The 57,362-nt window shown below is 61.8% G+C and carries 46 protein-coding genes (1 of these 46 running past the window's edge); 16 read left to right on the forward strand and 30 right to left on the reverse strand.

Annotated elements, in window-relative coordinates; translation table 11 throughout:
- Window positions 1-378: 378 nt before the first annotated feature.
- Window positions 379-1,920 (reverse strand): glucose-6-phosphate dehydrogenase, encoded by a 1,542-nt coding sequence (zwf, locus tag ACILSR_RS15700; RefSeq protein ID WP_395750735.1) that lies wholly within the window; start codon window positions 1,918-1,920, stop codon window positions 379-381.
- Window positions 1,921-2,175: 255 nt separating this feature from the next.
- Here zwf and ACILSR_RS15705 point away from each other — a divergent pair, with 255 nt between their 5' ends.
- The 3 genes from ACILSR_RS15705 to msrB all read left to right on the forward strand — a co-directional run bounded on the left by ACILSR_RS15705 (window position 2,176) and on the right by msrB (window position 6,080).
- A complete protein-coding gene (locus ACILSR_RS15705; protein WP_395750736.1) occupies window positions 2,176-2,856 on the forward strand; it encodes an RNA polymerase sigma factor in 681 nt (226 codons plus the stop codon).
- Window positions 2,857-2,930: 74 nt separating this feature from the next.
- Window positions 2,931-5,420, forward strand: coding sequence for a protein kinase domain-containing protein (locus ACILSR_RS15710; protein ID WP_395750737.1), 2,490 nt, complete (start codon window positions 2,931-2,933; stop codon window positions 5,418-5,420).
- Window positions 5,421-5,489: 69 nt separating this feature from the next.
- On the forward strand, window positions 5,490-6,080 hold the full coding sequence (gene msrB, locus ACILSR_RS15715) for a peptide-methionine (R)-S-oxide reductase MsrB (RefSeq protein WP_395750738.1): 591 nt from the start codon (window positions 5,490-5,492) through the stop codon (window positions 6,078-6,080).
- A gap of 123 nt (window positions 6,081-6,203) precedes the next feature.
- On the opposite strand, the gene ACILSR_RS15720 is transcribed toward msrB, so the two are convergent.
- Window positions 6,204-6,755 (reverse strand): hypothetical protein, encoded by a 552-nt coding sequence (locus tag ACILSR_RS15720; RefSeq protein WP_395750739.1) that lies wholly within the window; start codon window positions 6,753-6,755, stop codon window positions 6,204-6,206.
- A 26-nt stretch (window positions 6,756-6,781) separates the two neighbouring features.
- A complete protein-coding gene (locus ACILSR_RS15725; protein WP_395750740.1) occupies window positions 6,782-7,309 on the reverse strand; it encodes a DUF5069 domain-containing protein in 528 nt (175 codons plus the stop codon).
- A 101-nt stretch (window positions 7,310-7,410) separates the two neighbouring features.
- Here ACILSR_RS15725 and ACILSR_RS15730 point away from each other — a divergent pair, with 101 nt between their 5' ends.
- Window positions 7,411-8,085, forward strand: coding sequence for an RNA polymerase sigma factor (locus tag ACILSR_RS15730; protein WP_395750741.1), 675 nt, complete (start codon window positions 7,411-7,413; stop codon window positions 8,083-8,085).
- 216 nt (window positions 8,086-8,301) lie between these two features.
- Here the strand turns inward: ACILSR_RS15730 and ACILSR_RS15735 are convergent, their stop codons facing one another.
- The 4 genes from ACILSR_RS15735 to ACILSR_RS15750 all read right to left on the reverse strand — a co-directional run bounded on the left by ACILSR_RS15735 (window position 8,302) and on the right by ACILSR_RS15750 (window position 14,944).
- Entirely contained in the window at window positions 8,302-11,820 is a 3,519-nt protein-coding gene (locus ACILSR_RS15735) for a PVC-type heme-binding CxxCH protein (protein ID WP_395750742.1), read from the reverse strand.
- Window positions 11,821-11,940: 120 nt separating this feature from the next.
- Window positions 11,941-12,351: a hypothetical protein gene (locus ACILSR_RS15740; RefSeq protein ID WP_395750743.1), complete on the reverse strand. Its 411-nt coding sequence runs from the start codon at window positions 12,349-12,351 to the stop codon at window positions 11,941-11,943.
- A gap of 272 nt (window positions 12,352-12,623) precedes the next feature.
- Complete coding sequence (recA, locus tag ACILSR_RS15745; protein WP_395750744.1) at window positions 12,624-13,739, reverse strand: recombinase RecA; 1,116 nt, start codon at window positions 13,737-13,739, stop codon at window positions 12,624-12,626.
- A 209-nt stretch (window positions 13,740-13,948) separates the two neighbouring features.
- The gene (locus tag ACILSR_RS15750; RefSeq protein ID WP_395750745.1) at window positions 13,949-14,944 is read right to left on the reverse strand and encodes a type II secretion system F family protein; all 996 of its coding nucleotides are present in this window, start codon (window positions 14,942-14,944) and stop codon (window positions 13,949-13,951) included.
- A gap of 166 nt (window positions 14,945-15,110) precedes the next feature.
- Here ACILSR_RS15750 and ribD point away from each other — a divergent pair, with 166 nt between their 5' ends.
- Window positions 15,111-16,160 carry a bifunctional diaminohydroxyphosphoribosylaminopyrimidine deaminase/5-amino-6-(5-phosphoribosylamino)uracil reductase RibD gene (ribD, locus tag ACILSR_RS15755; RefSeq protein ID WP_395750746.1) on the forward strand — a complete coding sequence of 350 codons (1,050 nt, stop codon included), beginning with the start codon at window positions 15,111-15,113 and terminating at the stop codon, window positions 16,158-16,160.
- A gap of 39 nt (window positions 16,161-16,199) precedes the next feature.
- Here the strand turns inward: ribD and ACILSR_RS15760 are convergent, their stop codons facing one another.
- Window positions 16,200-16,727, reverse strand: coding sequence for a hypothetical protein (locus ACILSR_RS15760; RefSeq protein ID WP_395750747.1), 528 nt, complete (start codon window positions 16,725-16,727; stop codon window positions 16,200-16,202).
- A 196-nt stretch (window positions 16,728-16,923) separates the two neighbouring features.
- Here ACILSR_RS15760 and ACILSR_RS15765 point away from each other — a divergent pair, with 196 nt between their 5' ends.
- Window positions 16,924-17,475, forward strand: a complete 552-nt coding sequence (locus tag ACILSR_RS15765) for a D-glycero-alpha-D-manno-heptose-1,7-bisphosphate 7-phosphatase (RefSeq protein ID WP_395750748.1) — start codon at window positions 16,924-16,926, stop codon at window positions 17,473-17,475.
- A gap of 63 nt (window positions 17,476-17,538) precedes the next feature.
- Here the strand turns inward: ACILSR_RS15765 and ACILSR_RS15770 are convergent, their stop codons facing one another.
- Window positions 17,539-18,984: an N-acetylmuramoyl-L-alanine amidase gene (locus tag ACILSR_RS15770; protein WP_395750749.1), complete on the reverse strand. Its 1,446-nt coding sequence runs from the start codon at window positions 18,982-18,984 to the stop codon at window positions 17,539-17,541.
- A gap of 216 nt (window positions 18,985-19,200) precedes the next feature.
- On the opposite strand from ACILSR_RS15770, the gene gpmI reads away from it, so the two are divergent.
- A complete protein-coding gene (gene gpmI / locus ACILSR_RS15775; RefSeq protein ID WP_395750750.1) occupies window positions 19,201-20,751 on the forward strand; it encodes a 2,3-bisphosphoglycerate-independent phosphoglycerate mutase in 1,551 nt (516 codons plus the stop codon).
- 169 nt (window positions 20,752-20,920) lie between these two features.
- Here the strand turns inward: gpmI and ACILSR_RS15780 are convergent, their stop codons facing one another.
- On the reverse strand, window positions 20,921-21,562 hold the full coding sequence (locus ACILSR_RS15780; protein ID WP_395750751.1) for a transposase: 642 nt from the start codon (window positions 21,560-21,562) through the stop codon (window positions 20,921-20,923).
- A gap of 96 nt (window positions 21,563-21,658) precedes the next feature.
- Between ACILSR_RS15780 and ACILSR_RS15785 the strand changes: the two genes are divergently transcribed.
- Window positions 21,659-21,979, forward strand: coding sequence for a low molecular weight protein tyrosine phosphatase family protein (locus tag ACILSR_RS15785; RefSeq protein ID WP_395750752.1), 321 nt, complete (start codon window positions 21,659-21,661; stop codon window positions 21,977-21,979).
- A 63-nt stretch (window positions 21,980-22,042) separates the two neighbouring features.
- Here the strand turns inward: ACILSR_RS15785 and ACILSR_RS15790 are convergent, their stop codons facing one another.
- From ACILSR_RS15790 to ACILSR_RS15825, 8 genes are all read right to left on the reverse strand, one after another.
- Window positions 22,043-24,634, reverse strand: a complete 2,592-nt coding sequence (locus ACILSR_RS15790; protein ID WP_395750753.1) for a VWA domain-containing protein — start codon at window positions 24,632-24,634, stop codon at window positions 22,043-22,045.
- A gap of 229 nt (window positions 24,635-24,863) precedes the next feature.
- Entirely contained in the window at window positions 24,864-26,000 is a 1,137-nt protein-coding gene (locus tag ACILSR_RS15795) for an aminotransferase class V-fold PLP-dependent enzyme (RefSeq protein WP_395750754.1), read from the reverse strand.
- A gap of 147 nt (window positions 26,001-26,147) precedes the next feature.
- Window positions 26,148-27,080, reverse strand: a complete 933-nt coding sequence (locus ACILSR_RS15800) for an alpha/beta hydrolase (RefSeq protein WP_395750755.1) — start codon at window positions 27,078-27,080, stop codon at window positions 26,148-26,150.
- A gap of 91 nt (window positions 27,081-27,171) precedes the next feature.
- Window positions 27,172-27,921 (reverse strand): tetratricopeptide repeat protein, encoded by a 750-nt coding sequence (locus ACILSR_RS15805; RefSeq protein WP_395750756.1) that lies wholly within the window; start codon window positions 27,919-27,921, stop codon window positions 27,172-27,174.
- A gap of 14 nt (window positions 27,922-27,935) precedes the next feature.
- Entirely contained in the window at window positions 27,936-29,951 is a 2,016-nt protein-coding gene (locus ACILSR_RS15810) for an ABC transporter ATP-binding protein (protein ID WP_395750757.1), read from the reverse strand.
- Window positions 29,952-30,024: 73 nt separating this feature from the next.
- A complete protein-coding gene (locus tag ACILSR_RS15815) occupies window positions 30,025-30,528 on the reverse strand; it encodes a hypothetical protein (RefSeq protein ID WP_395750758.1) in 504 nt (167 codons plus the stop codon).
- Window positions 30,529-31,070: 542 nt separating this feature from the next.
- Window positions 31,071-31,757, reverse strand: a complete 687-nt coding sequence (locus ACILSR_RS15820; RefSeq protein WP_395750759.1) for a response regulator — start codon at window positions 31,755-31,757, stop codon at window positions 31,071-31,073.
- Window positions 31,754-33,175, reverse strand: coding sequence for a histidine kinase (locus ACILSR_RS15825; RefSeq protein WP_395750760.1), 1,422 nt, complete (start codon window positions 33,173-33,175; stop codon window positions 31,754-31,756). Before ACILSR_RS15825 ends, ACILSR_RS15820 begins: the two co-directional genes overlap by 4 nt.
- A gap of 275 nt (window positions 33,176-33,450) precedes the next feature.
- On the opposite strand from ACILSR_RS15825, the gene ACILSR_RS15830 reads away from it, so the two are divergent.
- The gene (locus ACILSR_RS15830) at window positions 33,451-34,608 is read left to right on the forward strand and encodes a 3-dehydroquinate synthase (protein WP_395750761.1); all 1,158 of its coding nucleotides are present in this window, start codon (window positions 33,451-33,453) and stop codon (window positions 34,606-34,608) included.
- Window positions 34,609-34,766: 158 nt separating this feature from the next.
- Here ACILSR_RS15830 and ACILSR_RS15835 read toward each other — a convergent pair whose 3' ends face one another.
- Window positions 34,767-36,680, reverse strand: coding sequence for an SMP-30/gluconolactonase/LRE family protein (locus tag ACILSR_RS15835; RefSeq protein ID WP_395750762.1), 1,914 nt, complete (start codon window positions 36,678-36,680; stop codon window positions 34,767-34,769).
- 12 nt (window positions 36,681-36,692) lie between these two features.
- On the opposite strand from ACILSR_RS15835, the gene ACILSR_RS15840 reads away from it, so the two are divergent.
- On the forward strand, window positions 36,693-37,403 hold the full coding sequence (locus tag ACILSR_RS15840) for a biotin/lipoate A/B protein ligase family protein (RefSeq protein WP_395750763.1): 711 nt from the start codon (window positions 36,693-36,695) through the stop codon (window positions 37,401-37,403).
- A gap of 14 nt (window positions 37,404-37,417) precedes the next feature.
- Entirely contained in the window at window positions 37,418-37,756 is a 339-nt protein-coding gene (locus tag ACILSR_RS15845; RefSeq protein WP_395750972.1) for a gamma-glutamylcyclotransferase, read from the forward strand.
- 64 nt (window positions 37,757-37,820) lie between these two features.
- On the opposite strand, the gene rpoD is transcribed toward ACILSR_RS15845, so the two are convergent.
- The 5 genes from rpoD to ACILSR_RS15870 form a co-directional block, all read right to left on the reverse strand.
- Window positions 37,821-39,611: an RNA polymerase sigma factor RpoD gene (gene rpoD / locus ACILSR_RS15850; protein WP_395750764.1), complete on the reverse strand. Its 1,791-nt coding sequence runs from the start codon at window positions 39,609-39,611 to the stop codon at window positions 37,821-37,823.
- 118 nt (window positions 39,612-39,729) lie between these two features.
- The gene (gene dnaG / locus ACILSR_RS15855) at window positions 39,730-41,562 is read right to left on the reverse strand and encodes a DNA primase (protein ID WP_395750765.1); all 1,833 of its coding nucleotides are present in this window, start codon (window positions 41,560-41,562) and stop codon (window positions 39,730-39,732) included.
- Between the two features lie 189 nt (window positions 41,563-41,751).
- Window positions 41,752-42,426 (reverse strand): response regulator, encoded by a 675-nt coding sequence (locus ACILSR_RS15860; RefSeq protein WP_395750766.1) that lies wholly within the window; start codon window positions 42,424-42,426, stop codon window positions 41,752-41,754.
- A gap of 124 nt (window positions 42,427-42,550) precedes the next feature.
- A complete protein-coding gene (locus tag ACILSR_RS15865) occupies window positions 42,551-43,933 on the reverse strand; it encodes a sensor histidine kinase (protein ID WP_395750767.1) in 1,383 nt (460 codons plus the stop codon).
- Window positions 43,930-44,901 carry an ABC transporter substrate-binding protein gene (locus tag ACILSR_RS15870; protein WP_395750768.1) on the reverse strand — a complete coding sequence of 324 codons (972 nt, stop codon included), beginning with the start codon at window positions 44,899-44,901 and terminating at the stop codon, window positions 43,930-43,932. Before ACILSR_RS15870 ends, ACILSR_RS15865 begins: the two co-directional genes overlap by 4 nt.
- 115 nt (window positions 44,902-45,016) lie before the next feature.
- Between ACILSR_RS15870 and ACILSR_RS15875 the strand changes: the two genes are divergently transcribed.
- Both ACILSR_RS15875 and ACILSR_RS15880 read left to right on the forward strand, forming a co-directional pair.
- Entirely contained in the window at window positions 45,017-46,471 is a 1,455-nt protein-coding gene (locus ACILSR_RS15875) for a Gfo/Idh/MocA family protein (RefSeq protein ID WP_395750769.1), read from the forward strand.
- 41 nt (window positions 46,472-46,512) lie between these two features.
- Complete coding sequence (locus ACILSR_RS15880) at window positions 46,513-48,276, forward strand: hypothetical protein (RefSeq protein ID WP_395750770.1); 1,764 nt, start codon at window positions 46,513-46,515, stop codon at window positions 48,274-48,276.
- Window positions 48,277-48,456: 180 nt separating this feature from the next.
- On the opposite strand, the gene ACILSR_RS15885 is transcribed toward ACILSR_RS15880, so the two are convergent.
- Entirely contained in the window at window positions 48,457-48,981 is a 525-nt protein-coding gene (locus ACILSR_RS15885; RefSeq protein ID WP_395750771.1) for a hypothetical protein, read from the reverse strand.
- Window positions 48,982-49,068: 87 nt separating this feature from the next.
- Here ACILSR_RS15885 and ACILSR_RS15890 point away from each other — a divergent pair, with 87 nt between their 5' ends.
- Together ACILSR_RS15890 and ACILSR_RS15895 are read left to right on the forward strand one after the other, a co-directional pair.
- Complete coding sequence (locus ACILSR_RS15890) at window positions 49,069-51,276, forward strand: PVC-type heme-binding CxxCH protein (RefSeq protein ID WP_395750772.1); 2,208 nt, start codon at window positions 49,069-49,071, stop codon at window positions 51,274-51,276.
- Entirely contained in the window at window positions 51,233-51,895 is a 663-nt protein-coding gene (locus ACILSR_RS15895; RefSeq protein ID WP_395750773.1) for a c-type cytochrome, read from the forward strand. The genes ACILSR_RS15890 and ACILSR_RS15895 overlap by 44 nt, the downstream gene beginning before the upstream one ends.
- A 358-nt stretch (window positions 51,896-52,253) precedes the next feature.
- Here the strand turns inward: ACILSR_RS15895 and ACILSR_RS15900 are convergent, their stop codons facing one another.
- From ACILSR_RS15900 to ACILSR_RS15910, 3 genes are all read right to left on the reverse strand, one after another.
- The gene (locus ACILSR_RS15900; RefSeq protein ID WP_395750774.1) at window positions 52,254-53,168 is read right to left on the reverse strand and encodes a bifunctional riboflavin kinase/FAD synthetase; all 915 of its coding nucleotides are present in this window, start codon (window positions 53,166-53,168) and stop codon (window positions 52,254-52,256) included.
- A 112-nt stretch (window positions 53,169-53,280) separates the two neighbouring features.
- On the reverse strand, window positions 53,281-53,475 hold the full coding sequence (locus ACILSR_RS15905) for a hypothetical protein (protein ID WP_395750775.1): 195 nt from the start codon (window positions 53,473-53,475) through the stop codon (window positions 53,281-53,283).
- Between the two features lie 103 nt (window positions 53,476-53,578).
- A complete protein-coding gene (locus tag ACILSR_RS15910; RefSeq protein ID WP_395750776.1) occupies window positions 53,579-54,286 on the reverse strand; it encodes a hypothetical protein in 708 nt (235 codons plus the stop codon).
- Window positions 54,287-54,621: 335 nt separating this feature from the next.
- Here ACILSR_RS15910 and ACILSR_RS15915 point away from each other — a divergent pair, with 335 nt between their 5' ends.
- Window positions 54,622-55,695, forward strand: a complete 1,074-nt coding sequence (locus ACILSR_RS15915) for a hypothetical protein (RefSeq protein WP_395750777.1) — start codon at window positions 54,622-54,624, stop codon at window positions 55,693-55,695.
- A gap of 380 nt (window positions 55,696-56,075) precedes the next feature.
- On the opposite strand, the gene lspA is transcribed toward ACILSR_RS15915, so the two are convergent.
- Together lspA and ACILSR_RS15925 are read right to left on the reverse strand one after the other, a co-directional pair.
- A complete protein-coding gene (gene lspA / locus ACILSR_RS15920) occupies window positions 56,076-56,627 on the reverse strand; it encodes a signal peptidase II (RefSeq protein ID WP_395750778.1) in 552 nt (183 codons plus the stop codon).
- A 170-nt stretch (window positions 56,628-56,797) separates the two neighbouring features.
- A protein-coding gene (locus ACILSR_RS15925) for a galactitol-1-phosphate 5-dehydrogenase (protein WP_395750779.1) crosses the window boundary here: on the reverse strand, window positions 56,798-57,362 show its final stretch. 572 nt of this gene lie beyond the right edge of the window; the window shows 565 of its 1,137 coding nt (coding positions 573-1,137); its start codon lies beyond the right edge, outside the window; its stop codon occupies window positions 56,798-56,800.

A 57,362-nucleotide genomic window follows, 5' to 3' on the forward strand; every position in this document is an offset into this window, starting at 1 on the left:
GGAGAGTGTGGGCAAAGACGCCAGGGGGAAGATCAGGTGTGGATGATGCAGGCATCCGCCTTTAGTTAACCATGCAGTTCATTTGTACAGCGCTCTTTTTCCGGCACCAACCAGCTTTTGCTTAGCGGCATTAGGTCTAGACCACGACCCACTAAAAACGGGTCTGCACTGCAGCCGCAGCAGACCAGTTCTCGAGCACGCGCACTCAGGCCGTAGGGCGGCCGTGTGTGGCGTCGAAATATTCCATGCTCCCTCGCAGCTACGCCAAACCGCCCGACTTCGAGGACGTTCGTACGCCCCAGTGTTTGCAGCGCGCTCGCAGACGGGCGGGCTGTCGCCACGACTGTCTACGTCCACGCCTGCACCGCACACCTGCGCCTACAGCAGCCGCCATTCACGCCCGTCTGCACGCAGCAGGTCATCCGCTTCCTTTGGCCCCCAGCTTCCAGCCGGGTATTCGTGCATCGGTGGCGGCGCGTCTGACTTGTGCCAGGCGTTCTCGATTTCATCGATGAAACGCCACGCATTCTCCACTTCGTCACGGCGTGCAAACAGCGTGGCATCTCCCGCCATCGCGTCCATCAGCAGACGCTCGTAGGCCTCCGGGCTGGCTTTGCCAAAGCTCGACGAATAGCGGAAGTCCATCTTCACCTGCTGCATGCTCATCGCCTGTCCCGGCTGCTTGCACAGGATGCGCAGCGCAATGCCTTCGTCCGGCTGAATGCGGATCACCAGCGTGTTCTCGCTGTGCTTCAGCATCGAGGAGGTGGCGAATGGAATCTGCGGCGGCTTCTTGAAATGCACGCTGATTTCCGTGGCCTTTTTTGGCAGTTGTTTGCCCACGCGGATATAGAATGGCACGCCCTGCCAGCGCCAGGTGTCGATCATGAGGCGCAGCGCCACATACGGCTCGGTCTTCGATTCCGGATTCACTCGGTCTTCCTGCCGGTATCCCACGCGCGAAACACCGTCCACGCTGCCTGCGGTGTACTGCGCACGGATCACATGCTTGCCCACGTCTTCAGGTCCCACCAGCGGGCGTAGCGCACGGATCACCTTCACCTTCTCATCACGCACACTGTCCGCGCTAAGATCGGTCGGCGGCTCCATCGCCACCAGGGACACGAGCTGCAGCAGATGATTCTGCACCATGTCACGCAGAGCGCCGGCGGTGTCATAGTATCCTCCGCGGCCGCCTTCCATGCCGAGATTTTCCGCGCAGGTGATCTGCACGTGGTCAATGTACCGGCTGTTCCAGTTCGGTTCGAAGATGGAGTTCGCAAACCGCAGCACCATGATGTTCTGCGCGGTCTCCTTGCCCAGATAGTGATCGATGCGGTAGGTGTCCTTTTCCTCAAACGTTGCAGCCACCACGGCGTTGAGTCCCTGCGCCGTCGCCAGGTCCTTGCCAAAGGGCTTCTCACACACCACGCGCGCCCATTTGCCGCCCACGCCTTCGTTTAGTCCGGCTTTTTTGAGCATCTCCAGGATGGGCTTGAAGGCCTCCGGCGCGGACGCGAGATAGAAAAGTCGGTTTGCAGGCGAGCCACGCTCCTCGTCAAACTTGTTCAGCAGAGCGGCAAGAGACTTGTAGCCTTCCAGGTCCTCAAACTCGCTGCGGTGGTAGTGGATGCATTGCGAAAAACTTTTCCACAGCTCGTCATTGTGCCCCTGGCGGCTGTTCTTGCGGTTTCCCTCCTCCAGCTCCCCGCGGAAGCCCTCGTCTGTCTTCTCACGGCGGGCAAACCCCACCACCTTGAACTGGGGCGGCAGGTCTCCCGCGGCGGCGATGTTGTAGATGGCGGGGATCAGCTTGCGATGGGTGAGATCGCCGGTGGCACCAAAGATGACCACGGAGCAGGGTTCCGCACGGTGGCGGGAGAGCAGAGTCTCTTGAAAGGGATTTTCCAATTCGGGCATGGTTATTAGCAAGGACTACGCCACAAAGCGGGCGCTGGACTGCCAGACTACCCCGCCGCCAACTGATGGCAACCAGCGATGCTTTTCCGCCGTCTCCGGATGGATGAAATGACTTCATGAATGCCATGAATCCCGCTGGGGCAGCTTTCCGGCCCACCCCGCCGTTCAACAAGGGTCTCTTTCGCCCATTTTCTCTATATCTGCTGGGTTTCAAAGGTTTGACAGCACGGCTCATCCGTTGACAGTCTCCAGCCAATGAGCAAACCGGCACCTGAGCCAGACATTCCGATTCCGGAAGACGTAAAAAAAGACAAAGGCTTGTGGGAAAAAACCCGCAAGAGCCTCATTGAGCGCCTGAACAATTGGGAAGATCAGAAGACCTGGAACGAGTTCTACCAGACCTACTGGCGTCTCATCTTCAGCGTCGGCACCAAGGCAGGCCTCACCCGCGAGGAGGCCTTTGATGTGGTGCAGGAAACCGTCATCGCCATCGCCCGTCAGGTGCAGAAAGGCCAGTACGATCCCCGTGCCGGCTCTTTCAAAGCCTGGCTCCTGCAGATGACCCGCTGGCGCATTCTGGACGTTTTCCGCGCCCGCAAGCGCCAGCCATCCCTGGCGGACCAGGGCAATGCCGACACCGAGGACACCAGCGGCCAGGTGATCGACCGCCTCTCCCAGGACAAGGACAATCTGCTCGAAAACATCTGGGACCGCGAGTGGCGGGACAACATCACCGCCGCCGCTCTTGAGCGCGTCAAAGCCAAGGTCTCCCCACGTCAGTTCCAGATTTTCGACTGCTACGTCATGAAAGGCTGGGGCGTGAAGAAGACCTCCGAGGCCCTCGGCATCAATGCGGCCCAGGTCTATCTGGCCAAGCACCGCGTCGGTGCGCTGGTGAAGAAAGAAGTGCAGGGGCTTGAGAATACGATGCTTTAGTGGGAGAGTTCCGCGCGCCTGAGCCGGCTTGATCCTGCCTGCAGATGCCGCTATCTTCCTCCCACGCCAGCTTCATGAGCGATTCAGCAGCCCCGCACGCCGAACTTCCGCCTTCCTCTGGGAATGCGGATGGGGTCGCTCCCATGTCTGCCGAGGATCTCGCGGCGCTGGATGGAGATTCCTTTGAGGTGGATCTGCCCGCGCCACCCATCGCCGCTCCCACCGCCCATGACAAGGTGCGCGCCAGGGACAAAAACGGCCCGCCTTCCCATCGCGATGACATCGTCATCCCGGACTACACGCTGCTCAAGCGCATCGGCTCCGGCGCCTATGGCGAAGTCTGGCTGGCGCAGAGCGTCACCGGTGCGCTGCGTGCCGTGAAGATCGTCTGGCGCGAGGACTTTGAGCTCACCCGCACCTTCCACCGCGAGTTCCAGGGCATCCAGCAGTTTGAGCCCATCTCCCGCGGTCATCCCTGCCTTGTCCACATTCTCCACGTGGGCTGGAATGAAAACCGCGGCTTCTACTACTGCGTGATGGAGCTGGCGGACGATGCCGAAGACGGTGCGCACATGAAGGACGTCAAGACCTACGTGCCCCGCACCCTCACCACGGACATGAAGCGCCATGGCCGCCTGGATCCCTTCTTCTGCCGGGATGCGGGCGTGTACCTCGCCGATGCGCTGCACTACATGCACAATCACGGTCTCACCCACCGCGACATCAAGCCCTCCAACATCATTTTCGTGGGCGGAGTGTGCAAGCTGGCGGACATCGGCCTCGTGGCCGCCTTTGGAGAGCGCACCTTTGTCGGCACGGAGGGCTTCGTCCCGCCGGAAGGCCCTGGCACTCCGCAGGCAGACATCTACAGCCTGGGCAAGGTGCTCTATGAAATGAGCAGCGGCAAAGACCGCATGGAGTTCCCCGAAGTTCCGGAGAACCTCTCCGATGAAGAGTGGCCCTTCTGGATCGATCTCAACCGCGTGATCTGCCATGCGTGTGAAGCGGATCTGGACCGCCGCTTTGCCAATGCCTCCGACTTTGCCGAAGCCCTCCAGCACGTGGGCACCACCAAGCCCGAGAGCTTCATCCGCCGCTTTAGCCGTGCCGCCGTCATCACCACGCTCGCCTCCTTTGTCGTGGCAGGCGGCCTCGTCATGGCCAGGCACCAGCGCGAATGGAGCTACCAGATTCCCGTGCCGGTGAAACCACCCCCGGTGGCACCCGTGCGCCCGGAAACCCCCACACCCAACAAGGAGTGGCAGAACCGCCTCAAGCAATGGTTCTCGTGGAAGCAGGACCGCCACGTCGCGGATCTCCCGCTGAGCATCGTAAACTTCCGCGATTTCCTCGAAGACACCACCTCCGCCGCCGAGTACGAAGTGACCCCGCTCACGCAGCCAGACAAGTCCACCCTCTGGGCGGCGGTCATTCCCAAGGACGAGGCCGATTCCTTCTGCGCCTGGATGACCGCCAGCGATCGCAGGACCGGCCGCCTGGACGCGGGCCACGAGTACGCCTGGCGCGCCATGAGCGTGCCGCAGACCCCCGGCTCCGCCAAGCCCAAGCCCGGGCACAATGTGATCCGGTGCGAAATCGTCAGCGTCAAATTTGGCAGCCTCAATATCGCCAGCACACCGCCAGGGGCGGAGATTCACGAGGGAGAGCGCATCGTGGGCCGCACTCCGATCGCGCTGTCCAAGGTGCGCGCGGACGCCTTCCACTACGAGATCATCCTGCCTGGCTACAAGCCGGAAGTGGTCAGCGGCAAGCTGAAGGAAGGCCAGAGCATCAGCTTCAATCTGCGCCTCAAGGCCACCGGCTCCGTTGTCTTTGGCAAGGCCTGGCAGAACAGCCTTGGCATCAAGTTTGTCCCGCTCGGGAAGACCATGATGGCCAGCATCGAAACCCGCCGCAAAGACTTCGCTGAATTTGCCAAGGCTACCAATCAGCCGGCCGTTCCGGGACGCGAGCTCGTGGCGGGCCCCGATCTCCCCGTCAGCATGGTCAACCGCTCCGAGGCCGAGTTCTTCTGCCGCTGGCTCACAGATCGCGAGCGTGCCCAGGGGCTGCTGGAGCCGGATCAGGAATACCGCCTGCCCACCGATGACGAGTGGAGCATGGCCGCCTATCTTTCGCGCGAAGTCGGCGCGACTCCCTCCGAGCGCAGCATGCGCATCGAAGGCATCTACCCCTGGGGCTTTATCTGGCCGCCCCCGGCCAAATCCGGCAACTTCATGGACAAATCCGCTGACAAGACCGGGAAGAAATCCATCCCCAACTATGACGACGGCTTTGCCGAGGTCTCCCCCGTCGGCTCCTTCCGTGCGGATGGCCGCGGATTGTTCGATCTCTCCGGAAACCTCTGGGAGTGGGTCTCCGACTCATGGGGCGACATGCCAGACCAGGGCGTGCTGCGCGGCGGTGCCTACACCACGGCGGAGCGCCAGGAGCTGCTCGCCTCCTTCCGCAGGCATGCCACCGCAGCGGACCGCCACCCGGACGCCGGCTTCCGCCTGCTGCTTTGGAACATCGGCCAGATGGCGCGCGAGGATGAGGACTGATGAAGCCGGTTTCTTTTGCTGGAATAAGCAATCTTGCCCGCGTCTCCCACGTATCAGCACACCAACGCCATGAAACTCCACCTCACCCTCCTTTCCACCCTCGCCATCGCCTTCTGCATCGTGCAGGCTGAGGACAAACCCAAAACCGATTCTAAAAGCATGAAGCCCGAAGTCGTCAGATCCACCACCGAATGGGAGAAAATGCTCACCCCAGAGCAGTTTGCCGTGACCCGCATGCGCGGCACTGAGCGCGCCAACGGCGCCGCCTATCACGAGTTCGAAGCCCAGGGCGAAGGCACCTACTACTGCGTGTGCTGCGGCGCTGAGCTCTTCACCTCCAAGGAAAAATTCCACTCCGGTTGCGGCTGGCCTTCCTTCTACGACTCCTCCAAGGCCAAGGGTGTGCTTGAAAAGGTGGACAACAGCCACGGCATGCACCGCATCGAGACCGTCTGCAAACGCTGCGATGCCCACCTCGGCCACGTCTTTGAAGGCGAAGGCTTCAAGACCCCCACCGACCGCCGCTTCTGCATCAACGGCGTCGCCCTCAAGTTCGTCCCCAAAGGCGGCGAAGCCCCCAAGCTCCTCGAAGTAAACTCCTCCGCTGTGCAGGAAAAGAAAGGCGAAGTCGCCAAAGAAGGCGGCGTGGAGAAGAAGTAGAAAGTAATGCGGGCATTGCCTCGCTTTGCTCGCTCTACGAGCGGCCTGCGGCTGGCTGTCTGCGCTGCGGTTCCTGCCCGCACCTTCAGCGCGATCCGTTCGTGGCGGCTGCCCGCCCGTCCATCAGCGCATGCCAAACAGAACAGCCGGCACCAGCATCAGCAGCACGATCACCACCACCACTGGCACGATCCATTTTGCCGGGGGGCTCTTGATCATGGGCGTGCGCAGGATCACGCTCTGATAGTCAGGCGACAGAACGCATCTGACTCTGACGCTGCCCAGAAACACCAGTGCGCCTGTTTGAAACGCAATCGTGATCAGGCCGCTTGGAAGCTGGCTGATGCTGATCAAGATCATCAAAAATCCCAGCACCATCGCCAGCAGGCCCGCCCACCGCTTGACGAGATAGAGGCCCACCCCGATCACACCCATCAGGCTTGAGATCATGATCTGCGGCCATGGAATGATCATCATTCCAAATTCCTCGGAGAGAACCCTGGCTCTCATCACCTTTGCGATGATGGCCACCAGGCTTAGCATCATCACCAGGAGGCCAAAGGCCTTCAGGTGCCTCTCCGTGCGCAAAAACGTCCTCCGCATGTGGACGGCATGCGTATCGTCCAGAAGGATCTTTGCCTGAGGCGCCGCGTAAGGATTGATCTCTTCCATCACGGCACCTCCGGCTGGGGGAACATCCCTCACATCTTCCCGGTCTTCGCGAATTCGATGATCTTCTTGTCATCGTCCCCGGCCGCCCACGTCACACGCAGAAAATCAGCAGGGTGCAGTTTGTGCTCCTCAAAAAACGCCCGGTCTCCGCCGCAGCCATACATGGTGTCCGGGTCCATCTCGCCCTGCAGCTTTGCCCGCGCTTTTACGATCAGACGCGGCAGCCACGTCATGCCTTCAACTGCGGCGGTTTTTGGCGGCAGTTCGCTCGGTGGCACTGTCTTTTCGCTGCGCACACTGTTTTGCACCACGCGGAAATAGTCACGCCGGACCGCAGCCACCAGCAGGCTCGTCTCCAGCGTGGGCCCCTCCGCCCCGTAGCGGCAGTGGTCGTCCACAAAGTCAAAAAACTCCTGCGGCGTGTAGCCGATGCCGTCCAGAAAAGTCTTGTCCGCCTCCGTGTACCAGTTCACCGCCCGAGTGTCGCCCCCCTGGTGCAGTTTGACGCAGCGCTCGAAGAGTTCGCGGAAGGAAGTGTCCCAGGTTAAATCGTTCATACGGTAACCTTACGCATAACGACGGTTCTTTGAGCGTCAAATATTCGCGCGCAACCATTCCACCCCACCCGTGGTTTACATTGCGTATGACCTTCGCTAGCATGGCAGCCTCACTGCCAGCCTACCTCATGCCCGAACCGGACCGGAATGCTCCCCCACCGCCACCGCAGGCCGCCGCCGACGGTGTCGAGGAGTCATCGGACCAGGAGAGCATCCGCCTCATGCTCCGCGTGAAGGAGGGGGACGTGCAGGCCTTTGAGCGCCTGGTCGAGATGCACCAGAACGCCGTCATTGGCACCTGCGCCCGCATGCTCAACAACATCGACGATGCGCATGACATCGCCCAGCAGGTCTTCATCCGCGTCTGGCGCAGCGCCCCGCGCTACGAAGTCACCGCCAAGTTCACCACCTGGCTCTTCACGATCACCCGCAACCTGGTCTTCAACGAAACCCGCCGCCGCTCCCGCCGCAAGGAGGTCAGCATGGAGCAGGAAAACGAGGACGAGCCGCCCAAGTACTTCGCCGACCACAGCACGCCCGGCGCCGATCACATCACCCAGCAGACGGAGCTGGAGCAGGCCCTGGACAAAGCCATCGCCGCCCTGCCGGAGAAGCAGCGCATCGCCGTCGTCATGCGCCGCCACCAGGACCTGCCATACGAAGACATCTGCGCCGTTCTGAAAATGTCCCTCCCCGCCGTGAAGAGCCTCCTCTTCCGCGCCCGCACCGAGCTGAGAAAACACCTCGCCGCCTACCTCGGCGAAGACGTCGAATAAGAAGGGCGACAGACCCTCTGGCCTGCCGGTCAGCGGGACCAGCAGAATGTTCATGGCCGCCTGGCCGCAAACGTAGCGCACAGCGGACATGGCTCCGTTTGTGACAGTGACTGCCAACAGGCTCACTGCCTCTCGGGGCGGAGGATGGTGGGCCGTGGTTTTGGTGGCTGGTGGCGATGCTATGCTGCCTGTGCGATCGCTGAGCGTCTGTGATTCTTACTTCAGCGTCTGCAGCCAGGCCACGAGGTCGGCCAGGCCTTGGGGGCCGATCGCGCCAGCGAGGCCGGGGGGCATGAGGGAAAGTTTCAGTTCTTCCTTTTTGGCGATGCTGGATTTTTTGACAGGAGTGGAAGCGCCGCCGGCGATCCGGAGGGTGAGTTCGGTGTCGGTTTCGCTGATGGGGTAGCCGGTGATGGTCTGGCCTTCCTTGGTGGTGATCTGCTGGCCGACGAAGCTGTGCTCGATGGCGGCGCTGGGATAGAGGATGGCGGTGAAGAGGGCGTCCTTGCTGAGCTTGGCGCCGATTTGAGTGAGGTCGGGGCCGAAGTCGATGTACTGGCCTTTCACGCGATGGCAGGCGATGCACCCGGCCTGCATGAACATCTGCGGACCTTTCCCGGCATCGCCCTTGAGCTTCACGAGTTCGGGGAGTTTGGGGAAGTTTTCGAGGCCCTGGGCAGCGGGGAGGGGGAGTTCTTTGGCGGCCTGATCGCGCACGCTGGCATCGGTGCTGCGGCTGAGGGCGAGGGCGGACTGGTCTTTGAATTCGGCGGGCAGTTTACCTTCGCTCTGCCACTTGAGAATGGCGCGTCCGCCTTCGCCGCTGAGCGCGAGGGCGTCGATGATGACGTGGCGGACATCCTCGCGTTTCTCGGGCCAGAAGGCTTGGTTTAAGACGGAGACGGAGGCGCGGTCGCTCACGCGACCGAGTGAGGCGATGAGGGCTTTGGCGGATGCCGCATCGGCGTCTTTGAGGAAGCGCAGCGCGCCATCGCGATTGGCGGCGATAAGGCGTGCGGCGTTGACAGACTCGGGCGCGTTGGGATTGGCGACGATGTAGTCGAGGAGTTCTTTTTCGAAGCCGGTGAGGTTCAGGCGTTCGACGAGGGCGATGAATTCGGGTTTGCCGATGACGGGCTTGAGCAGGGAGTCGAGGCGGGCTTTCGCTTCGGGATTGGAGGCGATGGTGTTGCGGTCGAGAAGCGCGGTGGCGGCGAGAGAGGTTTCGGGATCGGCTTTGAGGAAGATGGTGAGGGCGGCGGCGGAGGCTTCTTTGGGGTATTTGTAGGAGAGGATTTGGAGGGAGCGGAGAAGCTTCAATGAGTCTGAAATCGCCATCCCAGTCACAGGAACTTGAGCTTTGACGTCGTCGCCAATGGGAGATGTGAAAACCGATTCGAGGAATCTGCGCCAGTCTGGAGGAGGAGCGTTTTGCCAAGGGGCGTTGTCGAGTTTGCTCCTGCTGAGGCCATCCACCCAGCGCTCTTGGATAAACAAATCTTGTCCGATACCAATAGCCTCCACTGCCCATCGATCATTACGATCGACATTGTGATACAAATCGCCCCACCAACGACATGCCGGACCTGAGTCATCAAACCGCAGGGCAATGGCCGCTTCGCGACGGACGGCGGCGTCTTTGTCGTTGATGACTTTGGCGATGACATCATCGCGCAATCGCTCCTGCTGCTTCTGTTGCCAGAGCATACGGGCGGCGCGGAGGGCGGTGATGCGGAGGTTGGGATCGGAGTCGGTGAGGGCGGTTTGGAGGTAGTTTGGAAGGGCGAATTTGAGGTCGCTGGGTGATTCGGCAGCGGCCTCGGTTTCGGAAAACCGAGCTACAGCCCAGAGGGCTCGGGCGCGATGCTGAGGTTCTGCCTTGGTGTCAGCCAAGAGTTTGTTGAGTGCGGGGATGGCTTTGGAGTCGAATTTTTTGAGCGCCTGCCACGCCAGATATCGCGCTTCTTCGTTAGGTGATTTCAGACCGGCCACTACGCCTTCGACGGTATCCACTTTCAAACCCGGGGTCTGATACTTCTCCGCCGCCTTCGTCGTCACGCGAAACAACCTCCCGCGCGTCACATCGCCCATGCCGTGGCCACCGACGCCGGGGTCGTACCAGTCGGCGATGATGAGGGAGCCGTCGGGGGCGACGGCGACGTCGCTGGGGCGGAACCATTTGTCTTTGGCGCCTTCGAGGATGTTGGTGATTTCGGCTTTGTAGCCTGCACCGTCGGGCTGGGTGATGTAGGCACGGACGACGTTCGGGCCTGCATCGCAGTGGAGGGGCTGGCCGTGGAAGATGCTGGGGAGGAGATCGCCTTCATACACCTGCATGCCTGTGGGGCTGCCAGCGCCGGTTTGCAGGAGGTTGGGGATGACGCCAGGGTCGTTCAGGTGCCAGTGGCGCAAGGGGATCTCGCTCTCCCAGCCGATGCGCGGGGTCTGCCATCCGGCGCCGGTCATTTCGTCGGAGTAGCCGTAGTTGCCGAACTCCATGACGTAGTTGATGCGGACGCCTTTGTTGCCGTCGTCGTCGTTGTCGGACTGCCACAGAGTGCCGAAGCTATCGACGGCGATTTCCCAGTTGTTGCGGAAGTTCCAGGCGAGGACTTCGACGTTGCTGCCGTCGAGTTCGCAGCGGAAGACCATGCCCTGCTGGTAGGGGCGGTTGTTTTGGTTGGTGCATTTGACGCCGTGGATGTCGGTGATGAGATTGCCGTCCTTGTCGCAGAGCTGTTTGCCGGCGTTGCCGAAGTTGAAGTAGAGGCGGCCATCGGGGCCGAAGTGGAAGGCGTGGATGCCGTGGTCGTGCTGCGCGCCGCCGATCTTGGTGAACATGAGCTCCTTGCGGTCGGCTTTGTCGTCGCCGTTGTCGTCGATGAGCCAGAAGACGTCGTCGCCGCAGGAGATGAGGGCTTTGTTTCCGAGGACGCAGATGCCGTGGGCGCTGTCCACATCGTGGCCTTGATGGAAGACGGTGGACTTATCGGCTTTGGCGTCGCCGTCGGTGTCTTCAAGGATGAGGATGCGGTCGCCTTCGGCGCGTTCGCCGAGGTGCTTGCGGTAGTTGACGACTTCACATACCCAGACGCGGCCGCGGGCGTCGATGTCGATGCTTGAGGGGCTTTCCATCATGGGCTCGCTGGCGAAGAGCTGCACTTTGAGCTCGGGATGAACGGTGAGGGAATCGACGGCATCGGCGGGGTCGTGGGTGGCGCTGTCGCTGGCGGTGATGGGGCCGGGGTTTTCGGTGTAAACGCGGAACTCGACGCTGGGGTTGATCTGTCTGGTGCCGCCTTCATCCAAGGCACCCCGGGCCTTGAACCGTTTCGTGCCTGAGGGGAGATTGAAGGCGATGATGCTGTTCGCGTGGGTGCCAATGCCGTACTCAATGGCTTTGCCTGCGCTGCGCAGTTCGGTGCCATTGGCGTTGGCGTTTACACGCACATTGCCCCAGCCGCTTTGCGCAGACTTCCATTCGATTTCTGTGAGTTTCTTCTCACTGCCATCGGCGAGGATGAGGCGTGGCTCGGCCCAGTCCGCCCAGTCGGCGGTGAAGCCGTTGCCGCCGTCGGTGACGACGAGGTAGAGTTCCTTCGCACCTTCGAGTGAGACATCGATGTCCACGCTGTGGTTTGGCGTGGCGCTGGTGATGAGTTTGGAAGTGAAGAGCGGCTTTGGGGCGGCGAGCAGGAGCGTGGGTGCGAGAAGAGCGAACAGGGCGAATTTCATGCGGGAGGCGGAGAGTACGGTGGAGGGGGCGGAAAACTTTTACGGTTTGCGCCCGACTGGGCGCCCGTAGCAGGCGAACTGAAAAGGGCGCCGGGCGACAGACAAGGAGGTTCTGTCGTGCTAATTCAAGCCGAAGCGGCGGAGGCCGCGGAGGGGAGGGGTGAACCAGTGCATCTTGGAATGGAATGCGACTGGTGGAGGAGAGGTGTCGTCTGCGGCTTGAATGACGAGCAGGGAGATTTCGAAACCGGAGGAGCCGTCGGCACGGCGCTGAGGGGAGATGGCGACGACGAGGCACTTGAGCATGACCCACTTGGACGAGGTGGTCGTCATGGCGAGCATGGCAGGGGTGAGGGCTGAGCGTTTGATGCGCGCCTGGACTTCTGCACCGATGTCAAAACGCTGCCGGGACCAGAAGACGAGCCCGCAGGAGGTGATTTCGCAGAGTTCGACGACGGCCTGCCTGCCACCGCAGCACGATTGTTTTTCGTTAGCGGAGGTTCCCTGCTGATGCTGGCCGTGTTTAGCCATACGAGTCGCGGAGTGACCGCGAAAAAAGGCGCACGGGGCGGGGAAAGTCAAACGACGAAGGAGAGGAAGGTGGGAGGCTAAAGATTTAGCGGGGTGAAATGCGTAAACACGATCGACGCATGACGGCGCGCGGTTGTGTGAGGTTGCTGGAACAACGGGGGTGGGGCACATCCAGCCTACATACTGGAGTGCTGCGGCACACTTTCGCTCCCGAGGTGGTGGAAGCCGCCAAGGGAGGAAAGAGGGCTCAATGACTTGGACCCCAGGGGCGTTTACTCTTCGTCGGCAGAGTCGGAGGCGGCGCTGGAGGACTTGGAGGAACCCTTCTCGGAGCCGGCGGCTTTTTCGGCCTGCTTGGCTTTTACAGCGGCTTCGATCTCGGCGTAAACGGTGGCATCACTGCGGAGGACTTCCTTGGCGGCATCGCGGCCCTGGGCGAGCTGGGTGCCTTTGTAGCTGATCCAGGAGCCGCGCTTCTGCAGGATTTCGAAGTCCATGGCGAGATCGAGGAGTGAGCCGACATTGGAAATGCCCTCGTTGTACATGATGTCGAACTCGGCTTCGGTGTAGGGAGGGGCGAGCTTGTTTTTCACCACTTTGACCTTGGTGCGGTTGCCGGTGACGGTGCCGTCGGTGGTCTTGATGGCGCCGATGCGGCGGATGTCCACACGGACGCTGGCGTAGAACTTGAGGGCCTTGCCGCCAGGGGTGGTTTCGGGGTTGCCGAACATGACGCCGATCTTTTCACGGATCTGATTGGTGAAAATGCAGCAGGTGCGGGCCTTGGAGATGATGGCGGTGAGCTTTCTTAGAGCGGCGCTCATAAGACGGGCCTGGGCACCGACGGTGGAGTCGCCGATGTCGCCTTCGAGTTCCTGGCGGGTGACGAGGGCAGCCACGGAGTCGATGACGATGACATCAAGGGCGTTGGAGCGGACGAGGGTTTCGCAGATGCGGAGGGCTTCTTCACCGGAGCTGGGCTGGGAGACGAGGAGTTCGTCCATCTTCACGCCAAGGCGGCGGGCGTAGGCGGGATCGAGGGCGTGCTCGACGTCGATGAAGGCAGCCAGACCACCGGCCTTCTGCGCCTGGGCGATGACGGTGAGGGTGAGGGTGGTTTTACCAGAGGATTCCGGTCCATAGACTTCCACGATACGACCGCGGGGAAAGCCGCCAGTGCCGAGGGCCTGGTCAATGAGGAGATTGCCGGTGGGGATGACGCTGATGTCTGACTTCAGGCCTTCGCCGCCCATGCGGAGGATGGCACCTTCACCGTAGTCCTTTTGGATCTGCTGGATGGCGAGATCGAGGTTACGGCCGCGTGCCTCAGCGAGCTTGTCGGTTTTTGGGGAGGATGCTTCGGAGGTTTCTTTGGGTGCGCGGGCCATAATTCAGGTGTGTTGTGTGGTTGAAAAAAAGATGTTCGGCTGAACAGAAAACGCATTTTAGAGGTGGTGTAAAGCATTTTCGAGCTTTTGGCGAGAATAGTTGGGCCGGAAAGGGGGCATCCATGGTCCGAGGGCACGCGAGGACGAGCCCGGTTTGGAAAGGAGCGCAGACCTCGGTTTGCTGCTTTGTTCCCCAAGGATGCCTTGGATCAGACGCCCTCCATGAGGCGCGTCACTCCACTAAAGTAACCGGTCATCAAGGTGATGATGCGGTAGGTGACGTAGATGACAGCGAAGGCGTAGGCGATCTTGGGCAGCCACTGGGCGGCGCGCTGCACGGCGTCCCCGGCTTCGATGGTTTCCGCGGCGGCCCAGCGGTTCATCTCGTGGTCGAGGGTGCCGGATTCCTCCGCCGTCGCGATGCCATCGACAAAAACATCCGGGAAGCCGTGAACGTCCGCCATGGCTCCGGAGATGGTCGCGCCTGCAGCGATGCGGCGTGCGGCGTCCTCAGAGGCCCGGCGGAGCATGCCGCTGTGGGAGGCGCCGCCGGCGAGCTGCATGCACTCCGTCATGCGCATGGAGGCCAGCAGGCTGGCATAAAACACCTGGGAGAAACGGGCGAGAGCCCAGTGCCGGCGCACACTGCCGATGAGCGGGATGTGCAGGAGCCAGCGATCCACCGCGGCGGATGCCGCGCCGAGGCGGGCGAGCCAGCGCCAGAGCAGGAACAGGGAAAGCAGAACGAGCCACAGGATGGCCAGCGGCAGAAAGATGCCGCCGTATGAGAGGGGGCGGTCCTCCATGGTGGCGGTGACCATGGTGGGAAGCTCCGGGAGGATGACGCCGAGGTGGGCGAGCACCAGCGGATAGATCATGGCTCCGAGCGCCTGCTTGACGGCCATGTGCCAGGCCTCGAAGTAGCGGGAGAGATGGCTGAAGGCATCGCCCAGGCGGCCGCTGCGCTCGCCGGCATCTATGAGCGCAAACTCAAGGGTGTCGGAGAAATCGCCGCAATGCTCGGTGATGGAGGCGGCGATGGTTTTGCCTTCTTTGAGGCCCGTTTGCAGGCCCTGCAACCAGCTGCGGCGCGCATGGGAGGGCTTCTGCTTGAGAAGGAGTTCGATGGAACGGTCGAGATGAAAATTGGCCCCGACCAGCTTGGCCAGTTCGCGATAGAGCAGGGCTTTTTCGGAGAGTTTCATCGGCGGTGAAGAACTAAGGCCAATGGGGATGCGGCGGCGAGTACTAAAATCTTTATGAGGAGGGGCGAGGGCGATGGGGGGGCGTGTTTGCCGCGGAGGGATCCCTTTTCTGTGACACTCTTATTGCTTCCCGGTTTTGTTTCGCTGCATATCATTTCGGCAACGCATGCCGCCACCGATTGCCAACCGAGAAACTCCCGACCAGCACTGGATGCACCTGGCCATTGACCAGGCGCAGCAGGGCGTGGGGCTGACGAGTCCGAATCCAGCGGTGGGGGCGGTGATTGTGGCGCAGGAGAAGGTCATCGGGCGGGGGTATCACCACAAAGCGGGGGAGCCGCATGCGGAGGTGGAGGCCATTCGTGATGCGCAGAAAACCAACCCCAAGCTGCTGCGCGGCGCGACGATCTACGTGACGCTGGAGCCGTGCAGCACGCGGGGGCGTACGGGACCGTGCACAGAGGCGATCAAGGCGGCGGGCATCAAGCGCGTGGTCTTCGGCGCGCATGATCCCAATCCGAGCCACCTCGATCAGGCGCGCACCATTTTGACGCAGGCGGGGATTGAGGTCACGTCCGGGGTGCTGGAGGCGGAGTGCCGGGAGATCATCCGGCCATTCTCCAAGTGGATCACAACGGGCATGCCGTATGTGATTGCGAAGGCGGGGCAGAGCCTGGACGGACGCATCACGCGGCCGGCGGGGGAGAGCTCATGGATCACCAATGATGCGGCGCGTGCGCATGGAAGGCGGCTGCGCATGCGGGTGGATGCGATCATCGTGGGTGCGGAAACAGTCCGCAAAGACAACCCCCAGCTGACGCTGCGGGATGGGAGTGCCGGCAGTGGCAAGCTGCAGCCTTGGCGCGTGGTGATGACCCGCAGTGGCGACCTGCCTCGTAGCTCGCATCTTTTTACGGATGCCTTCAAGGACCGCACCCTCATCATGCAGGGCAAGGATCTGCCGGAGGTGCTGGCGGAGCTGGGAAAGAGCGGTGTGGTTTCGGTGCTGATCGAGGGCGGTGGCGTCATCCTCGGGCAGGCGTTTCAGGAAAAGCTGGTGGATGAGGTCTATTGGTACATTGCGCCGCGTTTGTGCGGCGGCGGGCAGCCTTCTCTCGCGGGGCCTGCGCTGCCTGCGTCCATCGAACTGAAGGATGTGAGCGTCCTCTCGATCGGGGACAATGTGTGCTTTCACGGCGTGCCGGTGTGGCCGTGAAGGTGGGGGGCTGGGATGAAGCTGACGACAGGATCGTGATCAGTCTTTTTTGCCTGCCTTTTGGGCGGGAGTCTTCCCGGTGATCTTGGCAAAGAAGGTGTCTGCTGCGGGGCTGTTGGCTGCTTTGGAGGGCCGCTCACAGGCGAAGACAAAGAGTTTGCTGCCGATGAAGACGACGCGGTGGTCTGTGATGCGGGTGCCGTCCTTGCTCTCGATGAGATAGCGTCTGCCATCGTGGCCGCAGATGAGGATTTTTTCCTGGCTTCTGAGGGTTCTGGGATTGGTGCGCAGCATGGCTGCGAGGCCGGCATCGTAGGCGGTGGCACGCTGCGGCCCGACAGGCGCCCATGGGAGCATGACGCATTCCATGAGGTAGGATTCGTCGTTTTGCTCAAGAATGGCGCGTGACTCCACGAGCTTGCGGCCGTCGGCCATGAGCGATTCTTTTTCACTGAGCTGAGGCTGATCTGGGAAAGTGGTGCCGAGCTCCCAGTCCGCAGGATGATGCACCGTGGGGTCGGCGTGAAGCGTCAGGGACAGAAGTGGGATGAGGAGGAGACGCTTCATGGAGAGCAGAGAATACGACCAGCCAATCCTCAAATTCGAAGGGCGCAAGAGCAGAGAAGTGGTGGCGGGTTGGTTTATTTCTGCGCCTCTGTGCATGGGGTGATTTGCGCTCGTGGATTGGTGCTGTTTTCGACGGAGAGGGAAGGGCCACTTTGCTGTTTCGCAATCGTGGCAGCAGGGCTATGCGTGAGGCCGCATGTCTGCCACACCGACTCTCCGCCCTGCAGTTTTTTTTGATCGTGATGGCGTCGTGAATGTGTCGCCGGGGGATGGGTATGTGCTGTGCTGGGAGGCGTTTCACTTTGCACCGGGCATCATTGAGGCGCTGGCGTTGTGTCGTGAGCGTGGATACGCGACGGTGGTGGTGACGAGCCAGCAAGGCGTGGGGAAGGGGCTCATGACGCAGGAGGCGCTGGATGATGTGCATGCGCGGATGCAGGCGGAGCTGGCGCGGCATGGAGCGGCGTTTGACGGAATCTATGCGTGCACGCATCTGGCGGGAAGCTGCACCTGCCGCAAGCCAAGTGCGGAGATGATTTTAACAGCGCAGTCGGAGCACGGCATTGATCTCACGCGGAGCTGGCTGGTGGGGGATCATGATCGGGACATTCAGATGGCGATCAACGCGGGGGTGCCGAGGACGGTGCGCATTTTAAGCCATCACGAGCCCAAGGTGCAGGCGGAGTTTACGCTGGCGGAGACGACGGAGCTGGCGGGGCTGCTGCGGGAGAGGCTGCCGAGGGTGTGAGGGGGAGGATTGTGGTGCCAAGATGGTCCCACTCCTGGCCGAACCGGCTGCTGGTGGTAATCCTCAGCGCTTGGCCATGGCGGACTCGAGGGCCTTGCGGTAGTTGAGCACGGCGTCGCCGATGGCGTTGGAGACTTGCTGGCGGTAGGTTTCTGAGGCGATGAGCTGGCACTCGGAACCGTTGGTGACGAAGCCGCCTTCGAAGAGGATACCGGGGCGCTTGCAGCCGGTGAGGACGCTCCACTGGGCGCGCTTGATGCCGCGATCGACGAACTTGAAGCGGCTGATGACGCTGGCATGCACGGCGGTGGCGAGGGCGATGTTGGCGGAGTCCTGCTTGTTGCCCGTGACACCGTTGATGTTGTAGCCACCGCCGCGGCTGATGGTGGCGGCTGCGCTTTGAGGGGTGAGAGCCCAGGTTTCGATGCCGGTGGCGGCGTTGTCGCTGGAGTTGAAATGGAAGCTGAGGAAGATGCTCTTGGGGGTCTGATTGGCGATGGCGACGCGGCCACCGAGGGTGATGAAGGTGTCCGTGGCGCGGGTGAGGACGACTTTGAAACCGCGCTGCATGAGGGCGGTGCGGACGGCCATGGCCATCTTGAGGGCGAAGTCTTTTTCGTAGCCGTAAACACCGCGCGCGCCGGAGTCGTGGCCGCCGTGGCCGGCATCGACGACGACGGTGTCGAAGTACTCGGCGTTCTGGATGTGGCTGGGGTAGAGGACGGGGTCGATGAGCTTGCAGAGATCGAGGCGGGAGAAGAGGACCTTGCCGTTATGCTCCTGCACCGGGAAGCTGAGGATGAACTTGATGTTGTTGATGAGCATTTCCTGGGAGCCGATCTGGGCCTTGAGGATGAGCTTGGAGGAGCCGAGCCAGAAGTGGGTGCCCTGGGTGCGGAAGGTGGTGAAGCCGTAAACGGGGTTGTAGAAATTCCGGATGCTCTCGGCTGTGACGTAGTCGCGGCCACCGATCTTGACGATTTCCCAACCGCCGTTGGCGGGGAGGACTTCGACGGACTTGGGCGCCGGGGTGCTGGCGGCTTTGTCGTCATCGTCTTCCTTGAACTCGCCCTTCATGGAAGAGCCGCTGTCTCTGGAGGCGGTTTTGGTGACATCTTTGACCGGCTCTTCCTTGGGCTTGGATTCTGGCTTGGGAGTCTCTGTTTTGGCCGTGGTTTTGGAAGGGGTGGTCTTTTTGCCAACTTCCACCTTTTTGCCGCCTGTGGTGGTGATGATGACACGCGGAGCCTTGCCCGTCTCAGTTTTAGCGGTGCTTTTTTCCGGCGTCGGCTTCGGTTTGCTGGCGGGAGCGGGTTTTGGGGCGGGCTTTTTTTCCGGCTCGGGCGCAGGAGGGGGAGTTTCGGTCTTGCTGCCGCCGCCGAAGATCTTTTTGAAAAAGCCGGGCTTGGAATCTTCCGCGTGCGCGACGTCAAACGGCGTCGAGGTCACGGTAAGGGCGAAAATGGCGATGACGGCCTTGGGGAGAGTTGAGTGCAGTCCGGGAGTCATGACGAAAATGACAGGGGATGTCGAAAGAGAGGCACCCTTTTATAGCCTGAGACGGTCCGGAGCGCAAACGTTCTAACGCACCGAGAAGGGGGTGTTCAAAGAATTGCCTAGAAATGCCGGAGGTGGTCAAAAGAGTGCTTTCAAAAATCCAATGGCAAGGCTGCTTGGACCCGCCCTTGACGGGGCAGCCGCCTTGACCCATGTGACCACATACTCATGAGCAAAAAACCTGTTGTACTGATTATTCGCGACGGCTGGGGCATCAATCCCGGCGGTAAGGAGCAAGCCGTAGCCAATGGCGACGCCACCCTGCTGGCTCGCACGCCCTTTCACGACCACCTGTATGCCACCTATCCACGCGGCACGGTGAGCGCCAGCGGCGAAGACGTGGGGCTGCCTGACGGCCAGATGGGCAACAGCGAAGTGGGCCACCTGAACCTGGGTGCTGGGCGCGTGGTGTATCAGGACCTGACCCGTATCAACAAATGCATCCGCGATGGTGAGCTGGCGAAGATGCCGGTGCTGGTGGAGGCATTTGAGCAAGCCAAGGGCAAGCGGCTGCATTTCCTGGGATTGATCAGCGACGGCGGGGTGCACTCGCATCAGGACCACCTGACGGCGCTATGCGATGCGGCAAAGGCCGCGGGGGTGACGGATCTGATGGTGCATGCGATCACGGATGGCCGTGACACTTCGCCGACGGGCGGTGCCGGCTACATGGCGAAACTGGAAAAAGACCTGGCGCCGAGCGGCGCGAAGATCGCGACGGTGATCGGCCGCTACTATGCGATGGACCGCGACAAGCGCTGGGAACGCAACAAGCTGGCGTGGGACGCGATCGTGCTGGGCCGTGGTGAAGTGCGCACGGATCTGCCGAGCGAGGCGGTGAAGGCGGCGTATCCGAAAGACCCGCGTGGGGATGAGTTCATGCAGCCGATGATTTTCTCGAATGCCAACGAGCAGCGCATTCGTGATGGCGATGTGATCTTGTGGTTCAACTTCCGTGCCGACCGTGCGCGGCAGCTGAGCGATGCTTTCCTGAAAGCGGACTTCAACGGCTTTGACCGCGAGGTGACGCCGAAGACGGCGTATTACACGCTCACGGAGTATGATGCGAACTATACAGCGCTGGGTGCGAAGGTGATCTTTGGCACCGAGAGCCTGAGCAACAATCTCGGCCAGGTGGTGGCGGCTGCGGGCCTGAAGCAGTTGCGTGCGGCGGAGACGGAGAAGTACCCGCATGTGACCTTCTTTTTCAATAGCGGTGTGGAGGAGCCGAATCCGGGCGAGGACCGCTACCTGGCGATCAGCCCGAAGGAAGTGCCGACGTACGACAAGAAGCCGCAGATGAGCGCGCCGGATCTGACGTTTGAGGTGATGCGCCGTCTGGAGAGCTATGATCTGGTGATCATGAATTATGCGAACCCTGACATGGTGGGACACACCGGCGTGGTAGAAGCTGGTATCCACGCTTGCGAGACGATCGATCTCGGCGTGCGGATGATCGTGGAGAAGGTGCTGGAGCTCGGCGGCAAGCTGTTCATCACGGCGGATCACGGGAACTGCGAGACAATGAGGAATCCGGATGGCTCGCCCAATACCGCGCACACGACGAATCTGGTGCATGGCATCTATGTGGCGGCAGATGCGGGCGGCTATACGGTGGCGAATGGCAAGCTGGCGGACATCGCACCGACGCTGCTGGACATGCTGGGCGTGAAGCAGTCCGCGGAGATGACGGGGAAGAGTTTGCTGGTGAGGAAGTGAGACGGTTTGAAGTGATGCGGGCACTCCTGCCCGCAACACGAGCTACCCCAAGCGTCCGCTGTAGCCTTTCACTTGGCAGCAGCGGAGCGATGGGTGATTCAAATTGCGGGCAAGAGTGCCCACATCACTGGGCTGTGGGACGTTCGGGTTGCGGGCAGGAGTGCCCGCATCACTCCAGATGCCATCGCTGCTCGTGAGTGAATTCAAGGGCCGAAAGACCGGATTTTGTGGGATTGTTGGCAATATAGCGTTGAAACTTTTTCAGCGAGTCCATGCCGCGTATGATGTGATCGAAGGATTCGTCCATCCAGAGGGTTCCCTGCGTGCCGAGGCTCGAGTTGATCCTTCGCGCGCTGGCACCTTTGGCGGGTCCGAGTAGTTTGGAAACGGGGGATTCGGTCAACGGGCGGAGCAGCACGTGTACGTGATTTGGCATGATCACAAAGTCACCGAGTTCGTATGATTTGCCGTCGTCGTGGAGGAGGCTGGTGTGGATTTCGGCGCGGAGCTTCGGTTGTTTTAAGACGCACTCACCACGACCGGCGTCCAACCAGCGTTCCAGGCGCATGGTGAATTTTCGATGATATTCACGCTCTACTTCAGGCGGCCAGGGCGGCGGATTGTCTGCGAGCCAGATGGATTTTTCTTCGTTCCATCGCTGTGCGACTTCCTGAGGGAGTGAGTCAGCGAGACGAAAAGTGATGAAGTAAATGGCACCCGGCTGACTGAGATGTGGGAGTCGGCCACGGTAGGAGGTGGCGGCAGATGTCCAGTCAAAGGGCGTGAGGTCGGCGCTCGTGATGGTGCGCATGCTCTGCAATAAGTGATGTGGGCACTCTTGCCCGCAAGTGTCTATCGTGGGAAACTCGAATTGCGGGCAGGAGTGCCCGCATCACTTATCTTCTGCATGAACCTTCTTTTCATCTGCTCACGCAACCAATGGCGCAGTCCAACTGCGGAGAAGGTGTATCAAAATGATCCGCGGGTGGAGGCGCGGAGTGCGGGGACGAGTGCTTCGGCGCGGACCCGGGTTTCGGAGAAGCTGCTGAAGTGGGCGGATGTGGTGCTCGTTATGGAGCACGCGCACAAACAGCGGCTGGCGGAGATGTTTCCACAACTGGTGAGCGGGCTGCGTTTTGAGGTGCTGGACATTCCGGATGATTATCCGTTTATGGATGAGGAACTGATGAGGCTGATCCGGGAGAGGGTGGAGCCGCTTCTGGGATGAAAATAGTTCTGAGCTTTAGCTCGTTCTGGAACGGGCGGAGCTTTTCCAGAACGAGCTAAAGCTCTAGACTACTTTTTTCTGCGGCAGCAGCTCCCACAAGCCGATGACGTGCTCCCAGCGGCGGATGGCGGTGTCGATGAGGAAGATGAGGAGGAGCAGGACGAGGAGGGAGGGCCAGAGTTCTTCGTACTGGATGGCCTTGGTGGTTTCGAGATTGGGGAGCCTTTTGGAGTCCGTGAGGTAGTCGCCGCCGGTGATGCGGGCGGCTTCTTTGAGAAGGTCTTCATTCACGGTGCCGAGGCTGGCTTCGGTTGAGGAATTGTGAATGAGGCCGGTGGTGACCATCTCGGCACCGAACTGGGCGCGGATGAGATAAACACCTGCTTGGGAGGGCTTGAAGTCGGCGACGTACGTGCCGGGGGCATCCTGGCGAAGGGTGAGTTTTTGCACGGCTTTCATGGGGGCGCCGAGGGCGTCCGCAGCGACGTGGAAGACCTCGGCGGAGACGCTGGCGTTGTTGGCGCGGGTGCCGGCGTCGGAGAGGAGGTCGACGCTGATGCGGGCATCATCGCCTTCCATGCGGGCGGAGAGATCCATGAGGCGGCCTTGAGGAGCGCGGGCGGTTTCACGCAGGATCTGGGACCAGAAGCGGCCGTAGCTGGGCCAGCGGGCAATCCACAGCCCGGCCCAGCGGCTTTTGGCGTCTGAGGTGAAGGCGGTGGCTTTGCCGAGACCGAAGCGCCAGTGGGCGAGGAGGGGATCGCCGGTCTCGGTGACGAGGGGTACCTGTGCGGAAGTGCGGCGGGTGGTTTTCACATAACCGAGAAGGGTGGGGGAGTCCCACTTCTCAAATCCGGCGAGGATGGGATCTTTTTCCTTCAGCTCAGGGGTGAAGGGCTCTTCGCGGATCATGCGGCCGGTGTGCATGAGGGTGTCCTGCGTGAAGATGCGGGTGATGCTGCTGGCATCCATGGTGGAGTAGGACTGGCCGCCGCCGCTGGAGGCGATGGCTTGGAGCAGGGCGACATGCGAGCCTTCGCCGATGGCGACGGTGGAGATGGTGAGGCCTTCATTGCGGCACTGCGTGGCGAGCTGCTCGTAACCGGCACCGGCGGTCTGGCCATCGGTGAGGATGATCATGTGCTTCACGCGGGCCTTGGTGCGAAGCAGGGCTTCGCGGGCGAGCTGGAAGGCGGGCTGCAGATTGGTGCCGCCACCGGAGGCGATGGCGGCGATCTGACCGGAGACGGCATTGGTGGAGGTGAGGCGCGTCATCGGGGCGACGACGTGGGCCTCCGAGTCGAAGGCCCAGACGCCGAGGGAGTCGTTGTGACCGAGAACCTCTGCGGTGGCGATGGCGGCGCTTTTAGCCATCTCGAGTTTTTCACCGGCCATGGACCCGGAGCGATCGAGCACGATTGCGACGGCGGCGCTTTGCTTTTCCTCTTCATCGGGGGCTTTAAGGCGCACGGGCAGGACTTCCTCAATGGGCGTGCGGTAGTAGCCACCGACGCCGAAAGAGCCGGGGCCGCCGAGCATGATCAAACCTCCTCCGAGTTTATCGACGTAATCCCGCAATGAATTCATGAGCGGCTCGCCAAGCTGGTGGGCGGGGACGTCGGAGAGGATGACGCCGTCGTAACCGCCGAGCATTTCGAAGGTGATGGCGAGATTGCCGGGCTGGCGCAGGTCTAGTTCGATGCCTTCCTTTTCCATGGCCTGCATGAGGTAGCGGCCTTCGCTGGCGTCGGACTCGATGTAGAGGAGGCGGAGGCGGCCGCGGACATCGACGATGGCGAGGGCGCTGTCGTTGCCGGGAAGGGTGTCTCCTTTGATGCCTTCGAGGACGGCGCGGTACTGGAAGGTGTTGCGGGTGGAGGGCGTGCGGTTAAAAACCATCTCCTGCGTGACGCCGGGTTTGAGAGAGACGGGGCGCTTCTCTACTTCGATACCGTTTTCGTAGAGCTTTAAAGTGCCGGTGCCTTCAATGGTGCTTTCAAAGGCGGCCTTCAGGCTGAGGCTGGCACCTTCGAAGAGGCGGGTGCGATTAGGCGTGAGGGAGAGGAGGCGGGCGTCGGGGCGGCGGGGGCCTGAGACGGGAAGGGCGTGGAGCTTGATGCCGGAGACGGCGGCCTCGCGGGCGGCATCGAGCAGGCTGCCGCGGGTTTCATGGCCATCGCCGATGAGGAGGATGTTGCGGCTGGCTCCTGGGGGGAAGAGGGCTTCCGCGTATTCGATGGCGGCGGCATAGTGGCTGTCTCCGCCGTGCTCTTTCTGCCAGGCGGCTTGCATGGCGGCGGTGCTGCCTTCGGGAAGAAGTTCAGGCTGCGAGCCAAGCTGGACGACGAATGAGTCGATGCTGCTACCGAGCGCGGAACGCATGCGGGTGGCTTCGGCGAGAGATTTGCTGAGTCCTTCTTCGCCCATGCTCTGGCTTGCATCCACAATGATGCCGAGGGCTTTACGGCCGGTCTGCTTCACACGCGCAGGGCCGGCGAGTGCGGCGATGGCGAGCATGACGCCGATGGCGCGGGTGACGAGCAGGAGGCGCTTGCGCAAACCAGACATGGGGTGCGACGAACGCGACTCGATCCACAGCAGCAAGGCGACTGCGGGGAGGATGAGCAGGAGGAGTTTTGGTGATTCCCAGTCCAAGAGACGCAGAGGATAGGCTGGCGGCGGGGCGGGGCAAGAGGTGTACCGAAAAAAGGCGGGCAGGAGGTAGCGCGGGCAATCCTGCCCGCCGCTGAGCGCTTTCAATCACGGGCAGGATTGGCCGAACTACTTCAGAGCTTGGCGGAGAGTGCTGAGAGGTACATCGAAGTCTTCGGCGGTTTGTAGACGTTGCCGGCGACGCGGGTGCTTTCAGAGTCAGGCTGGAAGCCTAACCTCCGAGGACGGAGCGCAACGTTGCCAGCAGCTTGTCGACGTCCTCTTCGGTGTTGTAGCCGTGGACGGCGATGCGGATGCGGCCCACCTGGTGCATGACGTGGATGTTTTGCGCGAGGAGGGCGTCGTTGATGGCGGTGGTGTTCGCGTGCGTGAAGGCGACGATGCCGCTGGTGCAGTCGGGCTGCGCGGCGCTGAGGGCGGTGATGCCGAGTTCCTTCAAGCCGGCGTGGACACGGGCGACGAGGGGATCGGCATGAGCGATGATCTGGGCCATGCCGACCTGCTCAAGGTATCGCAGAGACGCATTCAAGGCATAAAGCGCGGCGAAGCTGGGCATGCCGACGGAGAAGCTGAGTGCGCCTGATTTGATGCGGGGATTTTCAAAGCGGTCGGCATCGAAGGCATTGGAAATGTGGTACCAACCGCCTGCGGTGGTGGTGAGGCGCGCTGCGGATTTTTTCGGAATGCCAATGATGCCGCCACCGTGGATGCCGAGGGTCCATTTATGCGTGCTGGAGATGAGGATGTCGGCGTCCTGGCAGTCGAGCGCGATGCGGCCGAGGGCCTGGGTGACATCGACAGCGAGGACGGCTTGCGGCGCGTGTTTGCGGATGAGATCGCGCAGCGGTGCAAAGGGAATGCGGTGGCCGTTGTAGAAGCTGACGAGGCTGACCTGCACGAGGGCGGTGCGCTCATTGAGCAAGGCTGCGAGATCGGTGAGGTCCAGAGAGCCGTTGCGATTTTTCCACAGGCGCGTGACGGGGCGTGAGGATTCGGGGGCGGTGAGCCAGGGGGTGGCGCCGGCGGGGAAGTCGAGATCGGTGACGACGACTTCGTTTTTGGGCGTGAGCTGGAGGGCGCTGGCGAGGAGGTTGTAAGCTTCGGAGCTGCAGGAGCAGAAGGAGACCTCATCGGTGGCGAGACCGAGGTGGCGGGCGGCGATTTCGCGACAGGCTTCCACACGGGGGAAGTGGAAATCACGACCGCGCATGCCCATGGACTTGTGGTGCATGTATTCGGCCACGGCTTCATTCACGCAGAGAGGCGGGATGCTCTCGGCGGCGGTGTTGAGGTAGTGGATGCCTTTGAGGGTGGGGAAATCGGCGGCGCGGGAGGAGTCTGTAAGCATGCGGGGAAGAAACGCAGGATGCGCGGCTTTTCACGCTTGGGGAAACACTGATTTAACACCGCAGATTGGAAAAACGCAGAGTTCCGATCTTGAATGCTTTTCTCTGCGTTATTCCAGTCTCTGCGGTGTGGACTGAGTGATGACCTCTCAGTTTTCCTGCTTCAGAGAAGGTGCGTTCTCTGGCAGCTTGAGGGCGGGCGTGCCGCCGAGGTAGCCGAGGGAGGTGAGGAATTCGTCCATCTTTTTGGCGGTGATTTGAATCCAGGGCTCTTTGTTGAAGAAGCCGTGGGGCATGTCTGCGGCGGACCACATCTCAGCGCGGAGGCCGAGGGCTTTGGCTTTGGTGATGTATTCATCGCCTCCGGCCTTCAGTTTGTCTGCGGTGCCGAAAAAGAGGATGGCGGGCGGGGTGTCCTTGGTGAGGAAGCTGTTCGGCGTGATGGCTTCGGCCATTTCGAGAGTCATGGGGCCTTCGCCAGTGCTGTGATCCTTGAACAAGGTGGAGATGTTCATGGCGGGATTGAAGAGCACCATGGCGTTGGGTTTGGCGGAGATGGACTTGTCGTCGGTCTCGGCATCGTAGGCGGAGGCGAGCGCGGTGCAGGCGGCGAGATGCCCGCCGGCGGACCCGCCACCGGCGATGATCTTGGTGGGATCGATGCCAAGCTCCGTGGCGTGTCCGCGCACCCAGCGGATGGCGCTTTTCGCATCTTCGACGGCTTTGTCGGGAGAGGTCTTGTGGACGTTGAGGATGCGGTAGTCGGCGCTGATGGCGACAATGCCGCGGCTGGCGAGGTATTCGGACTGCGGGACGAACTGCAGATACGAGCCGCTCTTCCAGCCGCCGCCAAAGAAGAACACGGCGCAAGGGCGGAGCGCGGTGGTCTGGACTTCGCCTTTGGGGGAGAAGACGTGGAGTTTGAGCTCGCCCTGCGGGGTGGTTTTATAGACGATGTCCTTGGTCGCGACCTCGGTGATGGTCAGCTTGATGAGGGGCTTGTCTTTGTTTTTGCCGGCCTTCTGGGCTTGCAGCGGCAGTGCGAGGGAGAGGGCGAGGAGGAGAGGGAAAAGGAGACGCATGGTTGGGCTGAAACGATCGGGAAGGGGAGAAGTTTCAATTCGGATGGCAGTGCAAATTCTGTCCACATCGCGCCGCGTTGAGATGGAGCCCTCACTCGCCCAGCTTCTTGCGCACCTTGTCGAGCTGCTGCTGGGTTTCAGGGTCGTCGGGCGCGAGTTTCAGGGCTTCCTCAAAGGACCGCCTGGCTTCGGGGTATTTGCCAAGCTCAACGTAGAGGAGCCCGAGATTGTAGTGGGCGTTGAGGCTTTTGGGGTCGAGCTCCAGGGCCTTGAGGTAGGACTTGAGCGCGTCGTCTTTCTTTCCCACCTGATCCTGCAGATTGCCCAGATTGAGATGCAGCATGGAGCTGGCGGGTTCGATGCGAAGGGCCTCGCGGAGCGCGGCCTCCGCCTGCTTGAGCTTCTTGGATCCGGCGAGGAAGGAGGCGTAGCTGTTGAGCGTGAAGGCGCGCTCCCTGTCATTCTCATGACCCTTCTGCAAATGCAGCAGCAGCTGGAAGTCCACCTCCTCCAGGTCTTCCGGTGGCGGTGCTCCCCACTCGACGAGCAGGCTCATGCGGTGCACGCGGGCCTTGAGCCGCTTCATCTCAATCTCAAGCCGCGTCTGCTGGGAGAGTTCGAAGGCTTTCTGGTAGGCGGTCTCGGCCATGTCGTAGCGGTCCTCGTCCATGAACTCGTCTCCGAGCGAGACGTACTGGCCGATGATTTTGCGCGACTGATAGCGGTCCCACTGATCCTGGATGGACGGGATGAAAAACGCCAGCAGCATGACGGCGGCGCTGCTCAGCGTGGCGAGGTAGGGCCAGATTTTGTGAGGGTGTTTGTCCGTGTTTTCTGACATAGGTGCGGCCTCCTTCAGTCTGCGGCTTCGGTTTCTTCTTCTTCTTCTTCTTCTTCTGACGCGTCTTCAGCCTCCTCTTCTTCAATTTCTTCTTCGGCATCTGCTTCCTCGTCCTCTTCCTCCACCGCGTGGGCAAAGGCGGCGAACCAGCCGCCAGCGGTGATCAGGGTTTCAGGCGTGCCCTGCTCCAAAATGCCGCCGCCGCCGAGGACGTACACGTGGTCCGCGTCCCGCACCATGCTGAAGCGGTGGGCGATGATGATGATGGTGCAGCTGCCGCGAAGCTGGTGGATGGCATGCCGCACCTCCGCCTCCGTGTTGTAGTCGAGATTGGCCGTGGCTTCATCCAGCACCAGGATCTTCGGCTGGCTGAGCAACACGCGGGCGATCTGCACGCGCTGCCGCTCGCCGACGCTAAGGCCCATGCCGTTCTGACCGATCTGCGTCTGCAGGCCTTTGGGCAGGCGGTCGAGCAGGTTCTTCAGTCCCGCCTGCTCCACCACCTTCATCACTTCCGCATCCGTGGCGCCGGGTTTTTTGTAGCGCAGATTGTAGGCGAGCGTGCCGCGAAAGATGGCGCCGTCAGCAGCCACCATGCCGATGCTGCCGCGCACGCTGGAGGGGTCCAGTTTGCCGAGCTCCTGGCCGTCGATGAGGATCTCTCCCTGCTGCGGTTCATACAACTTCAGCAGCAGATCCACGGCCGTGGTTTTGCCCGCGCCGCTGCCGCCCACGATGGCGGTGATCTTTCCCGGCTCAAAGCTCATGGAAATGGACTTCAGCACCTGATGGTCCGGCACGTAGGCAAAGGTCACCTCCTTGAACTCCACGCGGCCGTGCTCCAGCTGCAGGGGCTTTCCGGCCTTTTCTCCGGTGTTGTTCTCCAGCAGGCGAAAAGCGCGCGAGATGGAGGCCACGTGCTGCTGCGTGTTCACCCACAGGCTGCACAGTTCATCAATGGGCGAATACAAGCGGTCGAGGTAGGCCACAAACATGACCACGTCTCCAGGCGTGAGCTTGTGAATGAGCGCGAGGTAGCCGCCGCAGCCCAGCACCATGGCGGTGGCCAGATGGCTGAGAATGCCCTCCCAGAAGGTGAATTTGTTGGAGAGCTTGCTGCGCTCCACAAAGTTGCTGTAGGCGGCGCTGGAGATGCGGCGGTACTCCTGCACCTCCCGCCCCTCTGCACCGCTGAGCTTCACTGTCTTGATGCCCTCCAGCGCGGTGGAGATGCGCGCGCTCACCTCCTCCCAGCGCTCATAATAGGTGTTGAGTCCGGTCTCCAGTTTCTGCGATGAACGCCACGCGATGAAAAGATAGATGGGGATCAGCGAAACGGCGATCAGCGCGAGGATGGTGTTCTGAAAGAACATGATGACCATGATGCCGACGAGGCTGATGATCTCCGGAAGTATCTGCTGCGAGAAGGCGCCCACGATGGCGCTGACCTCCTCGCTCTGGTCGATCTGCTTGGCGATGGCCGCGGGTGCGCGCTTGCCGAAAAATCCCAGCGGCAGCCGCAGCACATGCGTAAACGCGCCCTGGATGAACTCCTGCTCGATGTCGCAGTCCAGCTGCGCCTTCTTGTTCTCCGCGTAGAGCCAGAGGATGTAGCTGACCACATTCACACCGAGCATGAGCAGCACGGCGATGAGCAGGGTGTTCACCGCCTCCCCCGGGGTGCGCTCGGCCACGTGCCCGGTGGTGTGCGGCTTTTTTTCATGCGTCTTCAGCGCCGGAGGGGCGGGGGCGGGCGGAGCGGGCGTGGCGCGTGCGGCCTGGATCTTCTTGTGCAGGTAATCCTCCAGCGGGCTGTCTCCCGTCTCGATGGCCTCCCCCGCCTCCACCTTGGCCTTGTCATGCGCGCGTTTCACGAAGAGACCGGCGATGTCATTGATGGCCTCCCGGTAGATCAGCGGCTCCACCAGTCCCGCGCCCGTGCTCAGCAGGGTGATAAACACCACGAGGAGAAAGCGGCGGCGATGCGGCGCGACCAGCTTCCAAAGGTGGTTCAGAACTTCCTTCTTCATGCTTCCACCCAGTAAAATGGAATCCTCCCTGCCTGCGCAACTCCTTTATCTGCGCATTCTTTGAGCTTTGCTCTCAGAACGCCGCCGCTGCCAGGGGCAGGGCCACGGCATGGCGGCTGTCAGCGAGCTGCGGCAGGGTAAAGACGTGCTCTCCCGCCAGCACCTTCCGCACAGCGGCGAGCTTGGCGGCGGTGCTGCTGCCGGCGGGCACGCAGCCGTGCACTCCGGCGCGCATCACGTGCGCGGCATCCAGGTGCTGATGCGGACTGGCGATGATGAGCAGCTTCAGATGGGGATGCAGCACGGTGAGGTCGTGGGCCAGCTGCAGGATGCGATGCCCCGGCATGCTGAGGCTGAGAATGAGAAGCTCCGTCCTCTGCCGGGAGACGGCGCTGAACACACACGAGGCGCAGGTCACCGCCGCGGCGAGCGAGAGATCGGCCTGGGCTTCCAGCGCCTCGCGAAAATCCGCAAGACCGGCAGGCTGATTGTCGGCAATGACGATGGGGCTGGGGCTGTTCATGGCGAAGATGACCGGGTGGTTGGTGGGTGCTCCATTCTCATGATTGCGGCACATGCCATCCATCAAAGAATTGGATCAAAACTTTCGCTTTTGCAGGCTTGAACGGACTTGCTTTTTTCTGAGAAAAATGGCGAACTTGGGAACATGACACTGATGACGTGATGGGCGCTTTCATGGCTCCGCAGCATAACGTCGAGTGCATGAGGTACCATGCGTGCAAATGCAGCCGTGGCATCAGCATGCGCACCGTTTGGTGTTAGGTGCCGGGCCTACATGCTGTTGATTCTTTCTTGTCGTCGCTATTCAGACAAGACAGACAAGAGAGGACAGCGCGGTGTGCAGGGCGAGAGCATGTCGGACGCGTGCAACGGAGAAGTAGGACAGACACTCCTTGTCTGTCGCTCAGCGGCTCCGCAAACATAGGAAGCCCTCGCTCAATCCACCAGCGTCCCCGGTTTGGCGTTGGCGTAAGATGATTCGAATTATAACACACCCAGCGTGAGCGCTGATCGACAGGCAAGAGTGCCTATCGTACTTTCCGCTTACGAGGGCGTCTCCCACATCGTGCTGCTGCTACTGCATCGTCCTGCACCCCATCACTTCAGCACGTCCCGCTGTGTCTCCACCCAGCGCACGGCCTGGCGGATCATCTCGGCGCTGGTGACGAACTCCATCTTTTCTTTGATGTGGTCGCGATGCACGGAGACGGTCTTGGGGCTGAGATTGAGCTGCGCGGCGATCTCCTTGGCGGTCTTGCCACGGCCAAACAGCTCAAAGATTTGAAACTCGCGGTCGCTGAGCTTTTTCAGCGGGGACTCGCTGGAGCCGCGCGGTCTGGGGGTGGCAAAAGAGGCGGCGAGATGAGCGGCCAGGCGTGAGCTCACATACACGCCGCCATCCAGCACCTTGTGAATGGCGTCCAGCAGCGCATTGCCGGGGCTGTCCTTGCTCACATAGCCGCTGGCGCCCGCACGCAGCGCACGGGAGGCGCAGAGCATCTCGTCGTGCATGGAGCTGACGATGATCTTGAGCCCGGGATGCAGCACGGAAAGATCCTTGATGAGCTCCAGGCCGCCGCGCCCCGGCATGTTCAGGTCCGTGATGAGCAGGTCCGGCTTCTCCTGGTTCACCAGCGTGATGGCATCCGCCTCATTGGTGGCCACACCGCAGATCTCGAAGCGCGGGTCTGACTGCAGGATGAAACGGTAGCCATTGATGACGGCCGGGTGGTCATCGACAAAGGCGATGCGGCAGGTTTGGGTGCTGGCAGGTGCGGTGTTCATGGTGGGTAAGGGATGTAAACGGCGATGCGCGTGCCTCCGGCGGGCGGAGCTCCGTGCTCCATCCGGCCACCCATCACCTCGGTGCGGTGCTGCATGATGCGGAAACCGATGCCGCCGCCGTCCGCCGGCGCCTCGGGCAGGCCGCAGCCATCGTCGTCGATTTCGAGCACGAGAAAGGCATCCCGGCGCTCCAGCCCGATGCGGATTTCGGCGGAATCGGCGTGCTTCAGCGCATTGTTCACCGCCTCCTGGGCGATGCGGTAGAGATTGCACGCCGTGGCTTCGCTGACCTCCTTGATGTGCTCCGGGCACTCAAACACGCAGCGCAGGCCGGAGCTGCGCGTGGTGGCGTCTGCCAGCGCCTGCAGCGCATGCTCCAGGCCCTGGTCCCACAGCGGCACGGGAGCTAGCCCGTGGGAAAGCGCGCGCACCTCCGCCAGCGTGGCGCTCAGGCTCTGGCTGGCGTGCTGCGCGTGCTCCGCAAAGGCGGGCGCACTGGCCTGCAGCTCCGCATGCAGGCCATTGATGGCCATGAGCACGGCCGTGAGCTGCTGGCCGATGCCGTCATGCAGTTCATGACCGATGCGGCGGCGCTCGTTCTCCGCGGAGTCGATCACGGCGCGCTCCAGCTCATTGCGTTCGCGTTCACGATCGGCCAGCCGCTGCGTCATCTTGCGGAAGGCCTGCGAGAGCTCGTGTACTTCATCGCCACCCCTCACGGGATCGATGCTGATGGCGCGGCCCTCCCCAAACTCACGCACGGACCGGGCCAGCCGCTCCAGCCGCGTGGCCACGCCGAAATGCAGCGTGGCCCAGAGGCACAGGCACATGAGGGCGATCACGGCGGCAGACCAGGCCACACGCTGGCGCGCATCCTGGTGCGCATGCGCCACCGCATTGGCATGGTCAAAGACGAGCAGCAGCCGCTCCCGGCCCTGCGGCGTGACCTGCAGCGGAAAGGCCGCCAGCACGATCATGTCCCCGCCCTCCAGGGTGGAGGACTCCATGATCTTCGTGTAGCCCACCCGCGCCCGCTTCCACACCTGGGCCGCCGGCGTTTCCTCGGCCGCCTTGCCCTCCCACTCGACGGAGGAGCACGCCATGACTTTGCCGTTTTCATCCACCACAGCGGCGATGCTCAGCCACGGCTCATGCTTCCAGTCAGAGAGGTTGTCGCTCAGGGCCTTCAGTTCGCCCTGTCCTGCCTTGAGTCCGCCCTGACCCAGCGCCTGCGCCAGGTGATGCCGCGCCAGCGCCGCCAGACGCACGCCCGTAGCCTCCGCCTGGGTGGACACGTCCTTGAAATCGCGCTCCAGGTCGTTCGCCAGATCCAGCTCATAGTCCAGCCATGTGGACACGATGCCGAGCAGCAGCAGCAGCGCTGGAATGAGGAATCGAAGCGGTGGGGGAAAATTCACTGCGGGGGGGGGGAAGGCAGGGCGCTCGTGGGCACGCTCATGTTGAATCCGGGGGGTATCCTTCTCAATCACCCCGGCAGGCTATTTCCATGGGGTGCTGGACAGGAGGAGCATTTAGCCTCCGGCTGAGTGAAAAAGGGGGGCGAAAAAGCGCCTCCGTCCGTCCGAATTCAGGGCCCGCAGGTTAGAAAGCCCTTTCCGCAGCCGTATGCCCTTTCCCTTTGACCTTGGCGCGGGTCAGAGCCACAGAATCGCCCCCGTCCGCCCCCCCGTTAATGATCGAAAAAAAAATCAGGCTAGAGCATACGCATCGCATCTTGTTCACGAGAGAAGCCTTCGCGCCCAGGAACAACACCATCCGCGATCTGCTCCGCCTGGAGCAGCCGCACAAGCTGCCCCGCGTGCTCGTCTTCGTGGATGAAGCCGTGGCCACCGCCAACCGCGACCTGCTCGACGACATCATGGCCTACGGCCAGGTGCATGCGGACACCTTCACCATGGTGGACGACCCCATCGTCATCCCCGCCGGAGAGCCCTGCAAAAACGACTTCCGCCTGGTGGAGTGCTGCTGGGACGCCATCAATGAAGCCGCGCTGGACCGCCACAGCTATGTGTTCGTCATTGGTGGAGGTGCTGCGCTGGACCTCGTCTGCTTTGCCGCCAGCACCGCGCACCGCGGCATCCGCCATGTGCGCTTTCCCACCACCACCCTCAGTCAGGGAGATGGCGGCGTGGGCGTTAAGAACGGCGTGAACTACTTTGGCAAAAAGAACTGGGTCGGCAGTTTCTCAGTACCCTTTGCCGTGGTGAATGACTTCCTCTTCCTGGAGTCCCTGCCCAAGCGCGAGCGCCGCAACGGCATCATTGAGGCCATCAAAGTCGCCGCCATCCGCGACCGCGCCTTCTTTGAGCAGATCGAGGCCATGGCAGACGACCTCGCCGCGCTCAAGCAGGAAGCGCTGGAGCAGGTGGTGCAGCGCAGCGCCGAGCTGCACGTGGAGCACATCGCCACCGGTGGCGATCCCTTTGAACTCGGCTCCGCCCGCCCGCTGGACTTCGGCCACTGGGCCGCGCACAAGCTCGAGCAGATCTCCAAATTCTCCGTCTCCCATGGAGAAGCAGTTGCCATCGGCATGGCCGTGGACCTCGTCTATTCCCGCATGCAGGGCATCCTGGACGCCGACACCTGCGAGCGCGTGCTGAAGCTCATCGAGCGCATCGGCTTCGCCACCAGCTCCCCGCACCTGATGAACACCGGCCGCAGCGGCGAACCCGCCATCCTAGAAGGCCTGGAAGAATTCCGCGAACACCTCGGCGGCGAACTCACCGTGACCCTCGTCCCCGAGATCGGCACCAAGCTCGAAGTGCACGAGATGAACCGCGTGAAGATTCTCAATGCCGTGGTGGAACTGCAGCAGCGGGCGGGAAAGTAGCAAGTGATGTGGGCACTCCTGCCCGCAACTCGAGTGTCCAATCGCTCCCGCCACGGAAACGGCAGCGCTTCACGCATGCCCTGGGTGGCTCGGGTTGCAGACAGGAGTGCCCGCATCACTTTCCTGAAGTGCCTGCGTGACCAGTGTTTGTGTGGCGATTACAGCCGCGGCTTCTCTGGCTTGATGGTGGCTTCGGCGGAGCGGACGCCTTTGACCTGGGTTTTGCGTTTGTAGATTTTGTCGGAGCTGCAGGCGTAGAGTTCGTCGAAGTTCGCGCCACCGAAGACGATGTTGGCGAGCCATTTGCGCTGAGGTTTGGCGATGATGCCGTTGACGCGTCCGGCCTGGTCGCAGAACTGAATGCCTGCATGCGTGGCGACGTAGAGGCGGCCTTTGGTGTCGAGCGTCATGCCATCGGCGCCGCTTTCCATCACGCCGTCGGGGATGCGGAGGTGGTGGTAGGGCTGCTTGGCGGAGAGGGTGCCATCGGCCTTAATGTGGTAGCTCCAGATGAACTGGCCGCGCATGTCGGCGACTAGCAGGAGGCTTTGATCGGGAGTGAGGCGGATGCCGTTGGGGAAGGCGATGCCGTTTTTGTCATTGGTATCGACGACGGTTTTTTCGCCATTCGGTTTGATGAGCCAGACTTGTTTGTGCGGAGGATCGGTGACGTAGAGGTTGCCGTTCTGGCCGATGCAGAGGTCGTTGGAGTCGATGCCGTCGGCGATGACGGTCACCTTGCCGGCTTCGTCGTAGGACACGATTTGTTTGTTGCCGCTGGCGCAGGCGAAGAGGCGGCCGTCGGGGCCGAACATGAGGCCGTTGGCCTTGCCGGTGTTTTCCGCAAAGACGGAGACCTTGCCATCGAGTGCCACTTTGTGGATGCGGCTATTCGGGATGTCGGTGAAGAAGACTTCGCCTTTGGCATTCACGGCGGGGCCTTCGGTGAAGCCGTAGCCTTCGCCGACGAGCTGCCATTCACTACCAGAACCTAGCACTTCCATGACGGGGGCTTTGGAGCCGGTGCCTTTGGTCACGGGCTTGGGCCAGTCCTTCCACAGCCAGCGCATGGCATCGGGGAAAATGGCGGTGGCGTGCTTGCCATTGTGGCCGCCGTCTCCCCAGACGTGGTTCACTTCGTAGCCTGCGAACTCGAAGGCGGAGAGCATTTCCTGATTGGCGAGGAACCAGTTTCCGCCGGTGCCGTTGGCATCGTTGCTGCCGTCCTGGAGGAAGACGCGCAGGGCTTTCGGCTCGGCCTTGCGAATCATGACGGGGTAGTCATTGCCTCCGCGCTGATCGACGTAGGTGCCGATGCTGCTGAACACGCGGCTGAAGGCCTCGGGGCGCTCCCATGCGGCGGTGAAGGCGGCGATGGCGCCGCTGCTGCTGCCGCCGATGCTGCGGTCATTGCCTTCGTGCGAGAGGCGGATAGCGCGGCCATCGGGCAGCGTGATTTTTTCCACCTGGGGCAGCAGTTCTTCGAGAATGAAGCGCGCGTAGTCCCCGCCGAGGCCGTCGTATTCCACGCTGCGGTTGAAGCGATCCAGCGCGGTGCTGCCATCGCGCGCGGGCACACGGCCGTGCATGACGAACACGCCGATGATCACGGGGATTTCTTTTTTGGCGATGAGATTGTCAAAGACGACGGGCGCGAGGTTTTGGATGCCGTCCTGGTTCACGTGCACACAGGCGGGTTTGTCGGGAGAGTATTGCTTGGGCACATAGACCCAGTAGTCGCGCACGGTGCCGGGGAAGATCTTGCTGTTCTTGAATTCAAACTTCAGCACGTCGCCCTTCGGCACGCCCTCCTGAGGCTTTGAGTCGGGGCCGGGCTGGTAGTCGTCCGCGGCGTGGGAGAAAACGGACAGCAGGGAGAATGCTAGAGCGAGGAGGCGGGTTGGGCGCATGAGGCGGAGTGTGAGAACGTGGCGGTGGATGTCAAAGAAGACGTTGAAGGGACGTTCGTCTTTGCCGCAGAGGGGGCGGAGAATTGAATCAATCTCTGCCGCCTCTGCTCCTTTGCCTCTCCGAGGCAAAGCGGGCATCCCCAGCGTCACATTCGTACTCATTCGCGTTGGAGAATGGAGAAGTTGTCGCATGATGAGTGGGTGGACACCGCAAAGCCCCTTTTCGACCAGCTCATTCTGCACCTCGATGCGCCGCCGCATGAGGGGCCTTGGAACATGGCGGCGGATCAGGCGTGGCTGGAGCAGAGCGAGGTGCCGGTGCTGAGGGTGTACCGGTGGACGGAGCCGACGGCGACGATTGGTTATGCGCAGAACTTGACGAAGCTGGCGGGGACGCTGCCGCAGTGGCCGATCGTGCGGCGGTGGACGGGCGGGGGCGTGGTGCTGCATGACGCGGACTACACGTACTCGGTCATTGTGCCGGCGGTGCATCCGTGGTCGCAAACGAATCCGCTGGACAGCTACCGGCTCGTGCATGAGTCGCTGGCGCGGGCGCTGGACGATGGCAGCCGCCTCGCGGGGCCGGAGGATTTGATTGAGAACCCGTTCTGCTTTGTGGCTCCTGCCATGCACGATGTGGTGCGCGATAAAGTGAAAGTGGCCGGGGCAGGGCAGCGGCGTGGCAAGCTGGGCCTGCTTCATCAAGGCAGCGTGCAGCAGGTGACGCTGAATGATGATTTCTGGCCGCGCTGGGCCGCGCAACTGGCCACAAACGTGCTGGTGAAGCAAGAGATGACTCCTGCCATGATCGAACGCGCGAATGAACTGACCGAGAAGCGTTACAGCCTGGCTTCGTGGCTGAATGAACGGGAGGATGCGCTGTGAGGACGCTGGTGTTTGTGTATGGGACGCTGAAGCGCGGAGGTGAGAATCATATGTGGATCGAAGATCAGCAGTTCGTGGGCGAAGCAAGCACGGCTCCGATTTATCGAATGTATGAACTTAAGGGGTATCCAGGCATGGTTCGTTCCCAAGAGGGGGGGCTCTCCATTCAGGGAGAAGTTTGGAGCGTGGACGAGGCAGGACTCAGACACCTAGATGTGCTGGAGGACACCGAGGGCGGTGAATATGAGCGCATGGCGGTGCAGCTCAAAGGCGAATTCGCGACGCAGCATGTGGAGAGTTATCTCTACCTGCGCAGTGTCGAGGGGCTTCTCGGCGCAGGAACGTGCTGGTGAGCGAAAGCGTGGAGCGTCTGCGGTGCCGCTGATCGACGGGCAGGAGTGCCCATCGTACTGCTGATCAACTCGCACCAAAGAACCCGCCGAGCTTCCGAATACGCGTGGGGTGGCGCAGCTTGCGCAGAGCCTTCGCCTCGATCTGGCGGATGCGTTCGCGGGTGACCTGGAACTGCTTGCCGACTTCTTCGAGGGTGCGGCCGGCGCCGTCGCCGAGGCCGAAACGTTGTTCGAGGACTTCGCGTTCGCGGGGGTTCAGGGTGTCGAGCACATCGCGGAGCTTGTCGCGCAGGAGGTGCATGGCGGTGAGCTCCATGGGGTTGCTCGCCTCCTTGTCCTCGATGAAGTCGCCGAATTCGGTGTCGCCTTCGCTTTCGCCCACTTTGGCCTGCATGGAGACGGGCTGCTGGGAGAGGCGCAGCACGGCGTTCACACGCTCCACGGGCAGGTGGATCTCTTCGGAGATTTCTTCAGGTGTCGGATCGCGGCCAAGCTCCTGCAGCAGCTGCTTGTGCACGCGCATGAGCTTGTTGATCGTCTCGATCATGTGCACCGGGATGCGGATGGTGCGGGCCTGGTCGGCGATGCTGCGGGTGATGGCCTGGCGGATCCACCAGGTGGCGTAGGTGCTGAACTTGTAGCCGCGCTGGTACTCAAATTTTTCCACCGCGCGCATGAGGCCCATGTTGCCTTCCTGAATGAGGTCCAGGAAGGAGAGGCCGCGGTTGGTGTATTTCTTGGCGATGGAAATGACGAGGCGCAGATTGGCCTCGATCATCTCGGTCTTGGCGCGGGTGGAGCCGGCGACGTGCTTGAGCGTATCTGTGATGAGCGTGCGGTAGTCCGCGGCGGTCATCCAGCAGTCCTGCTCAAAGGCGCTCACGGCCTCCTTGGCGGACTCGCCGCGTGGGTGGTCTTTGAGATTGCGCTCCAGATTGCCGAGGTCTGTGAGGCGCTGCTGCAGCAGGGTCACGAAGTCTTCGGTGATCTTGGATTTGAAGTAAAACTTCTCGCAGATGCGGAAGAAGGCGGCGCGTAGTGTTTCAAACTCCACCTGCGCGGCGGCCTTCTTGCGAGGTCCGGCGTTGATGAAATCGGTGAAGGCCTTGCTGGTCTTCTCATGCGTCTCGCGCGCCTGGTCGAGCAGGGGCTTGAGCTTCTTGAAGTAGGCGTCCCGTTCATCCGCCTTGCGGTCGCTGACGAGGCGGTCAAAACGCTCCACGCCGTTGCACAGAGCTTCGGCAAACTGCAGGTAGGCCTGGCCGATGAAGCCGATGGTGTGCAGGCACTGGCGCATGCTGAGGTCTGCTTTTTCGATGCGCTTGGAGATGTGGATCTCCTGCTCGCGGGTGAGCAGCGGCACCTGTCCCATCTGGCGGAGGTACATGCGCACGGGATCGTCAAAGACGTCCAGCTTGGCGGTGGCGGCGTCTCGCTCCGCGGCGATGCGTTCACGCGCTGCGGTGTTGCGCGCGGCGATGCCGTCCACTTCGTCTGTGATCTTGATCTCCATCGCACGCAGGCGTGTGATGAGGGCGTCCATCAGGTCCGGAGTGACGAAGCCGGCGGGCAGGGCTTCATTGATGTCGTCCCAGGTGAGGTGATCGTGCTCGCGCGCCGTGCGGATGAGATCGCGCAGGCGGGCCTGGACATCGGGGGAATGGATGTCGTCGTGAGTGGTGTTGGCAAACTGGGCGATGCCGCCGGCATAGCCGTTTTTCGGCGGACGGCCGCGGCGGCGCTTCAGGGGCTGGCCATCGGGGCCCACCTGAAGGGAAGGCTGGTCTTTGGGCGGATGAATGCGGGGCCGGCCGCGTCCTCGTTTTTGCGGGGAAGCAGTGTCGTCAGCAGCCATGGCTTCGCCTGCCTGTTTGGCGGCGCTGCGGGAATGGGATCCGTTGTGTTGATTTTTGGAGACGGCCATACAAGCCACGGGTGGAGTCCGGGAACTGCGTCGGTCAGGGGGGAGGAAACTATTCGGGGGTCGGCTTCGTACGGTCAAGGCATTCTTTCCGCAAGGAATTGAGTTCCACGAGCTTCATCTGGATCTGGGCGGTCTCCTCTTCCGGCAGTCCTGGCTGGCGAAGTTTGGACTGCAGGCTCTGAATGAGATTCTGCAGGCGGGCCACTTCCAGGGTGTAGAGGGCGAGCTGCGCGTCCTTGGGGCCGCCAGGCAGGCGCGGGCCGGCCTGCAGCTGGGCAAAGGCGGCCTCATGCGCACGGTCCAGCCCGGCCATGAAGGCGAGCTGGGAGGTCTCATCCAGCGGATCGTGCCGGCTGTGCACCAGCAGGGCGAGCAGTTCGGTGCCGGGCACTTCACGCAGCAGGTCTTCAAATTCAGCCTCGCGCAGCCAGTACATCACCTCCGCGTCGTTCAGGGCCATCTGGCAGAGGTGCAGGGCGGTTTTGTGCTGGGAGGCGAGCAGTTTCTTCGCTTCATCGGCCACATTGCCGGCGGGCCGCTGCTGATCGGAGGCGCCTTTTTTGTTCTCCCGGGCGGCGCGCTCCACCATGGCGGAGAGCTGGGCCTCGGAGATCTCCAGCAGCTTGGCCACTTTGTTCACGGCGGTGATGCGCTGGGCCACGCCGCTGAAGATGCTGATGGCGGAGGCCACCTGCTCGGCCATGCGCACGCGTTCCACCATGCTGTCAGACTTGGCGCTGCTGCGCAGGCGGCGTATCTGGTACTCCAGGAAGTCGGTGGCATTTCCCAGCACGGTCTGCAGCGCTTCATTGCCCTGCTTGCGCAGGAGGGAGTCGGGGTCCTCCCCTGGAGGCAAAGAGGCGACCTTCACGGTGAGGCCGATGGGGGAGAGGATTTTGAAGGCTTTCTCCGCAGCGCCGTAGCCGGCATTGTCAGAGTCGTAGCAGAGCACGATCTCATTGCAGACGCGCTTGAGCAGCTTGGCGTGCAGCTCGGTAAAGGCGGTGCCCTGGCCTGCGACGACGTTTTTGAACCCGGCCTCATAGACCATGATCATGTCGATCTGGCCTTCGCAGACGATCGCCTCCCCCGCCTTGGAGATGGCGCTGCGGGAGCGGTCAAAACCGAAGAGCACCTTGCTCTTGCTGAAAAGCGGGGTCTCGGGGGAGTTGACGTACTTTCCCGTGTTCTCCTTCGGAGCAATCAGGCGGCCGCTGAAGGCGATGACATCGCCATGTTCATTGCGGATGGGAAACATGAGGCGGTCGCGGAAATGCGGGTAGGCTCCGCGGCGGCCGGAGTCCTCCGGGCTCTGCTTGTAGAGGCCTGCTTCGATCAAAACGCTTTCGGGTATTCTGGCCTTCGCGGCCCACTCACGGTAAAAGGCGCTGATGCCCGGTGCGTAGCCCATCTGCCAGTTTTTCGCCACGGCGGAGGTGATACCACGGGACTTCAGGTAGGCGCGCGCGGGCGCGGCGATCTGGTGCTTCATCAGCAGCTGGTGGTACCACTCGGCGATCTCGCGGTGCGCCCGCAGCAGCAGGCTGCGGTGCTTGGCCTCCGCCTCGGCATTGGCGTCCCACACTTCCTCCTCGATGCGGATGCCGGCGGCGTCTGCCAGGCGTTTCACAGCTTCCACAAAGGAAAGGCCGTCATGCTCCATGACGAAGCGGATGGCCGTGCCGCCCGCACCGCAGCCAAAGCAGTGGTACGTGTTGCGCGAGGGGCTGACGTTGAAAGACGGGCTCTTCTCGTTGTGAAAGGGGCAGAGACCCACGAAGTTTGTGCCCGCTTTGCGCAGCTTCACGGAACGCCCCACCAGCGCCACGATATCCGTGGCGGCGATCACCTGCTGGATGGTTTCTTCCGGGATGCGCGACATGTCAGATCAGGTCAGGGGGCTAAAAGGAGGTCGGGCGGAATTCATCGCTAGCTCCTGAAGTAGCACGTGCAATCCTGCCCGTAAAGTCAGGCCCTTGAAGTAGCGCCGGTGCTACCCTGCGCTGGAGGATCGGAACCTCTCAAATCAACGCCCGATTGCTGATTGTTGCAGAGCCAATAGGTGCCCGGGTCAGACGGGTTTCCGCCCTTCGGCCCAGCGGATGGCAAAGTAGGCCAGCTCTCCGGTCTCGGTCATGCCGAGCTTGGTGCGGATGTTCATCTTATGAACGTCCACCGTCTTGCTGCTGATGTGGAGCGTGTCCGCGATCTGGCCGGTGGTTTTACCCTGGCCGATGAGGACAAAGACCTCGAACTCGCGGTCGCTGAGATCGGCGATGGAGTCCTGCGCCTCTGCGGTGTTGCCGCTGGAGAAGGCGCGCAGGATTTCCTCGGACATCTCCTTGCTCACGGCGATGCCGCCCGTGGCCACACGGTGGATGGCCTCCTCAAGGTCCTTCTGCGGGGCACTCTTCATGAGGTAGCCGCGTGCGCCGGCCTTCAGGGCACGCTGCGCGTAGAGCTTTTCGTCATGCATGGAGATGGCGAGCATGGGCAGCTTCGGGCGCAGCAGGCGGAGGTCTTTGATCAGCTCCAGGCCGGAGCGGTCCGGCAGGGAGATGTCCACCACCAGCACGTCGGGCGTGTCCGCCTCGATTTTGCGCAGGGCGTCGGCGGCGTCCACGGCCGTCCAGGCGAAGTCCAGATCGTCGGAGATCTCGAGGAGCAGTCGCCATCCTTCACGCATCATGGTGTGGTCGTCCACGATGGCGATTCGTGTGGGTGCAGGGGCAGATTTGGCTTTCATTGGCACGGGGGCGGTGCGCAGGATGGCAGGATTCGCGGACTCTTTGACAAGATGCACACATTCGCAATCGAGAAAAACCTTATGCCAGGGGGCGGTGTCCTCACCAGGGGGGAGGGGCGGGTTTTCACGCTTTGTTTGAAGGGATGCGCACAATGGCGACGGAAAAGTCCCGGGCGCCCTGCTCCACCGTTCTCTCCAGTGTGGCGGAGAGCGAGCGCAGGCGCTGCCCCATGAGGTGCAGGCCCATGCCCTGGCCGCGTGGCTCCTCCGGCTCGGAGAAGGGAGCGCCGTCATGGATGACGCTCAGCACCACCTGGTCTCCCTCCATGCGGAGAGTGATGGTGAGGTGGCCGGGCTTGGAGTGTTTGCATGCATTGACCACCAGCTCCTGGGCGATGCGGAAGAGCAGCTCCTGGGCGCTGCCGGTGAGGTGGGCGCTCACGTCCGTGTAGTCCAGGGAGCAGCGGACGTCATACGACTGCTCGGCGAAGCGGCACACGTTTTCCAGGCCGTCCTTCAGCCCCTGGCCTTCGATGCCCACGGGGGAGAGCCCCCAGGCCATGCCGCGTGCGATCACGGTGGACTCCGCCAGCTCGGCGGTCATCTGCTCCGCGAGCTCGTGGACTCTGGCATCATTTTCAGGGAGCATGCCGAGCACCACCTCGGCCTTCATCTTCGTGGCGGAGAGCCGCTGGCAGAGGTCATCATGCAAATCTCTGCCGATTTTCCTGCGCTCCTTCTCGGCGGCGTCCAGCACCATGTTTTCAGCGATGCGGAGCTTGTCCACGGCGCCTGCAAATTCCTGGGAGATGAGGGAGAGTTCATCGCGCCCAGGCAGCACCCTGGGCATGCCGTCGCTGGAAATGCTGGAGCGCAGAATGTCCACCACGCGGTGCACGCGGCGGGTGACCAGCTCATGCAGCACAAACCAGAGCAGCAGGCTGGAGGCCAGCAGCACGGCGGTCTGCCGCGTGGACTCCACCCACGCCTCCTCGCTCACCTTTGCCAGCGCCAGCGTGGCGTCATAGCGAATCAGCACCGCAGCCCGGCTGGAGGCCTCATAAGTCTCAAAGAAGGGGACGATGACGAAGAGCTTTTTCCTGTCAGAGTCCCATTGGAATGCAGGCTCCATGTTGGCGAGCGCCGCCGTATGCGCCCGCCACTCCGCCGCCAGCGGTGTCTGCAGCACGTCCATGTGAAACCACCGCATGTGAGTGGCGCAGTTGACGATTCCCTCCTTGTTGCAGACGAGGCCCAGGTCCACATCCGGAGAGAGGGAGACGTAGGCCATCTCCAGTTCCGCGGCGCGCTCCTGCTGCCGGCGGGAGAGATGCTGCAGCAGGCCGGCCAGCCGGCTGCCTGTGTCCATGGCCTCCTGAGTCATGCGGTCGATCTGCCGGTTCGCCAGCCAGAGCTGGTTGCGCCAGTTGTTGAAGAGGATGATCACGAGGCCGAACAGCCACACGCTGGCGGTGATGCGGCTCTGGATGGAGCGAAACCAGTTCACCGGAAGGCCTCCTCGCTAAAGCTGGCGTTGATCCAGTTGTCGTCCGCACGGAAGCTGGTGATGATGCCGTTGCGCTTCATCTGCTCGCCCACCTTGAGGGCCATCTGCGGCAGCTTTGTCAGGACTTCCCTGCTTTCCACCTGGCTCAGAGGGCGCAGGTGGCGCAGGCAGGCCGCCAGCTCACTGACAGTCATTTTTTCCCGGCGCAGCAAGCCATCCACGGCGGGGAAGGGCGTGCCCGCCCACAGCTTTGCGGAGATGCCGGCCTGTACCCTGAGCAGGGAGATCAGCTCCTCACGTGAGGTGACGCAGGCACGCTCGGAGGCCACGAGAAGGTAGATGATGGGCACTCTGAGCTGGGAGGAGTCGTACAGGCTGCGGAGGCTGTTGTTTGAGAGCTTCGCCAGCCACGGGTCCGTGGCCACCACGGCATCCACCTGGTCTGACTGCAGGGCCGCCTCCATTTCCGACTGAAACATGGGCACGGCTTCGATGTCCTTCACACCCATGCCCACGCTTTCCAGCGCATTGATCAGGAGGTAGGTGCCCGCGCTGCGCTCCACGCCCACGCGTTTTCCTTTCAGGTCCTCCAGCCGCGCGATGCCAGGCCGCGCCAGCAACGCGTCCCCGCCGGCGGACTGGCTCAGCACCATGAGCACCTGCAGCCTCTGCCCTGCATCCTGCATGCGCATGACGCTTTCCAGTGTGACCACCGCCACATCCGCGGCACCGCTGCCAAAAGCGCGCACCACGGCGGAGGACCAGGGGATCTCGATGACCTGAAAACGGCTCTCAGGCAGCAGCTGCATGTCGCTGGCCAGCAGCACTGGCTCGGCGGCGGGCCACACTCCGGGCGCCACGCGCAGCCGCTGCTTCTTGGCCTTGTAGGGCAGAAAAGCGGCAGCCAGCAGCAGCGCCGCGCCGATGGCAGGCAGAAAGCGTTGCAGCAGGGCTTTCGGAGAATTCATCCCGCCAACATGCAATAGGCCGGGGAGGGATGTCCACTTTTGGTTGAGGCTGAGGGGCTTCTTTGTGATTTCTTTTCTCGCCACGGAGAGTGCTCCCGCTATAAGCTGATGCGTTATGGCCCCTGCTCATCCAGCTTTCTCCCGTCGTCGTTTCCTGACCACCAGCGCCGCAGCGCTCGGCTTTCCCACCATCATTCCCGCCACCGCATTGGGCAAAGGTGGACGCCCTGCGCCCTCGGAGCGCATCACCGTGGGAGCCATCGGCTGGGGCACCATCGCCACGGACTGGACGCCCACCTTTCTGAACAATGACAAATGCCAGGTGGTCGCCGTGGCGGATCCCATGAAGGAGTACGGCCACTATGGCTATGACGGCAAAAAGACCGGCGGCCGTGAGGCGGGGAAGAAGACCATCGACGCACACTACTCGCAGTCGGCAAACAAGCCGGTGAAGACCTGCACCGCGTATGCTGATTTCCGCGAGATGATGGAAAAGGAGGACTTGGATGCCGTGCAGGTCTCCACCCCTGACCACTGGCATGCCTACATGGCCATCTACGCCGCGCGAAAGGGCAAGCACATCTACGGCCAGAAGCCGCTGGCGCTCAACATCGCTGAAGGCCGCCGCATGAGCGATGAAGTGGCGAAGGCCGGAGTGACCTGGCAGACCGGCAGCCAGCAGCGCAGCGATGTGTATTTCCGCATGGCCTGCGAGATGACGCAGAACGGCCGCATCGGCAAACTCAAGCGCGTGCGCGTGGGCCTGCCCGGCGGCCACAGCAACTGGAACGGCATGGCGGACCAGATCAATCCCGCGCCGCTGCCGCCTGACTTTGACTATGAGATGTGGCTCGGCCCTGCGGAGCAAATGGACTACCGTCCCGCTTTGCTGCCGCTGAACTGGCGTCACAATTTCAACTTCTCCGGCGGCATGATCACCGACTTCGGCGCACACCACATCGACATTGCGCAGTGGGGCATGGGCACGCAGATGACCGGCCCGGTGGAGCTGCGCAATGTGAGCGGCACCATGGACAAGACGGCGCTGTACAACACGGCCACCGAGTTCGCCTTTGAATGCGCTTATGAAAACGGCCTCGTCATGCAGGTGGCCAGCCCGACGCACAAGATCATGCCTGAAGTGGAGGCCGCCATGGCCCAGGCCAGCGCGGATGCCAACGGCAAGGCAAAAGCCGGTGGGAAGAAGCCCTTTGACCATGTGGGCGTGCTGTTTGAAGGAGAGGACGGCAAATGGATCTATGTGAACCGTGGCAAGATCCTGGCCAGCAACCCGGACATCCTGCGTGAAAAGACGCGGCCGGAGGAGATCCACCTCTATGAGAGCAAGGACCACACGGACAACTTCCTCTCCTGCATTTACGACGGCAAGCCGACCGCCACACCCATCGAAGTCTCGCACCGCAGCATCACCATCGCGCATCTCGCCAATGTGGCGCTGCGCAGTGGCAGCACCGGCCTGAAGTGGGATCCGAAGACGGAAACCATCGCGGACAATGCCGCGGCCTCGAAGCTGCTTTCCAAGGAATGGCGCAAGCCGTGGACGCTGTGATCCGCACTCCTCCGCATCCCGTCTCCATTCATCACCACCGCATGCCAAACCGAATCCTGTCCTTGAAGTGGTGGAGCGTCCTCCTGGCCCTGGGTGTGGCTGTGGCGGTGGAGGAGAGGGCGCGGGCGCAGGACACCATCCAGATCGGTCCCCTGAAGCCTCTGCAGACCCTGCCTTCGCTGGGGCCTGCCGTTCCCTCCACCCCGGGGCTGCCCAAGTCAGGCATGCCAGGCCTCGTGCCGCCGACGGGGCAGAGTCCCGCAGCGTCTGCGCCGCAGCTGCAGAACCCGGCTTCGGGTCTCATGCAGCCTCCGACGCTGCCTCCGGGCTCGACCCTGACGTCAGGCTCAACGCTCACACCGGGCACGGCTTTGACACCCGGATCGGCGCTCACACCACCAGCGACGCTGACGCCAGGATCGACGTTCACACCGGGAGCGGGCTTGACTCCGGGATCGGCTTTGAACCCGCCGCAGACGCTGCCTCCGGGCGCCACGCTGCCTCCGAGTTCCGCTTTGACACCTGTCACGCCCATGGTCCCGCAGGCGGCTGCGACACCGGCACCACCCCCGGCTTCAGCTGCGGCATCAGCATCGGCTCCGCCACCGGCAGCAGCGCCTGCTCCGGCCCCAGCGCCTCCGCCGTTGCCCACGAGCGCCTCGGTGGTTATCACCGGCCCCATCGCCCAGACCTATCTCTACATCGAGCCGTACCAGACGCGCTTTGAAGCGCTCTTTGACGCGGCCTCCGTGTTCGCGTGGCTGAGCCCGGACGTGCCGCTGCCTGAATCTCTCACGGCAGAGCAGCAGAAGGAAATCTCAGACAAAGTCGCGGCGCAGGCCGGAGACTGGTGCACGCTGAGCACCGGAGACCAGACGCTTGCGGTGCCGCAGCCTTTGGTAACGGTGATCAAGGGGCTGCCCGGAAACACGCTGCCCATGAAAGAGGGAGAGGCCGTGGCCATGAACCAGGCGCTGGTGGGCCTGATGTGGGAGTTTGCCACGCCACCCGGACCGGATGAACTGAACGTGACTTGGAAAGGCTGGTTCAAGGGCATCTCCAAGCTGCCTGTGCGCGTCTTCTTTGGCACCCAGACCGAGGCGGGGGAATTCCATGCCGCCATCAAAAACTACCGCTGGCGCAACCTCGGACGCATGACCCGGCCGGCTCCGCTGGTGGCGGTGCCGCAGATCCCGCGCCCGGAACCCGTGCGCGTGCCGGTGGGCGGCATCGTCTGGATTCTGGGCGGTCTCATGTTTTACATCTACCTGAAGGTGAAGGATCACAAGCTCCCCGGCGGCAGCCTGCCTTACTTTGCCGTGTGGCTGCTGGGCGGTGTGCTCATGAGCCAGCTGCTGGTCATGCCGTACCATCCCAGTGCCGCCACTCCCACGGTCACGCAGGTGGCGGAGGCGCAGCAGATCGTCTCCCCGCTGCTGCGCAATGTGTACCGCGCCTTTGACCATCATGCGGAATCAGACGTGTACGATGTCCTGGCCCGCAGCGTGGACGGAGAGCTGCTGCGCAAACTGTACCTGGAAACCATCCAGGCGCTCACGCTGGACGGCCGCGAAGGCACGCGGGTGACCATCGCGGAGTTTTCCGCCTCGGTGGACAAGGTGGAAAAGAATCCCAACGGTCCCGGCTTTGTAGCCGACTGCAACTGGCATGCACGTGGCATCGTCGGCCACTGGGGCCACAGCCACCCGCGCGTGAACATCTACAACGCCCGGGTGACAATCACCCCCGTGAACGACGAGTGGAAGCTCACCGGATTAGAAGTGCAGGAAGTCCGGCGGCTGTAAACGCACGGTGCGAGCCGAGCACACGCCATTTCCTCAACGTCTGGCTTGGCGGCGGTGGCAAATCATTCGCGGACGAGACACCCTGCGTGAGCGCTGGCCGACAGGCAAGAGTGCCTATCGTACCGCCCCAGTGTGGCGCTGCATGTCGTCACTCGATGAATCATCTTCACCAGCCCTGCCTTACCTTTGCAAGTAGAGAAGGCAGGCCGCAATGACGACCACCACCAGCGCCAGCACCGCCCACGTGGTGGCGGAGGTCTTGAGCTTGACGTGGGGTGTCAGCGTCACGATGCGGCGGTAGTCGTCCGTCATCACCTGGCGCGCCTGTTTGCCCAGCAGCTTCAGCACCATGCAAACGCTGATCAAGGTGCCGATGGGAAAGGCGATGAGGCCGCAGGCGCTGACCAGGATGGCGGGAATGCGCGCCCAGTTCCGCAGGCTGCGCATGCCATAACCTACCACGCCGAGCACCAGCCCAGCGGCGAGCGTCAGCAGTCCCATCCGCGAATGCGAGTCGTGCGGGTACCTCAGCAGCATCTGCCAGCCGATCACCAGCAGCACGGCCGCCGGCAGCAGGAAGAGGGCGCCCACCGACTTGATGGTGCTCTCGGTGCTGATGTGCTCGGCGCGCAGGGTTTCCTCCTCGCTTTTCACGGGATTCAGCAGTGTTTGGGACTGCGGTGCTGCGTAGGGATTGAAGTCCATAAAAGTACCGTCTCATTCAGCGTACGGGCTGTCAAATCACCGCAGTCATTTCGAGATAAGGAGCGTCTTAGTCGCGTATGAATCGCAATGATCCCACGATTCCTCATCCTGCTGCTTGCTGCCCCGCTACTCGCCGCCGACCTCCCGCCGGACAAGGGGAACGCCATCCCCGAGAGCGGCAAACGTCCCGTGGTGATCACTGGCAAATCAACGCTCGCGCTGCCGAAGCACGATCTGCCTGAGGGCTACACGCTCGAAGTCGCCGCCGCCTCGCCGCTCGTCACGCACCCCATCATGGGCTGCTTGGATGACAAGGGTCGTCTCTTTGTGGGCGATGCCGTGGGCGTGAACTGGAACAAGGCGATGCTGGAAGCCAATCCGCCCAACCGCGTGCTGATGCTGGAAGACACGGACAAGGACGGCAGCTACGACAAGAGCACCGTCTTCGCCGACAAGATGACCTTTCCCCAAGGCGCCTGCTGGTTGAACGGCAGCCTCTATGTCGGCTCGCCGCCTGGCATCTGGAAACTCACGGACACCGACAACGATGGCGTGGCAGATCAGCGCGAGATGATCGTGGGCGGCTTCGAGTACACTGGCAATGCCGCCGATGTCCACGGCCCGTTCCTGCATCCCAATGGCCGCCTTTACTGGTGCCACGGCCGCAAAGGCCACAAGGTCACGCAGAAAGACGGCACGCCCGTCGATGAATCCCTCGCCTGCGGCATCTGGAGCTGCAAGCCGGATGGCAGCGACGTGGCCTGGCATTCACTCGGCTGCGGAGACAACCCCGTGGAAGTCGATTTCACCCGCGATGGTGACATCATCGGCGTGCAAAATCTCTACTACTCCCAGCCGCGCGGAGACACCATCATCCACTGGCTCTACGGCGGCGTGTATGAGCGCAGCGACCAGTTGAAGGCCATCGCCCACCTGCCGCGAACGCTGGAGACCATGCCGGTGATGTACAACTTCGGCCACGTCGCAGTCAGCGGCTGCTGCTTTTGGAAGGACTACTCCGACAAGAACTCAAGCGCTCAGCAGTTCATGGTCACCCACTTCAACACCCAGCGCCTCGTCCGCATGGAGCTGACACCGAGTGGCAGCACCTACAAGGCCGTCGAAAATGAATTTCTCAGACTGCACAACCCCGACATCCATCTGACGGACGTGATGGAAGATGCCGACGGCTCGCTGCTGCTGCTCGACACCGGCGGGTGGTTTCGCATCGGCTGCCCTTCGAGCTTGATGGCGAAGTCGGATTTGCTGGGCGCGGTGTATCGGATCAAGACAAATCGATCTGGCAAACCCTCTCTCGCCTCGGTGGCAGGGGCTAAACCAAACGATCTCAATGCGCACCCGAATCTACACGCCATGTTCGAGTCGGGGGATCCGCGCCAGATTCGTCATGCCTGTGACTATATCAGTGAACACAAATCAATGGCTGTATCTGAGTTCCAAATTCCTGGCAAAGTTTGGGTGTTGCCGCTTGATCCAGCAACGGAACATGCATTGATCCTGGCGGCCTCGAAGGGGGGCAAATCGATGGCCTTTTCGGGCGCCACCCCTTTCACTTTGCCTCCCCCGTTGTTCTTGAAACGCCAGCTTCGAGTGCATGAGTATCTGGCTGCGGTTCATCACGATGAAGTTCCTCGCACCATAGAGCTGGCCATCAAAAGTCTCAACGCTGAGGACTCCGAGCTGGCCAGGACGGCGGTGAATGTTTTGATCGCTCATCCCGAAGGGGATTCGTCCGCGATCATGATGCGGGAAAAATGGCTTGTTGAAACGCCCGTCGGTCAAACGCGAATGAACGCGATGGAGGCCGTGGCAACGGCGTTTGCAGACAAGCCGGAAACGTCAAAGCTGATCACCGCAATGCTCAATCATTCGTCGCCATCCATTCGGCAGTCAGCCTTACGATGCTTGGCTTCGTTGAGTTCGGCCAAGGCTGATGAATCTTGGTTTGCTGCTCTCGATACGATGCTTGCTTCAGGCGCAACACCTCTCTTGCTCGACGCCATCAAAAAACTCAAGTCCCCACACTTTGACGCCGCTCTTCAGGCCATCGCAAACGACACGAAGCGACCGCTGGCCCTTCGCCTCAAGGCGCTGGATGCCGCGAAGTCGGTAAAGCTCACCGGCGAAACCTTTGCGATGGTGAAAGGCGTGCTCGCCGATGCCGCCTCCTCTTCTGCCGCGAAGATTCAGGCCGCAGGCATGATCGCCAGCGCCACTGGGACCAGTCGAGTTGAAGTCACTGCTGGGCCTCGTGCGCAAATCGAAGGAGCTTGAAGTTGGTCGTGCGCTGGCCGCAGAGATCGCGAAGAATCCCGTCATCGCCAGCCAGCAGGAAAGCGTGTACCGCACCGCCTTCAGCGATCTGCCGCCGGAGATTTTTGAAACGATCATCCTGCCTGCCTACAATGCTGCCGTTGGCGCATCTGAAGCGAAGAAGCGCCAGCTCGGACCGCTGGCGGACAAGGTGATCGCCAGTGGCAATGCCGAGAACGGAAAGAAGAACTTCGAGATGGGGAAGGGCACCTGCATCGCCTGTCACAAGATCGGTTCTGCTGGTCGTCCCATCGGCCCCGATCTCTCGCACATCGGCGCCATCCGCACGGAGCGTGATCTGTTGGAAAGCATCCTCTTCCCCAGCAACACGCTGGCGCGGGATTACGAGGCGCATGTGATTGAGACGAGCGACGGTCAGCAGATGCTGGGCGTGATCAAATCCCACACCGCCGAAGGCTTGCTCGTCGTGGACATCGTGGGGCAGGAGAAGACCATTGCGCACCAGAGCATCGCCGGGGACACGACTCTGCCCACCAGCCTCATGCCCATGGGCCTGGATCAGACGATGCCTGAGTCGGAGCTGCTCGATCTCGTGGCTTGGCTGCGGAGTTTGAAGTGAGGAGAGGTGGCCTAAGCCAAACGAAGCACCGAGTTTGCAGATGCGTGCCGAAGCGTGAGGTACGATAGATTGGCTGCGCCTGTCTCGCCAAGCCTCGGCTCTCTTGTCTGTCGGCCAGCGCTCACGCCGGCTCATTTGTCATCGAATAGTCTCACGCCTGCGCCAAGTGGGCTGCTGTGGGTGAGGCGAGTGTCCTGTGTGTTTGCGGCGCCGTTGATCGACAGGCAAGAGTGCCTATCGTACTTCCCATCGCGTTGCCGCCATGATGTCAGTGCGTCCTGGTGGTTGCAGCGCGCTCGCAGATGGGCGGGCTGTCGTCACAACCATCCTACGACCGGGTATACGGCAACTAGTTTTCTCACCCCCTCGCTGCCACAATATCCCTCGCGATCTGGGCCTTGAGTTCTTCGAGGCCGCTAAACTTCATCTCGTTCCTCAGCAGGCGGGTGAAGCGCACTTCCATGTCCTTGCCATACACGTCGCCGCTCCAGTCCAGGAGGTGGACTTCAAGAGTGGGCTCCGCGTTCTCGACGACGGTGGGGCGGCGGCCGAGATTGGCCACGGCGGGGAGCCACTGGGTGCCGATGCGGGCCTCCACGGCATACACACCGATGGGCGGGAGCTGCTCGTTTTCCACGTCCACATTGGCGGTGGGAAAGCCGAGCTGGCGGCCGAGTTTTCGGCCCTCCACCACGGTGCCAAAGACGGTGTAGCTGCGGCCCAGCAGCGTGGCGGCGGTGGGAAAATCTCCACGGGAAATAGCCTCACGTATCAGCGTGCTGCTGACCACCTGACCGCCGATTTTCAAAGGCGGCACGCCATAAACGGCGAAGTCAAGCTGCTGCCCCATGTCCATGAGCAGGTGGATGTTTCCCTCGCGCCCGTGGCCAAAGCTCCAGGTGTAACCCACGGAGATGCAGCCCAGCGGGCGGGCGGCGGCGGTGAGCTGCCGTATGAAGTCGCGCGCCGGAGTGCGGGCGGTCTCCGTGGTGAATGGGCATGCCAAGAGGTGCTCGATCCCGGTTTGTGCCAGGATGAGCTGCTGATGGCGCGGGCCGCAGAGCAGCTTGGGGGCCGCACCCGGGCGCAGTACCTGGGCCGGGTGGGGATCAAACGTGACGACGACGGCCGTGCCGTGATGCTGGGTGGCGTGCTCCTGGGCAGCGCGGATGACCTCCTGATGGCCGAGGTGGATGCCGTCGAAAACACCGACGGCAAGCGCCAGAGGGCCGGGGAGGGCGGAAAGGGCGTCGATGGAGCGAAGGACCTGCATGCGTGGATGGAGAAACAGCCATACCAGCGACCATGCAGAGCGCAAGGCGAAGGGCGCACCCTCGCTCCATGCCGGCCCCGGTTCCGTCTGCTGTCCGGGGGCGAAAGGGGGATTACTTGAGGTTGCTGAGGGTGCTCCAGAAGGTCTTCAGGACGCTCTTGCTGCCGAGGCTCAGGCTGCTCTTCACATCGGTGTGGGCGGTGCCGATGACCTGGGTCATCACTTCGCCGTAAGCGGGCATCGAGGTCCAGCCGAGGGTGTTGGAGGTGGTGTTAGCAGCGGTGGAGGAGGTGGTGGTCGTCTTCATATGATTCGTAGGTTTGAGAATTTTGAGGTGATTTAGGCGGTGAGTTTCAGATTTGAATGAACCTTTGTTTATGGGTGTGAGAATCGAGTCACAAAAATGAGAATTAAAAGCCAACAGGATGGCGAGGGCTGAAGCCAGCATAGTTGCGGCCCTGGGTGCGCCAGCGGGGACCTTCGCCAGCCACGTGGCCGGAGGTGTCCATGCGAAGACCGCAGATGGTCATGAAAACATGCTCGCCAGGCTTCACCCAGATGGTGATGAAGCGGCCAGGACCAGCTTCGCCGTAGCTGGCGAACTCCTTGCTGGACAGGCAGCGGTTCAGCAATCCTGCCTTCATAAGGACGTAAGAAGTGCTGCTGCTGCAGTCATAGGCGCTGTCCTCGATGTTGCGATGGCCAGCACCCAGGACGTAGGGCTTGTTCTGGAGGGTGTTGGCGGCGTAAACGGCGAACTGAAGAGCCTGGGGAGCAGTCTGGCCGACGGAAGCGAAGCGGCCGTCAAAGCGGATCTGAGAATTGCCAACCGAGGGGCGGGAAGCGGCGGCGCGCTGTGCTGCGGCCTGCTGGGCGGCGGCAGCCTGCTGCTGAGCGGCGGCCTGGTCGGCGTAGTAGGCTGCCCATCCGCGGGCGTATTCCTGCTGCTGAGCGTTGTAGGCGGCCCATGCCTGGGCGTTGGCCTGTTCCTGAGCGTAAGCAGCCTGAGCCTGGGGGCCTGCATAGTAACCAGCAGCTGAATAACCGTTCTGAGCTTTCGCGGCGGTAGCGGCGGCGAAGAGGGCGGCGGTAAGAGCGAGGCGGATGAGTGTTTTCATGGCTGCTGGTGTGTTTCTTGTTTCTGTTAGTATTTATAACAGAAATTATAAGAAGTGCAACAGCCATATCAGATTTTAATAACAAATTTGTAAAATTGATAAAAATGAGGTTGGTGAAAATATTTAAACCATTGGTTTTCAATGGGATAACAAAATGACCCACTTCCATAGAAGTGAGAAAAAAATTGTTCTCAGGTCTTCAAATCTGTGAAAAATGAACAGATCAGGCTTATTTTCACTGCTCTGATTGCAGATATGAAAGTTATAGCGCTGGCTTTCGAAACAGCTTTTTCTAATTCTTGCGCATGCGACTTCGTCTTTGAGAGTGCCTGCTTATGAATTCACGCCTGCCTCTGCGCTTGTGCCTGCTTCCGATTTCGATCTCAGCTCTCGCTCTTCTCCTGAGTGGAGCGCCTGCTGGCGGAGCTGAACCGCTGCCTGTGGCGCATTACTATGATGAGGAGAGCATGCGCTTCCTGACGCTGCGTAATACCTCGGCCACGGGCGTGGAGGTGCTCATGCGTTTCGCCAGCGAGCCGGGATCGACCGCCACCTGGCTGGGGCAGGGGATTCGCAAGGACAACGTGGTCTCCTTTGCCGCCGTGGTGGAGGAGGGGCAGGACCGGGGGACGTATTTCATCGCTAAAGGAGGCGAGTCCAAAATGGAGGTGCTCTTCAAGCCCGGGCAGAAGATGCCGCAGGATGCCGGGCTGCTGGGCATCTACCGCCGGGTGAGCGATGAAAAGCGCCTCCAACTGGCGAAGAGGGAATTCCAGACCGGGGAAGACCGCCTGAACGCCGCGCTGAAGGAGGCTGCGCACAACTGGCCCGGCGCTGACAAGCCGGTGCCCGCTGACTGGAAGTCGCGCTGGCCGGCGATGGTGAGCCGCTGGATGAAGATCGCCTACCAGCCGCCGGAGGCTCCGAAGGTGAAGCAGCCCTTTCCCGCCGCCAAAGACACGCCCAACCCGGAGAAGGACGTGCAGTACTGGCTCAAGCTGGCTCAGGTGACCTCCATGGGCTGCTCGTTTGCCCAGCAGATGCCCAGCCTGAAAGGCGGCGACTGGGATGGCGAGTATGATGACAACCTCGGCGGCCATGTGAGCATCCGCCGCATGAAGGATGGCAGGCTGAATGTGACCCTGAGCTGCACCCGCGTGAATGAAAACCAAGGCGGCGACCTGAGCGGTAGAATACCGCCCGACTCCGTGAAGAAGAAAGACGGAGAGAGCACCGCCTCCGCCGTCTTTAATGAAGGCGATGTGCCGGAAGACGCCAAGGAGGTGAATGTGACGCTGAAACGCAAAGGCGGCTTCCTCTGGGTGGACATCAAACGCAAAGCCACGCCGCCGGGAAGCCTCTCCTGGTATGACGGGATCTACCGCTGGTCCGAGCCGCCGAAGGAGTGAAGTGGGGAGGGCAGGCCAGTTCGAAGTTTAAAGTTTCAGGATTAAAGTTCCCGGAGGACTTCGGTGATGCGGTGATGCGAATCGAGCGAAGAAGCGCAAATTTGGAGTGCGGTCGCGAAAGGAGGAACGACTGAAGCTACCGCTTTCCGCCGTGCAGATGAGAGCCGCGAATGACCATGGGGCGCACAAGAGCGGGAGCGTGCTGACTCTCGCGGGCCCACGGACCTCACGCATGCCACGAGACGCTCGAAAGCGGCAGCCACTCGTTCCTCGCTGCGCAGCAGCACTCCAAATCTGCCTCGCGCAGAAAGTGAACGCCTTACCAGTAGGGCTTCTGAGACGAACAAGTCATATAAAACCTATCTTCTCCCCGCCACTCCTCATGCGGGCAGGTCCTTGCTCTTCTCCGCAGGCTTTCCGGGTGTCTCAAAGAACGAGGCCAAGGCCAGCAGGATGGCGGCACACACCACGCAGGAGTCCGCCACATTGAAGGAGGGCCAGGGGTGGAAGGGCCAGAAGCCGAAGTCGAAGCGCAGGAAGTCCACGACGTAGCCGTCGAAGAAGGTGCCGTCGAAAAGCTTGCCGCCGTCGTGATTGCGGAAGAGGCGGTCAGTGAGATTGCCAAAGATGCCGGAGACCAGCAGAGCCACGGCCAGACGGCTCAGCTTGCCGGGGAAGAGGCCCTTCCCATGCATGATGTAGATGAACACCAGCGCGGACAGCGAGACGACCGCGAAGACGTAGTTGGCGTTTTGAGTTCCGTTGAACATGCCAAAGGCCACACCTGTGTTTGACGCATGGTGCAGCCAGAAGATGCCGGGGATGACCTCCTGCTCGGTTTCGTAGAGCCTGAAATGCTGCACGATCCAGCTCTTGGAAAGCTGGTCGAGAATGAAAAGCGGCAGCGAAAGGAGCAGGAAGAGACGGATCATGACGGAAAATGACGAAACCAGAATGATGAATGACGAATGTCAGAATGAAGAGGTCAAGGGAGGCTTGGGCTATTCGACATTCTGCATTGATTCGCTTCGCTCACCCTTCGGGCTCCTTGCAGTCGTCTGTCTCGCTTCGCTCGGCTCGTCATTCGCGCGGCGGCAGCACTTCACGCGGGTTGAAGAACGACCTTCAGCAGGCCCTCTTTGTTGTCATAGAGGCGCTTGAACCACCCGGCGCCTTCGGCCAGCGGGGCCACGGCGCTGAGAAGTGGCTCCACCTGAATGCTGCCGTCCTGAATGCGGCGGATCGCTTCCGGGTATTCGCCGGCGCAGGAGCAGGAGCCTTTGATGGTGAGCTGACGGGTTACGACCTCTTGAAGAGGGAAGGGGGTGTTCGGCTGCAGATTGCCAATGAGCACGATCTGGCCGCCTTTGCGCACGCTGCGGATCGCGAGATCCAGCGGTGCACCGGCACCCACGACTTCAAAGCTCGCGTCGGCACCGTCGCCACCGCAGATCTTGCGGATGTGCATGGCCAGGCCTTCCTGCTTGGCGTTGAAAGTTTCTTCGGCGCCTAGCTTGCGGGCCAGTTCCAGACGGCTGTCGTCCAGATCCACCGCGATCACTTTTTCCCAGCCGCGTGCTTTGAGCGCCTGCACGACGAGCAGGCCGATGAGGCCCGCGCCGACGACCACCGCGGTGCCGCCGACGCCTTCGTCCGTATCGTCCTGC

The sequence above is a fragment of the Prosthecobacter sp. genome (genome assembly GCF_044222565.1).
In the GTDB taxonomy this organism is placed as follows: domain Bacteria; phylum Verrucomicrobiota; class Verrucomicrobiia; order Verrucomicrobiales; family Verrucomicrobiaceae; genus Prosthecobacter.

What these genes read in the sequence shown, in the direction of transcription:
- zwf (WP_395750735.1), bottom strand. Translation starts at nt 1,920, where the DNA reads ATGCCCGAATTGGAAAATCCCTTTCAAGAGACTCTGCTCTCCCGCCAC.
- ACILSR_RS15705 (WP_395750736.1), top strand. Translation starts at nt 2,176, where the DNA reads ATGAGCAAACCGGCACCTGAGCCAGACATTCCGATTCCGGAAGACGTA.
- ACILSR_RS15710 (WP_395750737.1), top strand. Translation starts at nt 2,931, where the DNA reads ATGAGCGATTCAGCAGCCCCGCACGCCGAACTTCCGCCTTCCTCTGGG.
- msrB (WP_395750738.1), top strand. Translation starts at nt 5,490, where the DNA reads ATGAAACTCCACCTCACCCTCCTTTCCACCCTCGCCATCGCCTTCTGC.
- ACILSR_RS15725 (WP_395750740.1), bottom strand. Translation starts at nt 7,309, where the DNA reads ATGAACGATTTAACCTGGGACACTTCCTTCCGCGAACTCTTCGAGCGC.
- ACILSR_RS15730 (WP_395750741.1), top strand. Translation starts at nt 7,411, where the DNA reads ATGGCAGCCTCACTGCCAGCCTACCTCATGCCCGAACCGGACCGGAAT.
- ACILSR_RS15735 (WP_395750742.1), bottom strand. Translation starts at nt 11,820, where the DNA reads ATGAAATTCGCCCTGTTCGCTCTTCTCGCACCCACGCTCCTGCTCGCC.
- ACILSR_RS15740 (WP_395750743.1), bottom strand. Translation starts at nt 12,351, where the DNA reads ATGGCTAAACACGGCCAGCATCAGCAGGGAACCTCCGCTAACGAAAAA.
- recA (WP_395750744.1), bottom strand. Translation starts at nt 13,739, where the DNA reads ATGGCCCGCGCACCCAAAGAAACCTCCGAAGCATCCTCCCCAAAAACC.
- ACILSR_RS15750 (WP_395750745.1), bottom strand. Translation starts at nt 14,944, where the DNA reads ATGAAACTCTCCGAAAAAGCCCTGCTCTATCGCGAACTGGCCAAGCTG.
- ribD (WP_395750746.1), top strand. Translation starts at nt 15,111, where the DNA reads ATGCCGCCACCGATTGCCAACCGAGAAACTCCCGACCAGCACTGGATG.
- ACILSR_RS15760 (WP_395750747.1), bottom strand. Translation starts at nt 16,727, where the DNA reads ATGAAGCGTCTCCTCCTCATCCCACTTCTGTCCCTGACGCTTCACGCC.
- ACILSR_RS15765 (WP_395750748.1), top strand. Translation starts at nt 16,924, where the DNA reads ATGTCTGCCACACCGACTCTCCGCCCTGCAGTTTTTTTTGATCGTGAT.
- ACILSR_RS15770 (WP_395750749.1), bottom strand. Translation starts at nt 18,984, where the DNA reads ATGACTCCCGGACTGCACTCAACTCTCCCCAAGGCCGTCATCGCCATT.
- gpmI (WP_395750750.1), top strand. Translation starts at nt 19,201, where the DNA reads ATGAGCAAAAAACCTGTTGTACTGATTATTCGCGACGGCTGGGGCATC.
- ACILSR_RS15780 (WP_395750751.1), bottom strand. Translation starts at nt 21,562, where the DNA reads ATGCGCACCATCACGAGCGCCGACCTCACGCCCTTTGACTGGACATCT.
- ACILSR_RS15785 (WP_395750752.1), top strand. Translation starts at nt 21,659, where the DNA reads ATGAACCTTCTTTTCATCTGCTCACGCAACCAATGGCGCAGTCCAACT.
- ACILSR_RS15795 (WP_395750754.1), bottom strand. Translation starts at nt 26,000, where the DNA reads ATGCTTACAGACTCCTCCCGCGCCGCCGATTTCCCCACCCTCAAAGGC.
- ACILSR_RS15800 (WP_395750755.1), bottom strand. Translation starts at nt 27,080, where the DNA reads ATGCGTCTCCTTTTCCCTCTCCTCCTCGCCCTCTCCCTCGCACTGCCG.
- ACILSR_RS15805 (WP_395750756.1), bottom strand. Translation starts at nt 27,921, where the DNA reads ATGTCAGAAAACACGGACAAACACCCTCACAAAATCTGGCCCTACCTC.
- ACILSR_RS15810 (WP_395750757.1), bottom strand. Translation starts at nt 29,951, where the DNA reads ATGAAGAAGGAAGTTCTGAACCACCTTTGGAAGCTGGTCGCGCCGCAT.
- ACILSR_RS15815 (WP_395750758.1), bottom strand. Translation starts at nt 30,528, where the DNA reads ATGTGCCGCAATCATGAGAATGGAGCACCCACCAACCACCCGGTCATC.
- ACILSR_RS15820 (WP_395750759.1), bottom strand. Translation starts at nt 31,757, where the DNA reads ATGAACACCGCACCTGCCAGCACCCAAACCTGCCGCATCGCCTTTGTC.
- ACILSR_RS15830 (WP_395750761.1), top strand. Translation starts at nt 33,451, where the DNA reads ATGATCGAAAAAAAAATCAGGCTAGAGCATACGCATCGCATCTTGTTC.
- ACILSR_RS15835 (WP_395750762.1), bottom strand. Translation starts at nt 36,680, where the DNA reads ATGAGTACGAATGTGACGCTGGGGATGCCCGCTTTGCCTCGGAGAGGC.
- ACILSR_RS15840 (WP_395750763.1), top strand. Translation starts at nt 36,693, where the DNA reads ATGGAGAAGTTGTCGCATGATGAGTGGGTGGACACCGCAAAGCCCCTT.
- rpoD (WP_395750764.1), bottom strand. Translation starts at nt 39,611, where the DNA reads ATGGCTGCTGACGACACTGCTTCCCCGCAAAAACGAGGACGCGGCCGG.
- dnaG (WP_395750765.1), bottom strand. Translation starts at nt 41,562, where the DNA reads ATGTCGCGCATCCCGGAAGAAACCATCCAGCAGGTGATCGCCGCCACG.
- ACILSR_RS15860 (WP_395750766.1), bottom strand. Translation starts at nt 42,426, where the DNA reads ATGAAAGCCAAATCTGCCCCTGCACCCACACGAATCGCCATCGTGGAC.
- ACILSR_RS15870 (WP_395750768.1), bottom strand. Translation starts at nt 44,901, where the DNA reads ATGAATTCTCCGAAAGCCCTGCTGCAACGCTTTCTGCCTGCCATCGGC.
- ACILSR_RS15875 (WP_395750769.1), top strand. Translation starts at nt 45,017, where the DNA reads ATGGCCCCTGCTCATCCAGCTTTCTCCCGTCGTCGTTTCCTGACCACC.
- ACILSR_RS15880 (WP_395750770.1), top strand. Translation starts at nt 46,513, where the DNA reads ATGCCAAACCGAATCCTGTCCTTGAAGTGGTGGAGCGTCCTCCTGGCC.
- ACILSR_RS15885 (WP_395750771.1), bottom strand. Translation starts at nt 48,981, where the DNA reads ATGGACTTCAATCCCTACGCAGCACCGCAGTCCCAAACACTGCTGAAT.
- ACILSR_RS15890 (WP_395750772.1), top strand. Translation starts at nt 49,069, where the DNA reads ATGATCCCACGATTCCTCATCCTGCTGCTTGCTGCCCCGCTACTCGCC.
- ACILSR_RS15900 (WP_395750774.1), bottom strand. Translation starts at nt 53,168, where the DNA reads ATGCAGGTCCTTCGCTCCATCGACGCCCTTTCCGCCCTCCCCGGCCCT.
- ACILSR_RS15905 (WP_395750775.1), bottom strand. Translation starts at nt 53,475, where the DNA reads ATGAAGACGACCACCACCTCCTCCACCGCTGCTAACACCACCTCCAAC.
- ACILSR_RS15910 (WP_395750776.1), bottom strand. Translation starts at nt 54,286, where the DNA reads ATGAAAACACTCATCCGCCTCGCTCTTACCGCCGCCCTCTTCGCCGCC.
- ACILSR_RS15915 (WP_395750777.1), top strand. Translation starts at nt 54,622, where the DNA reads ATGAATTCACGCCTGCCTCTGCGCTTGTGCCTGCTTCCGATTTCGATC.
- lspA (WP_395750778.1), bottom strand. Translation starts at nt 56,627, where the DNA reads ATGATCCGTCTCTTCCTGCTCCTTTCGCTGCCGCTTTTCATTCTCGAC.